The 56,504-nt window shown below is 65.6% G+C and carries 52 protein-coding genes and 2 tRNA genes (2 of these 54 running past the window's edge); 24 read left to right on the forward strand and 30 right to left on the reverse strand.

The window, feature by feature from the left end; translation table 11 throughout:
- Positions 1–1,087: the 5' portion of a 3-isopropylmalate dehydratase large subunit gene (gene leuC, locus ACFC4D_RS43540; RefSeq protein WP_375954813.1), read on the reverse strand. 338 nt of this gene lie to the left of the window's left edge; the window shows 1,087 of its 1,425 coding nt (coding positions 1–1,087); its start codon is at positions 1,085–1,087; its stop codon lies off the left edge, out of view.
- Between the two features lie 138 nt (positions 1,088–1,225).
- Here leuC and ACFC4D_RS43545 point away from each other — a divergent pair, with 138 nt between their 5' ends.
- Positions 1,226–1,927 carry an IclR family transcriptional regulator gene (locus ACFC4D_RS43545; RefSeq protein WP_364630371.1) on the forward strand — a complete coding sequence of 234 codons (702 nt, stop codon included), beginning with the start codon at positions 1,226–1,228 and terminating at the stop codon, positions 1,925–1,927.
- Between the two features lie 144 nt (positions 1,928–2,071).
- On the forward strand, positions 2,072–2,572 hold the full coding sequence (locus ACFC4D_RS43550; RefSeq protein ID WP_375954816.1) for a PPOX class F420-dependent oxidoreductase: 501 nt from the start codon (positions 2,072–2,074) through the stop codon (positions 2,570–2,572).
- Between the two features lie 58 nt (positions 2,573–2,630).
- Here the strand turns inward: ACFC4D_RS43550 and ACFC4D_RS43555 are convergent.
- From ACFC4D_RS43555 to ACFC4D_RS43570, 4 genes are all read right to left on the reverse strand, one after another.
- A tRNA-Glu gene (locus ACFC4D_RS43555) sits at positions 2,631–2,703 on the reverse strand.
- A 75-nt stretch (positions 2,704–2,778) separates the two neighbouring features.
- Positions 2,779–2,850 (reverse strand) — tRNA-Gln (locus ACFC4D_RS43560).
- 165 nt (positions 2,851–3,015) lie between these two features.
- Positions 3,016–4,476, reverse strand: a complete 1,461-nt coding sequence (gltX, locus tag ACFC4D_RS43565; protein ID WP_376072397.1) for a glutamate--tRNA ligase — start codon at positions 4,474–4,476, stop codon at positions 3,016–3,018.
- Positions 4,477–4,489: 13 nt separating this feature from the next.
- Positions 4,490–5,263 carry a fumarylacetoacetate hydrolase family protein gene (locus ACFC4D_RS43570; RefSeq protein WP_376072399.1) on the reverse strand — a complete coding sequence of 258 codons (774 nt, stop codon included), beginning with the start codon at positions 5,261–5,263 and terminating at the stop codon, positions 4,490–4,492.
- 325 nt (positions 5,264–5,588) lie between these two features.
- On the opposite strand from ACFC4D_RS43570, the gene ACFC4D_RS43575 reads away from it, so the two are divergent.
- A complete protein-coding gene (locus ACFC4D_RS43575; protein WP_376072401.1) occupies positions 5,589–6,767 on the forward strand; it encodes an MFS transporter in 1,179 nt (392 codons plus the stop codon).
- Positions 6,768–7,037: 270 nt separating this feature from the next.
- Here the strand turns inward: ACFC4D_RS43575 and ACFC4D_RS43580 are convergent, their stop codons facing one another.
- Positions 7,038–8,045, reverse strand: a complete 1,008-nt coding sequence (locus tag ACFC4D_RS43580; RefSeq protein ID WP_375954823.1) for a 3-isopropylmalate dehydrogenase — start codon at positions 8,043–8,045, stop codon at positions 7,038–7,040.
- Positions 8,046–8,307: 262 nt separating this feature from the next.
- Positions 8,308–9,906: a phosphoglycerate dehydrogenase gene (gene serA / locus ACFC4D_RS43585; RefSeq protein ID WP_364630354.1), complete on the reverse strand. Its 1,599-nt coding sequence runs from the start codon at positions 9,904–9,906 to the stop codon at positions 8,308–8,310.
- A gap of 198 nt (positions 9,907–10,104) precedes the next feature.
- Here serA and ACFC4D_RS43590 point away from each other — a divergent pair, with 198 nt between their 5' ends.
- Positions 10,105–11,226, forward strand: coding sequence for an alkaline phosphatase family protein (locus ACFC4D_RS43590; protein ID WP_376072404.1), 1,122 nt, complete (start codon positions 10,105–10,107; stop codon positions 11,224–11,226).
- 51 nt (positions 11,227–11,277) lie between these two features.
- Here ACFC4D_RS43590 and ACFC4D_RS43595 read toward each other — a convergent pair whose 3' ends face one another.
- From ACFC4D_RS43595 to ACFC4D_RS43615, 5 genes are all read right to left on the reverse strand, one after another.
- The gene (locus ACFC4D_RS43595; protein WP_376072407.1) at positions 11,278–11,694 is read right to left on the reverse strand and encodes a globin domain-containing protein; all 417 of its coding nucleotides are present in this window, start codon (positions 11,692–11,694) and stop codon (positions 11,278–11,280) included.
- Between the two features lie 43 nt (positions 11,695–11,737).
- On the reverse strand, positions 11,738–12,457 hold the full coding sequence (locus ACFC4D_RS43600; protein ID WP_375954828.1) for a DivIVA domain-containing protein: 720 nt from the start codon (positions 12,455–12,457) through the stop codon (positions 11,738–11,740).
- On the reverse strand, positions 12,448–13,635 hold the full coding sequence (locus ACFC4D_RS43605) for a globin domain-containing protein (RefSeq protein WP_375954829.1): 1,188 nt from the start codon (positions 13,633–13,635) through the stop codon (positions 12,448–12,450). Before ACFC4D_RS43605 ends, ACFC4D_RS43600 begins: the two co-directional genes overlap by 10 nt.
- Positions 13,636–14,581: 946 nt before the next feature.
- On the reverse strand, positions 14,582–14,797 hold the full coding sequence (locus ACFC4D_RS43610) for a cold-shock protein (RefSeq protein ID WP_375954831.1): 216 nt from the start codon (positions 14,795–14,797) through the stop codon (positions 14,582–14,584).
- 245 nt (positions 14,798–15,042) lie between these two features.
- Positions 15,043–17,073: an ATP-binding protein gene (locus ACFC4D_RS43615; protein WP_376072410.1), complete on the reverse strand. Its 2,031-nt coding sequence runs from the start codon at positions 17,071–17,073 to the stop codon at positions 15,043–15,045.
- A gap of 285 nt (positions 17,074–17,358) precedes the next feature.
- On the opposite strand from ACFC4D_RS43615, the gene ACFC4D_RS43620 reads away from it, so the two are divergent.
- Entirely contained in the window at positions 17,359–18,009 is a 651-nt protein-coding gene (locus ACFC4D_RS43620; protein WP_376072412.1) for a dihydrofolate reductase family protein, read from the forward strand.
- Between the two features lie 73 nt (positions 18,010–18,082).
- A complete protein-coding gene (locus ACFC4D_RS43625; RefSeq protein ID WP_376072415.1) occupies positions 18,083–19,195 on the forward strand; it encodes an MBL fold metallo-hydrolase in 1,113 nt (370 codons plus the stop codon).
- Here ACFC4D_RS43625 and ACFC4D_RS43630 read toward each other — a convergent pair whose 3' ends face one another.
- The gene (locus ACFC4D_RS43630) at positions 19,196–19,702 is read right to left on the reverse strand and encodes a GNAT family N-acetyltransferase (protein ID WP_376072418.1); all 507 of its coding nucleotides are present in this window, start codon (positions 19,700–19,702) and stop codon (positions 19,196–19,198) included.
- A gap of 81 nt (positions 19,703–19,783) precedes the next feature.
- On the reverse strand, positions 19,784–20,239 hold the full coding sequence (locus tag ACFC4D_RS43635; RefSeq protein ID WP_376072421.1) for a winged helix-turn-helix transcriptional regulator: 456 nt from the start codon (positions 20,237–20,239) through the stop codon (positions 19,784–19,786).
- A gap of 81 nt (positions 20,240–20,320) precedes the next feature.
- Here ACFC4D_RS43635 and ACFC4D_RS43640 point away from each other — a divergent pair, with 81 nt between their 5' ends.
- From ACFC4D_RS43640 to ACFC4D_RS43660, 5 genes are all read left to right on the forward strand, one after another.
- Positions 20,321–20,998 carry a nitroreductase gene (locus ACFC4D_RS43640; RefSeq protein WP_376072424.1) on the forward strand — a complete coding sequence of 226 codons (678 nt, stop codon included), beginning with the start codon at positions 20,321–20,323 and terminating at the stop codon, positions 20,996–20,998.
- A gap of 40 nt (positions 20,999–21,038) precedes the next feature.
- Complete coding sequence (locus ACFC4D_RS43645) at positions 21,039–21,620, forward strand: TetR/AcrR family transcriptional regulator (RefSeq protein ID WP_376072426.1); 582 nt, start codon at positions 21,039–21,041, stop codon at positions 21,618–21,620.
- A gap of 8 nt (positions 21,621–21,628) precedes the next feature.
- Entirely contained in the window at positions 21,629–22,495 is an 867-nt protein-coding gene (locus tag ACFC4D_RS43650) for an oxygenase MpaB family protein (RefSeq protein WP_376072429.1), read from the forward strand.
- A 259-nt stretch (positions 22,496–22,754) separates the two neighbouring features.
- Positions 22,755–23,378, forward strand: a complete 624-nt coding sequence (locus ACFC4D_RS43655; protein ID WP_376072432.1) for an endonuclease domain-containing protein — start codon at positions 22,755–22,757, stop codon at positions 23,376–23,378.
- Positions 23,379–23,505: 127 nt separating this feature from the next.
- Positions 23,506–24,402, forward strand: a complete 897-nt coding sequence (locus tag ACFC4D_RS43660) for an HNH endonuclease (RefSeq protein WP_376072435.1) — start codon at positions 23,506–23,508, stop codon at positions 24,400–24,402.
- A 13-nt stretch (positions 24,403–24,415) separates the two neighbouring features.
- Here ACFC4D_RS43660 and ACFC4D_RS43665 read toward each other — a convergent pair whose 3' ends face one another.
- The 4 genes from ACFC4D_RS43665 to ACFC4D_RS43680 all read right to left on the reverse strand — a co-directional run bounded on the left by ACFC4D_RS43665 (position 24,416) and on the right by ACFC4D_RS43680 (position 30,847).
- Entirely contained in the window at positions 24,416–27,355 is a 2,940-nt protein-coding gene (locus tag ACFC4D_RS43665) for a Z1 domain-containing protein (RefSeq protein WP_376072438.1), read from the reverse strand.
- A 4-nt stretch (positions 27,356–27,359) separates the two neighbouring features.
- Positions 27,360–28,892 carry an ATP-binding protein gene (locus ACFC4D_RS43670; RefSeq protein WP_376072441.1) on the reverse strand — a complete coding sequence of 511 codons (1,533 nt, stop codon included), beginning with the start codon at positions 28,890–28,892 and terminating at the stop codon, positions 27,360–27,362.
- A 131-nt stretch (positions 28,893–29,023) separates the two neighbouring features.
- Positions 29,024–29,929, reverse strand: coding sequence for a lipase family alpha/beta hydrolase (locus tag ACFC4D_RS43675; RefSeq protein WP_376072444.1), 906 nt, complete (start codon positions 29,927–29,929; stop codon positions 29,024–29,026).
- Between the two features lie 285 nt (positions 29,930–30,214).
- Positions 30,215–30,847 carry a TetR/AcrR family transcriptional regulator gene (locus tag ACFC4D_RS43680; RefSeq protein ID WP_376072447.1) on the reverse strand — a complete coding sequence of 211 codons (633 nt, stop codon included), beginning with the start codon at positions 30,845–30,847 and terminating at the stop codon, positions 30,215–30,217.
- 119 nt (positions 30,848–30,966) lie between these two features.
- On the opposite strand from ACFC4D_RS43680, the gene ACFC4D_RS43685 reads away from it, so the two are divergent.
- Positions 30,967–31,737, forward strand: coding sequence for an SDR family NAD(P)-dependent oxidoreductase (locus tag ACFC4D_RS43685; protein WP_376072450.1), 771 nt, complete (start codon positions 30,967–30,969; stop codon positions 31,735–31,737).
- Positions 31,738–31,844: 107 nt separating this feature from the next.
- Positions 31,845–32,180 carry a hypothetical protein gene (locus ACFC4D_RS43690; RefSeq protein WP_376072453.1) on the forward strand — a complete coding sequence of 112 codons (336 nt, stop codon included), beginning with the start codon at positions 31,845–31,847 and terminating at the stop codon, positions 32,178–32,180.
- Positions 32,181–32,249: 69 nt separating this feature from the next.
- Here ACFC4D_RS43690 and ACFC4D_RS43695 read toward each other — a convergent pair whose 3' ends face one another.
- The 4 genes from ACFC4D_RS43695 to ACFC4D_RS43710 form a co-directional block, all read right to left on the reverse strand.
- The gene (locus ACFC4D_RS43695; protein WP_376072456.1) at positions 32,250–32,996 is read right to left on the reverse strand and encodes a short-chain dehydrogenase/reductase; all 747 of its coding nucleotides are present in this window, start codon (positions 32,994–32,996) and stop codon (positions 32,250–32,252) included.
- Positions 32,997–33,020: 24 nt separating this feature from the next.
- Complete coding sequence (locus ACFC4D_RS43700; protein ID WP_376072459.1) at positions 33,021–33,878, reverse strand: SDR family oxidoreductase; 858 nt, start codon at positions 33,876–33,878, stop codon at positions 33,021–33,023.
- Between the two features lie 148 nt (positions 33,879–34,026).
- The gene (locus ACFC4D_RS43705; protein WP_376072462.1) at positions 34,027–34,551 is read right to left on the reverse strand and encodes a PadR family transcriptional regulator; all 525 of its coding nucleotides are present in this window, start codon (positions 34,549–34,551) and stop codon (positions 34,027–34,029) included.
- 63 nt (positions 34,552–34,614) lie between these two features.
- Positions 34,615–35,433 carry a TetR/AcrR family transcriptional regulator gene (locus tag ACFC4D_RS43710; RefSeq protein WP_376072465.1) on the reverse strand — a complete coding sequence of 273 codons (819 nt, stop codon included), beginning with the start codon at positions 35,431–35,433 and terminating at the stop codon, positions 34,615–34,617.
- Positions 35,434–35,512: 79 nt separating this feature from the next.
- On the opposite strand from ACFC4D_RS43710, the gene ACFC4D_RS43715 reads away from it, so the two are divergent.
- The gene (locus tag ACFC4D_RS43715; protein WP_376072468.1) at positions 35,513–36,175 is read left to right on the forward strand and encodes a hypothetical protein; all 663 of its coding nucleotides are present in this window, start codon (positions 35,513–35,515) and stop codon (positions 36,173–36,175) included.
- 3 nt (positions 36,176–36,178) lie between these two features.
- On the opposite strand, the gene ilvC is transcribed toward ACFC4D_RS43715, so the two are convergent.
- Genes ilvC through ACFC4D_RS43730 form a run of 3 tightly spaced genes read right to left on the reverse strand, consistent with a single transcriptional unit; the run spans position 36,179 to position 39,690 of the window.
- A complete protein-coding gene (ilvC, locus tag ACFC4D_RS43720; RefSeq protein WP_364632745.1) occupies positions 36,179–37,180 on the reverse strand; it encodes a ketol-acid reductoisomerase in 1,002 nt (333 codons plus the stop codon).
- Between the two features lie 57 nt (positions 37,181–37,237).
- A complete protein-coding gene (ilvN, locus tag ACFC4D_RS43725) occupies positions 37,238–37,741 on the reverse strand; it encodes an acetolactate synthase small subunit (protein WP_153810031.1) in 504 nt (167 codons plus the stop codon).
- Complete coding sequence (locus tag ACFC4D_RS43730; protein ID WP_364630270.1) at positions 37,738–39,690, reverse strand: acetolactate synthase large subunit; 1,953 nt, start codon at positions 39,688–39,690, stop codon at positions 37,738–37,740. The genes ilvN and ACFC4D_RS43730 overlap by 4 nt, the downstream gene beginning before the upstream one ends.
- A gap of 34 nt (positions 39,691–39,724) precedes the next feature.
- Between ACFC4D_RS43730 and ACFC4D_RS43735 the strand changes: the two genes are divergently transcribed.
- The 4 genes from ACFC4D_RS43735 (at position 39,725) to ACFC4D_RS43750 (ending at position 43,075) form a co-directional block, all read left to right on the forward strand.
- The gene (locus tag ACFC4D_RS43735; RefSeq protein ID WP_376072471.1) at positions 39,725–39,898 is read left to right on the forward strand and encodes a hypothetical protein; all 174 of its coding nucleotides are present in this window, start codon (positions 39,725–39,727) and stop codon (positions 39,896–39,898) included.
- Between the two features lie 91 nt (positions 39,899–39,989).
- Positions 39,990–40,793, forward strand: coding sequence for a PH domain-containing protein (locus ACFC4D_RS43740; protein ID WP_375954877.1), 804 nt, complete (start codon positions 39,990–39,992; stop codon positions 40,791–40,793).
- Between the two features lie 128 nt (positions 40,794–40,921).
- Positions 40,922–42,763: a dihydroxy-acid dehydratase gene (ilvD, locus tag ACFC4D_RS43745; RefSeq protein WP_375954879.1), complete on the forward strand. Its 1,842-nt coding sequence runs from the start codon at positions 40,922–40,924 to the stop codon at positions 42,761–42,763.
- Positions 42,764–42,775: 12 nt separating this feature from the next.
- Positions 42,776–43,075, forward strand: coding sequence for a hypothetical protein (locus tag ACFC4D_RS43750; RefSeq protein ID WP_376072474.1), 300 nt, complete (start codon positions 42,776–42,778; stop codon positions 43,073–43,075).
- A 75-nt stretch (positions 43,076–43,150) separates the two neighbouring features.
- On the opposite strand, the gene ACFC4D_RS43755 is transcribed toward ACFC4D_RS43750, so the two are convergent.
- Complete coding sequence (locus ACFC4D_RS43755; RefSeq protein ID WP_376072477.1) at positions 43,151–44,092, reverse strand: DoxX family protein; 942 nt, start codon at positions 44,090–44,092, stop codon at positions 43,151–43,153.
- Positions 44,093–44,227: 135 nt separating this feature from the next.
- On the opposite strand from ACFC4D_RS43755, the gene ACFC4D_RS43760 reads away from it, so the two are divergent.
- The gene (locus ACFC4D_RS43760) at positions 44,228–45,376 is read left to right on the forward strand and encodes a PQQ-dependent sugar dehydrogenase (protein ID WP_376072480.1); all 1,149 of its coding nucleotides are present in this window, start codon (positions 44,228–44,230) and stop codon (positions 45,374–45,376) included.
- Positions 45,377–45,497: 121 nt separating this feature from the next.
- Here the strand turns inward: ACFC4D_RS43760 and gatB are convergent, their stop codons facing one another.
- Genes gatB through ACFC4D_RS43780 form a run of 4 tightly spaced genes read right to left on the reverse strand, consistent with a single transcriptional unit; the run spans position 45,498 to position 50,663 of the window.
- Positions 45,498–47,012, reverse strand: a complete 1,515-nt coding sequence (gene gatB / locus ACFC4D_RS43765) for an Asp-tRNA(Asn)/Glu-tRNA(Gln) amidotransferase subunit GatB (RefSeq protein WP_376072483.1) — start codon at positions 47,010–47,012, stop codon at positions 45,498–45,500.
- A gap of 14 nt (positions 47,013–47,026) precedes the next feature.
- A complete protein-coding gene (locus ACFC4D_RS43770; RefSeq protein ID WP_376072486.1) occupies positions 47,027–49,522 on the reverse strand; it encodes an ABC transporter permease in 2,496 nt (831 codons plus the stop codon).
- Entirely contained in the window at positions 49,519–50,280 is a 762-nt protein-coding gene (locus ACFC4D_RS43775) for an ABC transporter ATP-binding protein (protein ID WP_364630245.1), read from the reverse strand. Before ACFC4D_RS43775 ends, ACFC4D_RS43770 begins: the two co-directional genes overlap by 4 nt.
- A gap of 53 nt (positions 50,281–50,333) precedes the next feature.
- Entirely contained in the window at positions 50,334–50,663 is a 330-nt protein-coding gene (locus ACFC4D_RS43780) for a hypothetical protein (protein ID WP_375954887.1), read from the reverse strand.
- A 199-nt stretch (positions 50,664–50,862) separates the two neighbouring features.
- Between ACFC4D_RS43780 and ACFC4D_RS43785 the strand changes: the two genes are divergently transcribed.
- From ACFC4D_RS43785 to ACFC4D_RS43805, 5 genes are all read left to right on the forward strand, one after another.
- Positions 50,863–52,248, forward strand: coding sequence for a sensor histidine kinase (locus tag ACFC4D_RS43785; RefSeq protein ID WP_376072489.1), 1,386 nt, complete (start codon positions 50,863–50,865; stop codon positions 52,246–52,248).
- Between the two features lie 13 nt (positions 52,249–52,261).
- Positions 52,262–52,921 carry a response regulator gene (locus tag ACFC4D_RS43790; protein WP_376072542.1) on the forward strand — a complete coding sequence of 220 codons (660 nt, stop codon included), beginning with the start codon at positions 52,262–52,264 and terminating at the stop codon, positions 52,919–52,921.
- 51 nt (positions 52,922–52,972) lie between these two features.
- Positions 52,973–54,862, forward strand: coding sequence for a protein kinase (locus ACFC4D_RS43795; RefSeq protein WP_376072492.1), 1,890 nt, complete (start codon positions 52,973–52,975; stop codon positions 54,860–54,862).
- Positions 54,863–54,995: 133 nt separating this feature from the next.
- Positions 54,996–55,805 (forward strand): hypothetical protein, encoded by an 810-nt coding sequence (locus ACFC4D_RS43800; protein WP_376072494.1) that lies wholly within the window; start codon positions 54,996–54,998, stop codon positions 55,803–55,805.
- A gap of 100 nt (positions 55,806–55,905) precedes the next feature.
- Positions 55,906–56,504, forward strand: partial view of a hypothetical protein gene (locus ACFC4D_RS43805; protein ID WP_375954895.1) — the 5' portion only. The gene runs 301 nt beyond the window's last position; 599 of the gene's 900 nt are visible here — the first part of the coding sequence; the start codon lies at positions 55,906–55,908; the stop codon falls past the right edge of the window.

Genomic DNA, 56,504 nt, shown 5'->3' on the forward strand with positions numbered 1-56,504 from the left:
AATCCTCGATACGGCCATTCGTGCACGAGCCGACGAAAACGGTATCCACGGTCAACTCGCGCAACGGGGTGCCCGGCGTCAGGTCCATGTACTGCAACGCCTTTTCGGCGGCCTGACGCTCGTTCTCGTCCACGATCTGCTCCGGGTCCGGCACCGATTCCCCCAGCGGCAGGCCCTGTCCCGGGTTGGTGCCCCAGGTGACGAACGGGGTCAGCGCGCTCGCGTCGATATGCACCTCGGCATCGAAAACCGCGCCCTCATCGGTCTTCAGCGCGTCCCAGGCGGCGACGGCGGCATCCCAATCCGCGCCCTCGGGCGCGTGCGGACGGCCCTTGAGGAACTCGTAGGTGATCTCGTCCGGGGCCACCATGCCCGCGCGCGCACCGGCCTCGATGGACATGTTGCACATGGTCATCCGGGCTTCCATGGACATCGAGCGCACGGCCTCACCGCGGTACTCGAGCACATAGCCCTGGCCGCCGCCGGTGCCGATCTGCGCGATGACCGCCAGAATCACATCCTTGGAAGTCACCCCGTCGGGCAGCGTGCCGTCGATATTGATGGCCATGGTCCGGAACGGGCGCAGCGACAAAGTCTGCGTTGCCAGAACATGTTCCACCTCGCTGGTGCCGATACCCATTGCGAGCGCGCCGAAAGCACCGTGCGTGGAGGTGTGCGAATCACCGCAGACGACGGTGGTGCCCGGCTGGGTCAGACCCAGCTGCGGACCGACAACGTGCACGATGCCCTGATCGAGATCGCCCATGGGGTGCAGGCGAACACCGAATTCCTCGCAGTTCTTGCGCAGGGTGTCGACCTGCAGCCGCGAGATGGGATCGGCGATCGGCTTGTCGATATCGATGGTCGGGACGTTGTGGTCCTCGGTGGCGATGGTGAGATCGGGGCGGCGCACCGGGCGACCGGCCGCGCGCAGGCCGTCGAACGCCTGCGGGCTGGTGACCTCGTGCACCAGGTGCAGATCGATGTAGATCAGGTCGGGTTCGCGATGCGCGCCTTCACCTTCGCCTTGGACGACGACGTGCTGGTCCCAGACCTTCTCCGCCAGAGTGCGTGGCCGCTCGGCCATATCTCCATCACCTCTCGATAGACATTCCCGTGCCGGGGCTGTCGACGCGGGGAGCGCCCGACCACCCGGGCCGAATGGCTCCGGGGCCTGGGCGACGCGGTTTGCGTTTCCCAGTATGCGAGACGCTAATATCGTTCTATGAGACAGCATAGCGGTATCGGTGTTCTGGACAAAGCCATGGCGGTCCTGCACGCCGTAGCCGAGCAACCCTGCGGCCTCAATGAGTTGTGCACCCGCACCGGCCTGCCCCGCGCCACCGCGCATCGCCTGGCCGTGGGCCTGGAGACACATCGCATGCTGGCCCGCGACAGCCAGGGCCTGTGGCGCCCGGGGCCCGCGCTCTCGGAGCTGGCTACCACCGCGAGCGATCCGCTGCTGGACGCCGCCGCCACCATCCTGCCGCGCCTGCGCGAGATCACCGGCGAGAGCGTGCAGCTGTATCGGCGGGACGGCAACGCGCGCGTCTGCGTGGCCTCGATGGAGCCCGCGTCCGGGCTGCGCGACACCGTCCCGGTCGGGGCGCGCATGCCGATGACCGCCGGCTCGGCCGCGAAAGTCCTGCTGGCCTGGGCTGATCCGGATCTGCAGCGCACCGTGCTGCCCGAGGCGGTCTTCGGTGAGCGCGCGCTGGCCGAGGTGCGGCGGCGCGGCTGGGCGCAGAGCGCGGCCGAGCGCGCGGCGGGCGTCGCCAGCGTTTCCGCGCCGGTGCGCGATGCGACCGGTGTGGTGATCGCGGCCGTTTCGGTCTCCGGGCCGATCGATCGGATGGGCCGCCGCCCGGGTGCGCGCTGGGCCGCCGATCTCGTGGCGGCGGCGGACGCGTTGCACAAACGCCTCTGACGGGCCCGCACAGCCGTTTTCACGCCCCCGCCGGGAATCCGGTGGGGGCGTCGGCGTTTTCGGGCCGCAGCGGGACGATCAGCGCATCCGGTACCGAACGGTCCGGTGTGACCCGCCTCATACGCCGTAAATTACAGTCGGCCGATGGGAGTTAATCAACGCGCTCAGATCACGATGTCCGACCCGGAGATCGCGGAATTCCTGCGGCGCAGCCGAATCGCCAACCTCGCCACGCTCGGTCCCGCGGGCACCCCGCACCTGACCGCCATGTGGTACGGCCTGATCAACGGCGAAATCTGGTTCGAGACCAAGGCGAAATCGCAGAAGGCGGTGAATCTGCGCCGCGATCCGCGGGTGACCGTGCTGCTCGAGGCCGGGGACACCTACGACCAGTTGCGCGGGGTGTCCATCGAGGGCCGCGCCGAGATCATCGATGACGCCGACGCACTGTTCCAGGTGGGAATCAGTGTGTGGGAGCGGTACACCGGGCCGTACAGCGAAGAGATGAAGCCGTTCGTGGAGCAGATGCTGAACAAGCGCATCGCGATTCGCATCGTGCCCGAGCGAGTGCGCAGCTGGGATCACCGGAAACTGGGACTTCCCGCAATGCCGTTGGGTGGCAGCACCCTCACCGATCAGGATTGAGCAGGGCGTATGTGAAAAGCGAAGGCCCCCAGCCGATTGGCTGGGGGCCTTTACTTTGTAGTCCCGACGGGATTTGAACCCGCGCTACCGCCTTGAGAGGGCGGCGTCCTAGGCCGCTAGACGACGGGACCAGGAGTGCTGTCGATTTCTCGGTGGCCGGACCACCGAATCTCCAGCATTTCGAAAGCTTCGAAAAGCTCTCGGAGCTGGGGTACCAGGACTCGAACCTAGAATGGCTGAACCAGAATCAGCTGTGTTGCCAATTACACCATACCCCATTGACCTGGGCTTTCAGGTTGCTCCCAGTGGGAACTCCCTGACCGCTTCCGGCCGAGAAGAAGATTAGCAGCACCTGCCGGGTTATATACAAATCGGCTGGTCAGAGGCCGGTTTTCGAACTGTTCGAGCGTTGTTCACCGGCACTCTGCCAACCCTGCTCCCGCTTAGCCCGCGTTCGCGGCGCGCAACCGGCGCAGCGACTCCTCACGGCCCAGCAGTTCCATCGACTCGTACAGCGGCGGGCTGATGTGCGATCCGGTCAGCGCGACGCGCACGGGGGTGAACGCCTTACGCGGTTTGAGACCCAACTCGTCGACGAGCGCGGTCTTGAGCGCTTCCCCGAGTGCGTCCGCATTCCATTCCGAAACACCGTCCACTGCCGCGATAGCCGCCTGTAATACCGGAACGGCATCGGCGCCGAGATTCTTTTCCCGTGCGGCCGGATCGATCACGAAATCTTCGGCGGGGACGAACAAGAACTCCAGCAGACCCCACGCATCACCCAGAACCACGATGCGGGTCTGCACCAAATCTGCGGCCGCAAGGAAGAGCTTCTCGTCGATCTCCGCGCCGATATGACCGTGTTCGGTCAGATACTCGCGGAGCCGGTGAGCGAAATCACCCGGCTCCAGCAACCGAATATGTTCGGCGTTCAGAGCGTCGGCCTTCTTCTGATCGAAACGGGCCGGATTCGAATTTACTTTCGATATATCGAACGCGGCGACCATGTCGGCCATGGAGAAGACGTCATGATCATCGGCGATGCTCCAGCCGAGCAGCGCCAGATAATTCAGCAAACCCTCGGGAATGAAGCCGCGGTCGCGGTGATGGAAGAGATTCGACTCCGGATCCCGCTTGGACAGCTTCTTGTTGCCCTGGCCCATGACGAACGGCAGATGCCCGAACTCCGGAGTGCGCTCGGCGACGCCGATCCGAATCATGGACTCATAGAGCGCCAGCTGCCGGGGCGTGGAAGACAAAAGATCCTCGCCGCGCAAAACATGGGTGATCTTCATAAGCGCGTCGTCGACGGGATTGACCAGCGTATAGAGCGGATCGCCATTACCGCGGGTGAGCGCGAAGTCCGGCACCACACCGGCGCGGAAGGTGGTCTCACCGCGCACCAGATCGTTCCAGGACAGATCGTGGTCGGGCATCCGCAGCCGGATCACCGCGGGACGGCCCTCGGCCCGGTACGCCGCGATCTGCTCATCGGTGAGGTCGCGGTCGAAGTTGTCGTAACCCAGTTTGGGGTCGCGGCCGACGGCCTTGTGCCGGGCCTCGACTTCCTCAGGGGTGGAGAAGGATTCGTAGGCCTCCCCCGCCTCCACCAGCCGCCGCACCACATCGAGATGAAGGTCACGGCGCTGGGACTGCCGGTACGGCTCGTACGGACCGCCGACCTCCGGACCCTCGTCCCAGGTGAGGCCGAGCCAGCGCAGCGCGTCCAGGATGGCCCGGTAGGAGTCCTCGGAATCCCGTGCGGCGTCGGTGTCTTCGATGCGGAAGACGAATTTGCCACCGGTGTGGCGGGCGTAGGCCCAGTTGAACAGCGCGGTGCGGACCAGGCCGACATGCGGTGTGCCGGTGGGAGACGGGCAGAATCGGACCCGAACGTCAGTCATGTCTCTCTCTCGATCAGCGTTTGGCGGCAACGGGATTGGTGAGGGTGCCGATGCCTTCGACGGTCACCGACACGCTCTGACCGGCCTGCAGGGGGCCGACACCGGCGGGAGTGCCGGTCAGGATGACATCGCCGGGCAGCAGCGTCATCACGGTGGTGATCCACTCGATCATCTTCGGAATATCGTGCAGCAGAAGTGAAGTGCGACTGCGTTGCTTCACCTCGCCGTCGAGCTCGGTGCTGATCTCCAGATCCGAAGGGTCCAGCGAGGTCTCGATCCACGGGCCGAGCGGGCAGAAGGTGTCATAACCCTTGGCGCGGGTCCACTGACCGTCGTGCTTCTGCTGATCGCGCGCGGTGACGTCATTGGCGATGGTGTAGCCCAGAATCACCTGATACGCCTGGGCGGCGGGCACATCCTTGCAGGGGCGGCCGATGACGATGGCCAGTTCGCCCTCGTAATCCACCTGAGAGGAGCTGGGCGGCAACACAATCGGCACGTTCGGGCCGATGATGGAGGTGTTCGGCTTCATGAAGATGACCGGGTCGGCCGGTGCGGGACCGCCCATTTCGGCCGCGTGGTCGGCGTAGTTCTTACCGATGCAGATCACCTTGCTGGCCAGAATCGGCGCCAGCAGGCGGACATCGGCGAGCGGCCAGCTGCGGCCGGTGGACGTCGGGTTGCCGAACGGATGTTCGGCGATCTCACGGGCCACGGCGCTCGGGCCGTCTCCTTCGATGCTTACGAAAGCGACCCCATCTGGGCTGGCAACTCGACCTAGGCGCATGTTTCGCATCCTATCGACCGGCTTCCACCTGCCCTAATGCACCCGACCGGCGAGAGCGGGGGCGATCGGGGCGGGTGGCCGGGGTTCGGGCGCACGACCCGCTGAGAGGCTGCGGCATGCCAGCCCGCATCGGGTCACCGGAAATGTGGAAAGCCCTTGCACGCAAGACAACTCGATGCCCCGGCACGGTTCCCCGGACCGCCTCGAGGGGTGTGAGCAAATAGACAGCATGCCACTGAAATAGCCAAATGCCCCAGGTGTATCGTAAGGTCCGATGTTCACAGAGTAAGACATCAGTTCCACATAGTGAGATAGAGGTGCGGACATGACCACCGTGACACAGATCGGATCGGCCCGACGGTGGAGCATGCTGGCCCTCGGCGTCTTCGCACAGAGCGCCAGCGCGGTGTTCGTGAACGGCACCCCGTTCCTGCTGCCCGCCCTGACCGATCGCGGATTGTCGCTGGCCACGGCCGGTCTGCTGGTCGCCATGCCGGTCATCGGACTGGTCTGCACACTGATCGCGTGGGGCTATGTGGTGGACCGGATCGGTGAGCACAAGGTGCTGGTGGCCGGTCCCGCGCTGATGTTCGTCGCGGGCGTCGCCGCGGCGACCGTCACCAACTACATCGCGCTGGGCGCACTGCTGTTCATCGGCGGCGTCGGCGCGGCGAGCACCAACGGCGCCAGCGGGCGCGTCATCGTGGGCTGGTTCCCGCCGGATAAACGCGGACTGGCCATGGGAATTCGGCAAACTGCACAACCGCTGGGCGTCGGCATCGGGGCGCTGAGCATTCCGGCCATCGCTGCGGCACATGGCTTCTCGACCGCCATCCTGGTGCCCGCGCTGATGGCCGGCGCGGCCGCGATCGCCTGCCTGGTCGGCATCGTCGATCCGCCGCGCCCCCAATCCACCGGTGACACAGGGCGTCCCGTCAATCCCTATCGGGGCGATTCCACCCTGTGGCGCATTCACGCGGTATCGGTGCTGCTGTGTGTCCCGCAGGGCACGCTGTGGACCTTCGCACTGCTGTGGCTGCACCGCGATGTCGGCTGGTCACTGGCGGCGGCGGGGGTGCTGGTCACGATCACCCAAATCCTGGGCGCGGGAGGGCGAATCGGCGCGGGCGTCTGGTCCGACCGGGTCGCGAGCCGGTTGGGCCCGCTGCGCACGGTCGCCATCGCGGCGGCAATCTCCATGGCCGCGTTGGCCTTCGCGGCCTGGGCGCAGTGGTGGTGGGCGGCGATTCCGATTCTGGTCGCGGCCTCGGTCATCACCGTCACCGATAACGGACTGGCCTTCACCGCGGTGGCCGAGATCGCGGGACCGTACTGGTCCGGGCGGGGGCTGGGTATTCAGAACACCGGTCAGAATCTGGCCGTGGCGGCGGTCGCACCCGGGTTCGGCGCGTTGATCACGGCGGCCGGATTCCCGATCGTCTACGCGCTGGCGGCGGTGGTCGCGGCGGTCGCAGTCCCGTTGGTGCCCAGGGCTTCCCGTTGATCTTTCAACCTCGGACGCGCTGACCGCTGATCTCCCGCAAATCCGGAAGGGCTGCCCCCGTTACGTTTTCGCATCCGAATGCATGAATGCGATATGTCTCACTGCCCCACCAGGTTTCAATTCCGGACACCCGAATTGCCGCGAAACGGAGCTTACTCGCCGGTAAACACCTGTGCGACTCAGGGATTCGGAACTCGAACGGCCCCGCCCCGGGAATCCGGGAGCGGGGCCGTTCGGCGTTTCGGAGTCGAATCGAGCCGCGGCGTCCGATCAGACGGCGGCGGCGATCCGATCGCCGACCTCGACGGTGGAGGCCGGACCGGTGCGGACCGACAGATCCTTGGCGACGGCGGCCTCGATGCGCGCGGCCTCCTCGGTCTTGCCGAGATGGTTGAGCAGCAACGACACCGAGAGAATCGCGGCGGTCGGATCGGCCTTGGACTGGCCCGCGATATCGGGCGCGGAGCCGTGCACGGGCTCGAACATGGACGGGTTGGTGCCGGAGGCGTCGATATTGCCCGACGCCGCCAGGCCGATACCACCGGAGACCGCGGCCGCGAGATCGGTGATGATGTCGCCGAACAGGTTGTCGGTGACGATCACGTCGAAGCGGCCCGGATCGGTGACCATATGAATGGTCGCGGCATCGATGTGCTGGTAGGCGGTTTCGATATCCGGGTACTCCGCGCCGACCTCGGCGACGGTCCGGGTCCACAGCGAACCGGCGTACGCGAGCACATTGTTCTTGTGCACCAGGGTCAGATGCTTGCGGCGCGCCCGCGCGGCCTCGAAGGCGTAGCGCACCACGCGCTCGACACCGAAACGGGTGTTGGTGGAGACCTCGGTCGCGACCTCGTGCGGGGTGTTCACCCGGATCGCGCCGCCGGTACCGGTGTACGGACCCTCGGTGCCCTCGCGGACCACGACGAAATCGATCTCCGGATTACCGCTCAACGGGCTGGTGACACCCGGGTACAGCTTGGACGGGCGCAGGTTCACGTGGTGATCGAGCTCGAACCGGGTGCGCAGCAGCAGTCCGCGCTCGAGCAGTCCGCTCTGCACGGACGGATCGCCGATCGCGCCGAGCAGGATCGCGTCGTGCTGCTTCAGCTCCGGAATCACATTGTCGGGCAGGATCTCCCCGGTCGCATGGAACCGCTTCGCGCCCAGATCGTATTCGGTCTTCTCGACACCGGGCACCACCACATCGAGCACCTTGAGTGCCTCGGCGATGACCTCGGGACCGATTCCGTCGCCCGGGATGACAGCGAGTTTCATGTAAACAATGCTCCGTTCGGATATATGCGCCCGTGAACAGTCGCCACGATAGCGGGTGCCTTGCGCACCCCTGTCACCAGGGCGAACCGCTCCCACACACTGGGACGAGCGCATTCCGTCCGCGGATCTCCGGGCAGCCGCGGACGCGGTCGAGGCCGGACAGGCGCTGCTGCGCAAGCGTCCGCCGATACGCGCCGAGCCCCTTCCATGTACATGGAAGGGGCTCGGCGGCAATTGCTTTCGGGCATTACGCCCGGTCCGCTCAGTCCAGGTTGACCTGGGCGACCTTGGCCGCGCCGACGGCCTCGGCGATCGCGGACTGCACCTCGGCCGGAACCTCGGTGTTGACGCGCAGGACGACGGTGGCACCGTCCTGGTCCAGGTCCTGGGTGAGCTGGGCGGCCAGGATGTCGATACCGGCTTCGCCGAGCTTGGTGGCCAGGCGGCCGAGCTGACCCGGCTTGTCCTCGTACGCCAGCACGGCGACGTTCAGGCCCTCGGCGCGCATATCGTAGTTGCGGCCGTTGATGTTGACGATCTTCTGGACCTGGTGCGGCTCGGTCAGGGTGCCGGCCACGTTCAGGGTGCTGCCATCGCCGAAGACGGCGCGCAGGTCCACCAGGCTGCGGTGGGTGGGGCTCTCCGACACGGTGGTGACGGTGGCCTCGAGGCCGCGTTCCTTGGCCAGCGCCGGGGCGTTGACGAAGGTGACCGAATCCTCGATGAGGGCGGAGAAGACGCCGCGCAGAGCCGAAAGCTCCAGCACCGCAACATCACTCGCGCTCAGCTCACCGCGGACCTGGACCTCCAGGCTGACCGGGAGCTCCGAGGACAGCGCACCGAGCAGGGCGCCCTGCTTGCGGACGATCTCCAGCCACGGGGCGACCTCTTCGGAGACCGAACCGCCGGTGACATTGACCGCGCCGGGGACGAACTCACCGGCGAGGGCGAGCTTGACCGACTTGGCCACATCGGTGCCCGCGCGATCCTGCGCCTCGGCGGTGGAAGCGCCCAGGTGCGGGGTGACGACGACCTGCGGCAGCTCGAAAAGCGGGCTGTCGGTGCAGGGTTCGGTCTCGAACACGTCCAGACCGGCGGCGCGCACATGACCCGACTTGATCGCGTCGGCCAGGGCCTGCTCATCGATCAGACCGCCGCGGGCGGCGTTGACGATGATGACGCCCTTCTTGGTCTTGGCCAGGGTCTCGCTGTTCAGCATGCCCTTGGTCTCGGGGGTCTTGGGCAGGTGAATGGAGATGAAGTCGGCGCGCTCGAGCACCTCGTCCAGGGTCAGCAGTTCGATGCCGAGCTGGGCGGCGCGGGCCGGCGAGGTGTAGGGGTCGTACGCGACGATCTTGGTCTCGAAGGCGGCGAGGCGCTGCGCGAACAGCTGGCCGATGCGGCCCAGGCCGATGACGCCGACGGTCTTGCCCAGGATCTCGACACCGTTGAACTTGCTGCGCTGCCAGGTGTGCTCACGCAGCGTGGCATCGGCGGCCGGGATCTGGCGCGCGGCCGAAAGCAGCAGCGTCACAGCGTGTTCGGCGGCGGTGTGGATATTCGAGGTGGGCGCGTTGACGACCATGACACCGCGTTCGGTGGCGGCCGGCACATCGACGTTGTCGAGGCCGACGCCCGCGCGGGCGACGATCTTCAGGTTCTTGCCGGCCTCGAGGACCTCGGCGTCGACGGTGGTCGCGGAGCGGACCAGCAGCGCGTCGGCCTCCGGGACGGCGGCGAGCAGCTCGGGCCGGTTGGGGCCGTCGACCCAGCGAACCTCGACGGCGTCACCGAGTGCGTCGACGGTCGACTGGGCGAGCTTGTCGGCGATCAGAACTACAGGACGGCCTGCTTGGCTCACTGTGGGGTACTCCTGCGGGAAAGGGATCCGGGATTTACGGGCGCTAGCTTAGTGGTCCGGTTTTGATCTCGGATTACCGCCCGGTAGACGCGTGCCATCACATCGGTGACGTGCGCTTTTTCTCAACCATCGAGACTCTCGTGGTCAATTGTCCAGTTTTGCCGCGCGAGACGGGCCGAATGATCTAGGTTGCGCGGCATGTCTCCAAGGTCGACTCGCGCTCCCCTATCGCCTCGCACCGCTCGCGTCCTCGCCGCGGCCGCGCTGACCACCCTGCCGCTCGCCGCGGCGGCTCCCGCGACCGCCGCTCCGACGGTGAACAAGGTCGTGGTCATCGGCATCGACGGCACCCTGTACAGCGAGGTGCTGGCCGCCAACGCACCCAATCTCGGACTGCTGGCCGCACAGGGCACGCTGGCGCGGACCTCGATCGCGCCGCACACCACCATGTCGTGCGTCTCCTGGGCCACCGCGTTGACCGGGGTATGGGATACCAAGCACGGCATCAAGGACAATGACTCCACCTGTACGCCCGCACCTTTCGCGCAGTATCCGACGGTGTTCACCCAGCTCGAGCAGGCCCGGCCGAACCTGACCACCGAATCGCTCGGCACCTGGGACAAGATCGGCATGATCGCCCGCACCGGAAATCCGCACGCGGACAAGGTTTCCGTGACGCAGATCGATCCGACCGGCGCGGGAGTCTGCGAATCGACCGCGGATTCGAACGCGACGGCACAGGTGGTCTCGGCCGTCACCGATGACGGTGCGGATCTGGTGTTCACGCATCTGGATCAGGTCGATATCACCGGACATACGCTGCGCGGCATCTGGCCGCAGGCGTACCGGGACGCGATCCAGCGGGTGGACACGCTGGTCGGGAAGATCACCCGCGCGGTGGACGCGCGGGCGGCCGCCCATAGCAATGAGCGCTGGACGATTCTGGTCACCACCGATCACGGACATAAGCCCGAGGGTGGGCACGGCGGTCAAAGCGCCTATGAGACAGCCAGTTTCGTGATCGCGCGCGGGCCGGACTTCGCGGGCGGCGCACAGAACAACGGATACACCCTGGCCGATATCACCCCGACGGTGCTGGATCTGCTCGGCGTGCCCGCGCCATCGAACCTGGACGGCCGTTCCATGCGCGACGGCGGTTCCGGGAATCCGGCCGCGCCGGTGCCGAATACACCCGCGATCGATTCCGGTGCGACGGGTTCGTCCTCCGGCTCGGCCGAGGCGGCCATGGTGAACAACCCGCTGTGCATCCTGGGCAGCGGCTCGGGTAGTGGATCCGCGAGCGGATCATTCGGTAAGTAAGGAGCCCGAGAGCCGGTCTCGGATACGAATTCGAGACCGGCGCAACGGATATCAGGCGGTGGCGGCGGCCGGTTCCGCCGCGGCGGAGATCATGATCTCGGCCACCGCGCCGTAGGCGGCGGCCCAGGTGGCGGCGAGCTCCGGCGTCCACTGCTCGCCGAGGAAGTACTCGAGGGTCGCGAGCAGCGAGGCCCCCGCGACCGGATAGTGGTCCGCGATCACGCCGAGCTTGCCGTGCTGCCGGCCCAGCTGCTGTACGAAAGACGGGTCGGCGGCGAGGGTTTCGACATTGGTGACGATCCGGCCGAGACCGTTCAGGAAGCGCGTGCGCTGTTCGCCCATATCGTCGGGGAACATGCCGCGCACCTCGGGATGCGATTTGAACAGGTGGTCGTAGAAGTATTCGACCGCTTCGGGACCGGCGGCGCCGACCTGAACCCAACTCGACTGCAATGCTTCGATATTCACTGTGGTTCCCCCACTTCTCTTTCCTGCGTTGATGATTCGATACTCAGTTGTCCGAAGGCTGCCATGATCCGGTGACCGGCAGATCACGCGAACGTGAAGAGCCGCTGGTGATTTCCGAGCCGGGATCGGTCCCGCCGGGCATGGGTAGCAGGGCGAGCTTGTCCACCTCCACCGACAGCGTCATGATCATGGCCTGCAATTGGTTGCGCAGCAGTCCGGAGTAGGCGCGCAACTGTTCCATGGATTCCTGGTCGCCGCCAGTGGCGCGCACCCCGGATTCCCTTGCCTGATAGAGCATTTCGCGCTGCTGCTCACGCGCGACCCGCATCAGGTCGCGGGCGTGCTCCTCGGCCTGTTCCACGATCGAATCCGCGGACAATTGCGCGCGATTGAGCACGTCGACGGCCTGGGCGCTGATGCCGAGCGCGTCCTTGGCCATCTCGCCCTGGAGCCGGGAGATCTCCCAATTGGCATTGGCGAGCTGGCGCTGCATTTCGGCGAGTTCCCCGGCGGAGGCCATGGTCTGCATCTGCATTTGCAGCGCATCGCATTTCGTGGCCAGCTGCCGATTCTCCCGTTGCAACCGGGCCAGTTCCTCGGAATTGCTGGTGAGCGTCAACTGCCGATTCTCGCGCGCCACCTTGGTCATGGCGCCGCGCACCTGGGTGAGGAAGAGATCGACATCGTCCGCGTCATAGCCGCGGCGTCCCAGTCGCGCACCCTTGAATCGGGCGGATTGAATGTCTTCGGGTGTCACATCCATTGGCCAACCTTGTCGAATCCGCGCTGCTGGGCGGCCTGGTCGGACGCCGCCGATTGGCCGAACGTCTCGAATCTGATTGCGTGCCGTGGCATTCCGGCGCCGGTGAGCGCGGAAACGGTGGCGGCGACCATATTCGGTGAACCGCACACCAGTGCGGTCGCGCCGCCGGTCAGATCGCGGCCGCGTGCCGCGACCGCGCCGACCGTGCCCTGTACGCCGTGGAATCCCGGATCCTCGGAGACGACCGGGGTGTAGGTGAACCAGGGTTGTTCGGTGCGCATGGTCAGCGCCTCGTGGTCGTAGAGGTTCCAGGCGGTGCGCACACCGTGGAACAGGTGCACGCGCGGTGCGATCCCGGTGCTGTGCGCCTCATCCTCGATACCGTCCAAAACCGCTCGCAGCGGCGCCAATCCGGAGCCGCCCGCGATGAGCAGCAGATTGTCGACCGCGTTCGGCGGGATCACGAACGCCGTCCCCACCGGTGCGCCCAGTCGCAGCCGATCACCCGGCCGGACCGATCTGGCGAAGGTGGCGCTGACCTCGCCGCCGTCCACCACCTGGACGTGGATATCGAAGGTGCCGTCGGCGCGCGGGGCGTTGGCGGGTGAGTAGTAGCGCCACAGTCGCGGACGCTGCGGGATCTCGATGGCCAGGGACTGGCCCGCGGCGTACCGATAGGGCTGGAGCGGTCGCACCGTGTGCACGGTGACATCGATGCTGCGCTTCTCGGTGGCGACGATTTCCGCCTCCCACCAGGCGGGCTGGCCGTCGATCTGCTCGGCCTGTTCGGCCGCGGCGATCATGATGCCCGCGACGGCCTGGTACGCGGCGGTCCAGGTCTGCGCCAATTCCTCGGTCCAGCGCGGGCCGTGGAAGTGCGCGAGGGTGGCGAGCAGGGATCCGCCCGCGGCCGGGTAGTGCGCGGCGACCGCGCCGAAGCGGCGATGGTCCCGGCCCAGCTGGGCGACGAATTCGGGATCGGCGGCCAGGGTTTCGACATTGCTGACGATGCGGCCGAGGGCGGCGAAGAAGCGGCCGCGCTGGGTGGTCATCCGGATCGGGAACATGTCCCGGACCTCGGGGTGCGCCAGGAACAGGTGTGCGTAGAAGTACTGGATCGCTTCGTCGCCGGCGCGTTCTACGAGGCGCCAGCTGGCTTTGAGGGCATCGACGTTCATCGGCCCCGCTTTCTCTTGGACGGCCGTCTGACCCCGGCCAACCTAGGGCATCGGGAGAGGGCTGTCGAAACGAGAGAAAACTTCGTTTGACCGGCTAATTATCGGCTATCGCAAGCGGTTGCGATGCAGGCCACACGCGGGCCGTGATGGGCATGTGATCGGTCACGAATTCGCGGGAAATGACAAAAGGCCGACCTCAGGGCTGCGAAACCCGAGGTCGGCCTTTCAGGCTTGTGTGGCGCTATTTAGCGGCCGAAGGAGCCGGTCCACAGCGTGTTCAGGATGCCATGCAGTGCGGCACCGAAGGTGTCGAACAGGCCACCCAGAGCAGCGGAACCGGTGTCGATGATAACGGGGATCATGTAAATGCCTCTCAATGAATCTCGGTTGTACTTCCGACAGCCAGCATATCGGCGGACTTTTCGCGCTCGTTACGGGGCATTAGCGCGATGTGATCGGCGTCACAGGATTCGGATTGTGTGACCCGAGTCATGTTCAGATCAAATTCCCGTCTATAACGTGCCAATCACGCCCCTATTTCCATGGGCATGGGAGCTGCGAAAATGCCTGGACCTGCAGCGCTTCCGGCATCCGGGAGAGTGTCACGGGAGAGCGCCCCCGCCAGCCTCTGCCACCTTGCGGGAGAGCCGGGTATGAGAGTTGTCCGATTCCGATCGACCAGCGGAGAGAGCGTTCTGTTCGCTGGCGCATCGCGATGACCACGAGTTATTCGGGATTGCTCGAAATATGCGAGCGGCCCGATGATTTCACCGACATCGCGACAGCAGTGGCGATATAGGAATCAGGTACCGTCGAATTGCGGAAACAAACGCACCCGCATCAATCGCCGACTACTACGTCAACGAAGTCGCGCGAGGCGCAAAGGAATTCACCGGACCGGCACCGGCCGATTCGGCGCATACGCCGCCGACCACCGCGGAATTACTCAGTAACCCGCCGCGATGACCCGCACGATGACCGCCTCCGGCCCCGGCTTGGTGCGGCGCACCTCGAACTCCACGCGCTGTCCCTCGGCCAGCGAACGAAAACCGTCACCCTCGACGGCGGTGTACTCCACGAACACATCCGGACCGCCGCCGTCGGGACTGATGAATCCGAAGCCCTTCGCGCTGTCGAACCACTTGACCGTGCCGTGCAGCATTACCAAACCTTCTCGACCGTCCGGATAACAGAGTTGCGCCCCCGCGCGCGGGTCCATGGTGTCACGCGGACGGCGGCCGCACGCACGCGCCCGCGCAGGGCGTCCGACTCGTCCGGTTCGATGGTGTTGCCGCGACCCCTGTGACAGGTCCCGAAATCGTGGGCCGGACGAAAGCGATGCGACACCCACGCCATTGGAGGTGTCGCATCGCGCTGGGGGGTTGCCCGCCGAGCGGGCCGAATTCGCTAGCCCGCGCGGGCCGTGCCCTCGTCCTCCTGACTGCCGCGCATGGCGTAGACGCGATCCAGGAAGTCGCGATGCGCGCGCAGGGTGGCATCCAGGAGTTCGCGCCAGGTGCGGCGGTCCACCCGCTGATCGCTCATCAGCGAGGACAGCGACGCCGGACCCAGGCGGTCGACGTGGTCGACGATGAAAGTCAGCCTGCGGCGCGGGAATTGAGCGCCGATGCGGGGATTCTCATCGAGGAAGCGATCGAGTTCGTAGAGGTAGTTGACCGCGCGGTTGTACTCCTCATCGGTGAGGTGGTAGTCCATCCGCTTGATCTCCACGATCCACAGCTCGCCCGAATCGTGCAGCAGCACGAAATCCGGTTCGCGTTTCGGACTGCCGATGGCGCTGGTGAGCAGGGTGGTGCCGAACTTGTGCGCGTACCAGCGTTCGAAACTGGCGCGCACGCGTTTGAGCGATTCGTTCATGCCCAGCGGCGTCCACTCGGGTGCGAGCAGCCACGGCGCGCTCTCGATGAGCTCCTGGAAGGGGCGTTCGAGTGAGCGGCGTTCGTCGATGAGCGCGCGCAGCCGATCCACCACGGCGACGCGTTCACTGGCGATCTGGCCGAGCGAATAGATTTCGGCGATGCGGGCCCGTTCGAACAGCGCCACTACGACATCGAGTTCCTGATCGGCGTCATCCGCTATCTCCTTGAGGGTTTCGAGCAGACTGCGCTGCGGTCCCAGCGAAAGCGCAAGGCGCACCATGTTCTCGATATGCGCGGGATCATCGAGCGAGGCGCGATCCTTGTGCGCCACCAGGATTCGCGCGGCATCGATCACCGAATCACGGAACAGCCGGTCCCCCGGCGCGATCGACTCCAGCGTCTGGCGCAGCCGGGAGCGGTCCACGAACTCCTCCCAGACCCGGCGGCGAATGGATTTCTCACCGATGCGGCCGATCTCCTTGATCAGCGCCTGACCCCACTGGGCCAGCGCTTCACCGCGCGGGGAGTTCCACATGATGTCCTGGCGATCGGAGCGGACCAGATCCTCCTCATCGTCGAGCCAGTCCACGTGTACCGCGCCGACCAGATAGGAGCGCAGTTTGAACTCGCCGGTGAATCCGGCGGGAATACCGAAATCCCTTGTCTGCGCGACGATTTTGCCGCGCGCGTAAATGCGCACCCCGGCCATGGCGTCATCGCGGTACGGCTGTTTCGAATAGGCGATCCAGCCGGTGATCGGCAGGAATTTATGTCCGAAGCGCACCGGCACCCGGCTCACGTCGATGCGGGTGTCCTCCATGACATCGATGGCCAGATCGCTGAGCGTGAAGCTCTCCTGCCCGATGCAATTGCGCACCTGCACCCGCCAGTCCGAGCGTTCGATACCGAAGCGCGAAGCGAGCTGGCGGCTCAGTTCGGTGCCGGTATTCACCCTCTTGCGGAAGAAGTCTCGCAGAATCACCGTGGTGCCGCGCTTGGCGGTGAAGGTGCCGTCCAGCGGACCCGGTTGCGGGTAGTAGTCGCGTTCGGTGTCCGAGAGCATATCGTCCAGATCCATTACCAGATGGGAGACGGGCCAGCCGAGTGCGCCCTCATCGCCGGAATGGCTTCCGGCGGTGATCACTTCGATGGTCCGGCAGATGCCGAACGCGGCGAGCTTGCCGATTCCCTTGCGGCCCATCACCGGTCGCCCGCGTTCGCGGGACAGGTCGGTGCCGTAGCGAACGCGCCGATCCGAGCCGACCATCAGATAGTGCTGATTGATCTCCTCGGTGGTCATGCCATGTCCGTTGTCGGACACCACGATCTGATACGCGGGCTCATCGGCGGCGCGCACCGTCCCGGCGAGGGTGACGCCCCACGGTAGTGAGACCTCCACCTCGGTGGCATCGGCATCGTAGGAGTTCGCGATGAGTTCGGCCAGTACGGCCGAAACCCGGTCGTAGAGCCGGATTCCGAGTTTGTCTATGGCCAGCCGGCTGATCCGCATCGTGTACTTGTGGTCGTCCAGCGCGGCCGCATGCACGTCGTTGTACATGGTGGTCCCCAATTGCCCTATCGATAGCCTTCGTTCAGCTATCCCTGATATCGATGCAACGCCACCTGATTAACAAAGGGCTGAACATTCACCTACCAGTTCGTCACGGTCATGTTCCGACATTCACCGAGGGGTAGCCCAGTGCAACGGCAAGGTCTCGGTTAACGGTTAGGTGACCGAATCGTGCTCTGTTCAAAGCTTTTTCGCCGAACCGATTGCGTATCGCAACCAGTTGGATCTATGCTACTAACCGATTGCAAAACACAACCAGTTATGAGGTGCGTCATGCCGAAACTTCGAGTGCACAACCTGTCGATCTCCCTGGATGGCTACGTCGCCGGGCCGGACCAGAGCCCGGACAATCCGCTGGGCGTAGGCGGAGAGGATCTGCACACCTGGATCTTCGACACCGACTACGGTCGCGGCATGTCCGGCGCGGCGGTGACCGGCGAGGACGGCGTCGACCAGCGCTACGCCGTCGAGGGCGATGTGAACATCGGCGCGACCATCATGGGGCGCAATATGTTCGGCCCGATCCGCGGCGAATGGCCGGACCATTCCTGGACCGGTTGGTGGGGCCCGAACCCGCCCTACCATCACGACACCTTCGTCCTCACCCACCACCCGCGGCCATCGGTGGAAATGGCGGGCGGCACCGTCTTCCACTTCGTGAACGACACCCCCGAAGCGGTCCTGAAGCGCGCCTTCGACGCCGCGGGCGGCCAGGACGTGCGCCTGGGCGGCGGCTCGGCCACGGTCCGGCAGTTCCTGCGCGCGGGGCTGGTGGACGAACTGCACCTGGCCCAGGTACCGCTGCTGCTCGGTGCGGGAGAACGGCTCTGGGACGGTCTGGGCACATTGCCGGGATATTCGTGCACCCGGAAGGAGTCGTCCGAAAACGTCACCCACCTGACCTTCACCAAGCAGGCCCGCTGACAAGCCGCGTGAACCCGGGCAGAATGCGGGCGACGGGGCGGGACCGGCGGCTCCGCGGGCGAGAGGACTATCGGTGGCGCGCAATCCTGAGCTGGGCAGCCTGGGCGAGTCGATTCAGCGCGGGTTGGTGACGCCGCTGCGGCGCGGCCTGGGCGCATTCGCCGAGCGCGTCAGCGCTCAGCCGATCGCCGAGCCGACGCTCGCGGAGACCATCGCGGCGCGGCAGCGGTTCTTCGGGGCCGACCTGGTGGACGCCGAAACCGGCGCGGTGCGCTCCGACAGGGTGGTGCTGAGCTGGTTCGGGTGCGCGAGTTTCGCGGTGGCGCTGGGTGGTTCGGTATTCCTGCTGGATGCCTGGGTGCCACGCGGCGCGACTTCCGGATATGTGCCGACCACGCCGGCGGAGGTGGCGGCACTGCGACCGGCGGCGATCTTCATCGGGCACGGGCATTTCGATCATGCCGCCGATGCCGGGCCGATCGCGCAGGCCAGCGGTGCGGTGATCCACGGCACGGTCGAACACTGCGCGACCGCGCGCAAGCAGGTGAAATCTCCCGGATTCTCCTGTGTGACACTGGGTTCGAGTACCTCCCTACCCGGAGCTCGCTACGATTTCGACCTCGCACCGGGGATTTCGGTGACGGCGGTCCGGCACATCCATTCCGCGCGCACCGAGCGATACGCGGGCGCGGATGCCTGCGCGCCCGTCAAGCCCATCCCGCAGATCGGCGATATGCGCAGGTATCCAACGACTCTCGCCGATACCGCGCATCTCGTCCGGCGATTGACCGATCCGGAGGGCGGCGTGCTGCTGTACCAGTTCCACACCGAGAAGTTCACGCTCACCTGGCATGACTCGTCCGGGCCGCTGCTGGACAAGGCGCCGGAGGTGCTCGAGACGCTGCGTGAGCTACCCGCGTCCGATGTCCACGTGGGTGCGGTGCAGGGGTACAACCAGTTCACCAACGGCCTGCGAGACCCGCGCAGCTATATCGAGGCGCTGCGGGCAAAGGTGTTCGTGCCCAACCATCATGACAACTGGCTGCCGTTGATCACCGCGCGCGGTTCGGCCTTCCGGGCACCGCTGGAGACCGCGCTCGCTACGATTCCCGACGGCCCGAAGCTTCGCATGCTGCTCGATCCGGACGACTACGTCACGCCCGGGGTGCTCGCCTTCGACGCGTAATCAGCTGAACCGCAACAGCATTGTGAGGCTGGTACTGCCGGCTGGATTGGTGTGCGCGGAACTCGGCACCACGACGAATCCCAGGCACTCGTACAGGCGCAGCGCCGGATTCTCCTGTCGCACACTCAAACTCACGCTTGCGAAGCGGGTTCGGGCGACTTCGAGCAGACCGGTCATCAGTACGGTGCCGATCCGGCCGCCGCGCTGTCCGGGCGCGACACCGATGGCCAGCTCCGGCGTTTCGTCATCCACGTATCCGTAAGCGGCATTGTCCCCGGTGAACAGCCGCAGCCATGCGGCCCCGCACGGCACCCCGTCCCGCTCCGCGATGACGCCGACATCCCCCGGCGCACCCCAGCCCTCGACATAATGTGCCAGCGATGGCACATCCCGCAGCTCCTCGGGCGAAACCCGGCCCTGCTCATGGGAATACGACGCCTCGAACAGCATCGCCCACAGGAATTTCTCGTCCGCGGCCTCAACCGGACGCACCGTCAACTCACCCATGCCGCCGACTATAGGACCGGCCGGTCACAGTGGTGCCGGATCACCCATGCCAGCGCTGGTGGCTCATGGGAGGGCGAGCACTCACACCTGCGCCAGCATTCCCGGCCCCGCCTCTGGCACGACATCGCGCGCGGTGAGCTCACGATCGCAGCGATCACACGCGAGGTGCACGTGCGCCTCACCCTCGCAGTCCCGATGCCGGTAGTACACGGGCGGCCCGTCCGGGGCCATATGCGCATCGCCCCAATCCTTGAACGCCATCAGGATCGGGTACACCTCGTGCCCCTTGGCGGTGAGCCGATACTCCTCGTGCACACCGACTTCCGGCTTCTGCTTGACGAGAATCCCATGCTCGACGAGCCGATCCAGCCGATCCTGCAATCGCCCCCGCGAGATCCCCAGATAGTTCTGAAACCCGTTGAACCGCCGCACCCCCGAGAACGCCGCCTTCATCACCAGCAGCGTCCACCGATCCCCCAGCACCACCAGCGACCGCGTGATCGAACAGGGCTCCTCGGCCAGCTCCTCATACCGCATCTCCCAATCCTACCCATTTGGTCCTAATATGAGACCAAGTTCAATCGGTCTCGTTTTGAGACCAAAGGAGAGGCGACGCCCATGACCGACCCCTACAGCACCCTGCGCACCCTGCTCGACGACCGCTACACCTGCCGAGCCTTCCGCCCCGACCCGATCCCCCGCGAGACCATCGAACAGGTCCTCACCGCCGCCCAGCGCACCCCGTCCTGGTGCAACACCCAGCCCTGGCAACTGACCATCACCGACGGCGACGCCACCGACCGCTTCCGCAAGGCGCTGCTCGACCACATCAACGGCACCCCCACCGAATCCGACCTCCCCTTCCCCCCGGCCTACAACGGCGTCTACCGCGACCGCCGCCGAGAGTGCGGCGGCGCCCTCTACACCGCCGTCGGCGTAGCCCGAGGCGACCACGAAGGCTCCCTCCGCCAAATGCTCCGCAACTTCGAACTTTTCGACGCCCCCCACGTAGCCATCCTCACCACCGAGGCAGACCTCGGCGTCTACGGCGCAGTCGACTGCGGCCTCTACCTGACCTCATTCCTCCTGGCCGCCCAAAGCCTCGGCATCGCCACCGCGCCCCAAGCGGCCTTGGCGTCCTACTCCCCCTTCCTCCATGAGTACTTCGGCATTCCCGAGAGTCGCCAGATCATCGCAGGGGTGTCCTTCGGCTATCCCGACCCCGATCACGCCGTCAACGGATTCCGCACCACCCGTGCGGATCTCGCGAACGTGATCACCTGGCACACCAACTGATTCCGCCTCGCGATCTTCGGGACCGGGTTAACCTACACACGTGTCGGTTAACCCGGTCCGTCGTCTGAAGGGCCCAGAACGTCGTGTGCTGGTACTCGATGCCGCCCGAAACCTCTTCGCCGCCAACGGCTATGACGCGGTCTCCATGCGCGATATCGCCACCGCCGCGGGCATCACCCGCCCGGTCCTCTACGACCATTTCCCGTCGAAGAAGGATCTGGTCCTGGACCTGCTGACCACCGAAACCGAAGCCCTGCTGGCCCGCATCACCGCCGAGGTGGCCGCCGCACCCGAAGCCCGCCTCCCCCGCGCCCTGCGCGCCTACTTCACCTTCATGCTGGAACGCCCCCTCGCGACCCGCCTGATCCTTTCTCCCACAAAGGATCCCGACATCTCCGAGGTGGTAGCGCACCTGAGCTCCCTCTCCCACCGGGGCATCCTGGCCCTACTCCCCCCACCGAACCCCCGAGCCTCCCCGCACACCCCCGATATCGCGGCCACGATCCTCGTGTCATCCGTTGTAGCGGTGGCGAATTGGTGGCTCACCCACCCCGAAGTCCCCGTGGACGAGCTGGTCGGCACCACGCTCGCCCTACTCTCCCCCGGCTTCTCCCAGAGTTAGGCACGCCCGTGTTCGACAAACTCCCCGGCTGGAACACCTCCGCTCCGCTGGGCCCGAACTCCTTGACCTGGAAGCACTTCGGTGACATCCGCTCCATGCTCATCCTCGGCCGCGCCGGCACCCTGCAGAACATGCACCCCGTCCTGAACGCCGCCCTCCAGGAACACTCCAACTTCTTCACCGACCCCATGGACCGCTTCGACCGCTCGGTAGCCCCCATCCAAGCGATGATCTACCAACCCGACCCCGAATCCCGAGCCCGCAAGGTCCGAGATTTCCACAAACCCATCAAAGGCATTGCCCCCGAAGGCACCCGCTACCACGCCCTCGACCCCGAAGTCTTCTGGTGGACCCACGTAACCTTCTACGAATCCATCATCGCCACCCAAGAATTCTTCGGCACCCCCTTCACCGAAGCCGAAAAAGCCCAGTTGGTAGCCGAGGGTCTGACCTGGTGGCGCCTATACGGCATGTCCGACCGCCCAGCCTTCGGCGACTACGAAAACTACCGCGCATACTGGCTCCACATGTGGCAAGAGATCCTCCAATCCAACAAAACCACCACCTTCGCCGCCACCATCCACAAAGCCAAAGTCCCCACCCCACCCTTCATCCCCAAACCCGTCTGGCCCCTGATCCGCTACCCCGTCATGTCCATAGGCGTCTGGCTCTCCAACGCCACCATGCCCCCGGAAGCCCGAAAGATATTGGGCTGGACCTGGACCCGCACAGACGCCCTAGCCTTCACCCTCTTCCGCCACACAATCCGCACAGCCTGGACCCTCGCCCCCAGCCGCCTCCGCTACATCCCCGACGCCTGGGACGGGATGCAGCAAACAGCAGCTATTCACAACGAGAAGTTATCCGCAGGCTGACCATTTCCCCAGCACACAGTGCCGCTGGTCAACCTCCGACGGAGGATCCTCGGCACCTGTGATCAGAACCCGCAGAGACCTGCTGACCGAAGTCTCTGCAGCCACCATCACGAACCGCTGCCACACCGGCGAATACGTCCGACTGCTTCCCGGCATCTATTCGATAGGCGAACCAACGCTCCACACCAGATGCGAGGCAGTCGTAGCTTGGCTACCCACATCGGTATTCAGCCACCGCACCGCCGCTTGGCTCTGGAACATGTTGCCCGAGCCCGAATTACTCGAAGTCACCGTGCCGCCAACAACATTCCGGACCACCCCCGCATGGCTGCGCCTCTACCGCCGCACCCTTCCCCCTGCGTGCATCGACGAGAGCTGGGGCTTTCCGGCCACAACCCCCGCCCGCACACTCCTGGACTGCATGACAGTCGTCGCCGAACACGATGCGGAACGCCTCGTCGACACCCACGCCCGCACCGCCTCCCCGGAACTCCTCGACCTGCGCACCCACCTCCGTGGCTCCCCCACCCTCCGCAAACAACTCCGCGACGCCGCACCCGACGCCGCCTCGGAGCCGGAACGCCTCTTCACCCACGCCCTCCTCCAACGAGGCATCCGCCTCCTCGCCAATCACCCCGTGGGCCCCTACTACGGCGACTTCGTCGACCCACGCTCCCACACCATCATCGAAATCGACGGCCGCGCATTCCACAGCGACGCACGTACATTCCGCGAAGACCGCCGCCGCCAGAACGCACTCGTCCTCGCGGGATGGTTCATCCTGCGCTATGCAGCCGCCGACATCTTCACCCATATCGATGTGTGCGCCGATGAGGTGGCGGCAGTGGTCCGTCGGCGTCGGCGAAACCGCCCGCTGGGTTGAATTTTCCCTGCACAACCAGATTCGCTTGACCACTTCCCGGTCTATACACACGTCGATTGCACGAAAAGTACACTGGCCCTTGCGAAATAAGATCGACATGAGGTCAAGAGGCTGACAGAATCGACCGATGGTCAAGCACGCCGAAGAGCTGCTCCGCGAGGAGATCATCGCGCATCTGAAGGAGCTCCAGGGGGATTCGGAAACCGTTACCCGGGAGCAACTCTGGAACTTTCAGATCCGCGGTAAGACCCTGCGTCTCATCGACTGGAGTCGTGGCATTCGCAACCCGAAAGAGTTGGACGCGACACTCACGATCATGTCGAATCCTAAAAGCCAGTACGATGACGCGGAAGTCGACGGCTCACTCTTCGGCTACGCATACCGCGAAGGCAGTTCGGCAGGTGACAACACCAAACTACGACGTGCATTCGAGTTGAAACTACCACTGATCCTGTTACGCAAGGTCAGTGACGGCGTCTTCGTGCCGGTGTCCCCGGTGTACGTGGTAGCCGACGATGCAAAGAACCGCCAGTTCCTCATTGCACTAGATCAAAACCTGCAGTCCGTTGCCGACCCGATGGATCTGCTGCCGATCGAGCGAAAATACGCCGAACGGGCCGCCAAACAGCGACTACATCAACCGGTGTTTCGGGCGAGAGTTCTCCGCGCTTACGAATCACGTTGCACCGTTTGCAGACTCGCTCCCTTGAAGCTGCTCGATGCTGCGCACATCATTGCGGATAACAAGGAGAACGGTGGGCCAACCGTCGATAACGGACTGTGCCTCTGCAAGCTGCATCATGCCGCCTATGACGCAAATTACCTCGGTATCAGGCCCGATCGCACGATTGTCATCAGCCAACGACTGCTGGATGACCCCGACGATTCGCAAATGCTTCAGTTCGGCTTGCAAGCACGACATGAACAGCCGCTCTACACGCCGATGAGGTCCAAGAAGGAGCTTCCATCCCCTGATCGATTAGCAGAGCGCTTCGCCGAGTTCGTCACCTCGGAAGCGAGCTGACGGGTATCCGCGGCTATTCATCGTCATAGACGTCGACGATGGCCGCATCTTTCGATGCGTCGATGGTGGTGAACCGAACGACACGATCATCGAAACCGCGAGCGGCAGCGGGGGCGACGAAGCCGAAAGCCATGACAACCTTGCTCAAGTCGACATGTCCCGCCGCGGACACGTCGGCGCTGAAGCGGGGTTCTATGACCGGGTACAGCATGAGGGTGCCTCGGCGGGGCGCGACCAGGGCTTCGGTGTTGACGTCACCGGAGTGCGGGAGGCCGCCCGCGATTCGCATGGCAATGCTGCGATGTCGGCTGGTGGAAATGGCACCGAACAGGGGGTCGCGGCGGCGAACTCGTTCCCAGCGTGTGAATCGTCTTCCAGATTTGCCGATTACAACATCCTTGACGACGCCGCGCATCGTCTGCGGGGTGAGAATAGTCCAATCGTCGATCTGACCGCTATGAGTGATCGCGGAGAGATACTCGATATGCGGGTCGAACTGACCAGGCACCAGCCAGCGCATGGCGACAACTATTTCCAGGAATTCGTCGGGAGAGAGTCGGCCGGTCAGAGCCGTGACGCGGTGGACTACTTCCTTCTCCGGAAAGTGATAGGCGAAATCTGTTGTGGTGCTGGACAGTCTGTCGAAGACCGGTGCCCACAGCGCGGTGTTGTGCCGTAGGTCGGCCGCGCGATTCGGGTAGCCGAAGGGCTCACGCCAGAGACCCGGCGAGCGTATTTCGACGAGTTTGGCGTTGTACATCTTGTTCGGACTGGTCGGCTTCAGCGTCGGTAGATGCTGGGACACCAAGGGCGGCACCTGATTCGGCGTCAGCATCGGCACTCCATCCACCATCACGGAGTACTGTTCGAGCTCGGAGCGAAACGCCTCTTCGTCCATACAGACGGCCTCGAAGGCTCGGTAGAGGTCAATGCCCTGCCTGCCGTGCTCCTCCTCCCGCCCGATGTATAGACGCACCAGATCCCGGTATCCCTTCCGGAAGCCGAACCAACGGCCCATCTGCATGAGTGCGGAGACATTGGAGGCCCGGCGCCGGAAGTAGGTGACAGTGAGCCCTTCCACCGTGAAACCACGGGAAAGCTTCTGGCCGCCGATCAGGATTTTCCAGATAGAGCGGCGGTCGAAATCTGCTACGCCGGTCTCGAGGTCCTTGTCTCCGTTGACGACAATGATGGGCTGTTGATCACCGCCGATATTCATCACCGCAGGGCCGATGTAGCGCCGCAGTTCTTCAAATGTCGCGGGGACCGCATGGCTGTCGGCTCGAACAGCGGAGACGGGAGCCAGATCGGCCTCGAACAGTTCGCGAAGCCGATCTGTGCCCCCGCCGCTGGAATAGCCTGCCTGCCACCACAGTTGGGTTACTCGCCCCAATAGTTCACGGTGGGATTCAACCCAGTTGGACTCGTGGATCAGCATGGTGTGATGGCGGTAGTGCTCTACGCCGACACCCTCGACCTCTGCCCGGTACAGCTTCATTGCGCCGGTCAGAACAAACATGTCCATGGCGCGACGCAAAGGTGCGGTGTCGTCTTCATCGTCCACTATGACGTCGCGGACATGGGCCAATTCGTTCGATGTTGCGAGAGTCGGCCGTTCGTTCTCACCGTCGTTGTCCAGATCATGGAAGTCCGCGGCTCCCATGTATCCCGCGGGGCGGGCCAGGGAGATGATGAAGTCCTTGGGGAAGATGTCGGCGCTGTCGCTGGGGTCGATGAAGACGTTCGCGTAGGGCGTTGCGGTGTAGCCGACGTACTGGGCGCGGGGCAGCATGGTGAGTAGCTGCGAGATTTTCTCGTTGATTGCGGTGCGGTCGGCGTCGGGTTTGGGTTTGGAGGTGTTGACCGAGGCCTCGTCCGATTCGTCATCGATGATCAGGACGGGGATTTCGTCGAGGGGTGTGCGAATCTTGTTGAGGTCCTTGACGAGTTTGGTCAGGACGGCCTTGTTCTTCTTGACCACCATCAGGCGAGCTGCGGCGCGGTGCAGGTTCACCGGGTCGTAGAGCGGTAGTGCGGGTTCCTGCTTCTCGAACTCCAGGGCGACGATGCCTTGCAGCAGGCTTTTGTAGTCGTCGTAGCGGGTGGTCAGGCGGTGGATGTCGAAACCGCCGAGAATGGAAGGGGCCGTACCGAATTCGACGAACTTGCGCTGAATCCATTCGGGGTCGTCGGCGTAGTCGGATTCGAATTCGCTGGCGCCACGCAGCACATTCTCGCGGCCGACGAGCTCCATATCGAGACGGCGCTGGGTTTGATCGCGAAGCAGATTCAGGGTGCCGCCGAGGACGATGACCAGACGGTAGCCCGCATCGATGGCACGCGCGATGACACCGGTGAAGTTCGCAGTTTTGCCCGACTGTACATAGCCGACCACGAGGCCCTTGGATTGATATGCCTCGGGGCGCGTCGGATCCGAAAGTCGTTCCACCACACTCTCGGTCGCCATGTCGAGGGTCGTGATGGCCTGATCGGTCCAGCCCTTGCGGGCCAGAAGTTCGGTGTACATCGGCCAGTACCATTCCCGGCCCTGATGGGTGGAGTACCAGGGAATGAATTCGTTGCTGATCACCACCGGCATGGGTGCCTTGATCACCGGCGAAGTGGCCTCGAGCATTTTGCACGTGGAGGAATCGAGAGCCAGCTCACGATAGATATCCGAACGCCGATCCTCGGTGCACGGGCTCGCGGTGGACCACTGGACGTGCTGCGCGAAATCCCAGGCGCGCAACTGCTTTCGCCACATGTCGAGCAGTTGACTACCAGGGGGCGCGGTGAGGAGTTCCTGGCGGAAATCCTCCTCTTCGGCGAACTTGTCGGAGCCCGGTAGATCCTCCGCTTGATACTGCATGGCGCGCACCAGCCGCTTCGGCTTGCTTCCCGCCATATCCGCCAGAACTGCCGCGTGCAAGGCGATTCGGAGGTCGATGTCCATTGAGCTATTCCCCATCGTCTTGACGGCCTTGTTCGGCGCGGGCGGCGGCGACCAGGATCGATTGCCACAGTGCGAGATTGTCGCGTTCGCGGACGCCGGATCGTTCGCGTTGGAAGACCTCGTTCAGCATGAGGTAGAGGAGGGATTTGATGATCGGGATGTCGTCGAGGCTGCCGCGGCGGCCGGCGAGGATGGCGGAGCGGTAGCGGAGGTTGAGGAGGATGGTGCGTTCTTCGCGGTCTATGTCGAAGAAGGTGTCGCCGTCGAGGACTTGCCAGCGGACGGTGATCGGGTCTTCGCCGATCAGGTACGGGAGTTCTTCCGAAATCGCTTCGCGGACAGCGGGTGCAATGCCTTCGCCGGGTGGGATCACCGGTTTGCGCTCGATGCCGGCCCGGCGGCGGGCGTCACGGTAGCGGCGGTCGGCGGCGGAGAGATATTCGGGGAAGGAAAGGCCGGTGTCGTCCACGGCTCGGTCGAGGGCCGCGATGAATTCGGGGGATACTTCGACCCCGTCCTTCTTCACTGTGAGACGGAAGGTGTCTCCGGTCTGCTCGGGCAATTCCACGGCGACGCGGGCCAGTACCAATTGCTGTTCCGGTTGCCGGAAGTTGTTCCAGCCACCCGCCTGCACCAGGCGATCATTGCGGTAGAGATAGAAGCCCTGGGTGTTCTGCAGTGAGCCGATCGCGCGGAATTCGGGCAGGGACGAACGGGGCGGCCAGATGTGCGCGTTCAGCTTCACCGCGCCCACCGAGGGCAGTTCGGCGGAGAAGACGCGCGGGTATTCCGGATCGCCGGTGACGGGGTAGCCGAACGGATCCAGCGGCAGGACACCGAAATCCATGACGACGGTGCCGGTGGCGATGTCCTCCACGGCGATGGTGATATTGAAATCGCCGCGGGCCAGGTAGCGGTGCAGTTGCAGGCCGAGATGCATGCCGAGCGCATTGATCGTGCGCGAGAGATAGCGTTCGGTCTGTTCGGGACCACCGTTGCGGGGGAAATCCTTCACGCCGTCCCAGCGGATCACCGTGCCCTGCCAGGTGATCGGATTGCCGTGATAGCGGTCGATGAGGGTCTGCGCATACCCGGGTTCGACTATGTCGCACTGGAATCCGGTCTTGGCGCGCTCCATGACCCAGCGGCGGCCGGACGGACGGCTGGTGCGGGTGCGGCTCACCACGGTGACCGCGGCGGCATGGCTCAGCGATGCGGATTTCAGGCCGGTGCCGAACATTCCGAGGGAACCGGCACGGTAGTTGCGGCGGCCGCCGACCGTCATGGCGACATCGAGTTCCTCGTCGGTCATCCCGCCGCCGTCATCGATGATGAGCAGGCTGACCAGACGATCGTCATCGCGAAGGAAATGCACGACAACGTCTTTCGCACCCGCGTCGATGGAATTGTCGACCAGATCCGCGATGGCGGCCTCGAAGCCGTAGCCCTGGCTGGTCAGCGCCTCCATATAACGCGGGTCAGGCGGAAGGGTCTTGGTTCCCGCAACGGGAACATCGAACTTCCACTCTTCCGCCATGACCCACCCCTGCACGAACGACGATAACCGGAGGACTATAGCGAATGATCTGTCCGCAACATCACGGCGTTACGTGCCAGATCACCGCCCGGATATGCCAATTCAGTGCTTGATAGCCGCGAGTGCGGGGTTCAGATGGAGGGTGATGGGGACGGGGCGCAGGGGACTTCGATTGGGGTGCCGAAGGTGTTGAGCATGAGGGCGGCGACCGTGGGGTCTACCGAGACGCTGTTGTGGCCTGCGAGATTCACGGGGCAGACGTCTTGGAGGACGATGTTGGTGGCGTTGGGGGCTTCGCGGATGCCGCTGGTGTAGGGGATGACTTCGGTGTCGGATCGGGTTACCAGGTTGGTGTAGTGGACATTCGGGGCGTAGACGCCTGCGGCTTGGAGGTTGTGGATGAAGTCGGAGACGGGGAGCATGTCTACGCAGCCTTGGCAGATGGGGCGGAGGGCGGCGAAGACCTCGGGGGCCACGTTGAGGCCGTAGGCGGCGTTCACGATGGGGTCGGCGGCGTGGGTGCCCGCCCAGATGGGGACGAGGTTGAAGGATTGGTCGACTACCTCGTTGCCGCCGTCGAAGAGGAGGTAGTTGGCGGCTACCAGGGTGCCTTCGGACCAGGTGAGGAGGTTGACCTTTTGAGCGCCGGTCTGCTGTAGGACCTGGTTGACGAAGTCGCGTAATTCCTTGCTGGACTGGGGAATTGGTTCCAGTCCGCCCGCACCTGCGATGAGACCGCCCTGGCCGGGGTAGATGCCGTAGGTGACGGAGTAGACGCAGTAGCCGTTGTTGTGCAGCAACGGGGACATGGCGGGCCAGCCCGCGCCGTTGCCCGCGATGCCGTGCACCAGGACCACGGGTTCGGGGTGGGCGGCGGTAGGGACGCAGGTCCAGTCATTGCCGCCGGGCGGGGTGAAGGGGGCCTTGGCGGTGTTGGCGTCGATGAACCACTGCGCCACCGAGTAGTTGACCGGGAGTTGCTCGGGTTCGGCGGAGGCGGTGCCCGCGGTGATGAGCAGGGCTACCGCCGCTGCCACGGAAAGACCGATACGACTACAGATTCGATACAACTGATTCCTCCGCGGGTCGGCACGCATGGTAGGTAGCCAGAAGGTCGCTCGGCGTACCTTAGCGGGCGCGAATGCGAGGAATGGGGACGAAACGCCGTTGAGGGACAGCGGTCGCACAGGATCCTCCCGCGAGCCGATTACGGCCTGCCACCCGAGAGTCGACTATGGCCGTCGCCCACGAGCCGCTATAGCCGCGGTCCGAGAGCCGCCGACTACGACCGCTGCCCGAGAACGAAGACCCGTGCCCGAGCGCTATATGCCCGCACCCAGTGCGCGAATGCAGCGGACCACCAATGCCGCGGGGGTCGATTCCCCAGCTCCTGCTGCCGCACCGGCGCTCCCGGTTTCATCGGCAATCGCCCACTGCTCCAACGCGATTCGAATCGCTCCGGCAGCGGCGGCCGCAAGCAGGCGCAGTTGCACCGGGTCCGCGTCCGATCCCGCCAATTCAGCCAGGGCGCAACGCAATTCACGCTCGCCCTCCATATTTATGCGATGCCAGACCGCGCGCAGGGCCGGATCGGTTTCCATGGCGCGCAGCAGGCCGCGGGTGAGTTCGAAGTCCTCCCCCACCTCGACGGTCACCGCCTGTACCGCGGCGACCTCGAGTTCGGCGAGGGTGGGCAGGCGGTGCGGGCCGGTCGAGATCGCTTCGATCCAACGTTGCGCGCCGGTGGTGAGCATGGGTTCGACCGCGTCTTCCTTGGTGCGCGCGTAGCGGTAGAAGGTGCGCAGGCCGATGCCCGCTTCGGCGGCGATGCGATCGGCGGTGACCTCGGCGGTGCCGTGTTCGGCGAACAGCCGCGCGGCGATGCGGGCGATATCCAGGCGCGTTTCGGCTTTGCGGCGCTCGGCCAGGGTGGGGCGCTGCTCGGCAACGGGCATGGGATGTCCTTTGGTCGGGTGCTCCCATCCTAGTCTCCGGATGCCGATCTGGCACGACGTGCCATGTAGGCGTAGCGTGTCAAGTACGGGGGATCGAGACCATAGAGGAGAAGTTCGCAATGGAGCGTTTCACCGATCGCCGAGTACTCATCACCGGCGCTGGCTCGGGTATCGGCCGGGCCACCGTGCACCGCGTGCTCAGCGAGGGCGGGCGGGTCGTCGCCGCCGATGTCAACGAGGCCGGGCTCGCCGAAACCGTCAAACAGGCCGCCGAGCAGGGCACTGCCGAGCGACTCAGCACCGTCACCGTCGATATCGGCAATGAGGATTCGGTGCGGGCGGGCGTCGCCACCGCGCTGGAGTATCTCGGCGGGCTGGACGCGCTGATCAATGCCGCCGGAATTCTGCGGTCCGCGCATACCCACGAAATGCCGCTCGCCGATTTCACCAAGATCATCACCGTGAATTTGACCGGCACCTTCCTGATGATCCGCGAGGCGCTGCCCGCACTGCTCGCCTCGGATAAGGGCGTCATCGTCAATTTCACCTCGACCTCGGCGTTCTTCGCGCACCCGTACATGTCCGCGTACGCGGCGTCCAAGGGCGGCATCATGTCCATGACGCACGCGCTCGCCGCCGAATACAGCAAGCAGGGCTTGCGCGTGGTCGCCGTCGCCCCGGGCTCGATTTCGAGCGATATGACCGACGGCCGCGGCCCGGGACTGCCCGCCGACGCCGATCTGAGCCTGTTCATGAAGCTGGCCCCCGGTATCGGCCAGGGCTTCGCCTCGCCCGATACCGTCGCCGGCGTGGTCGCGATGCTCGCCTCCGATGACGGCGCGTTCATCACCGGCACCGAGATCCGCATCGACGGCGGCACCCACTACTGACGGGCTCGGGGAAAAGTCATCCCCGAGACGTAGCCGCACCCTGAATTCTCACCGAACTCCTTTCAAGCCATATCTTTTCGATGCCCGAGTTCGGCACAGTGAACGATATGAGCTCGCCGAGAAACAATTCCGCACGACGGATGATCGCCCGGGTTGCCGTGGCCGGGGCGATCGCCGCGATTCCCCTTACCGCGGTAGCGGTTCCGGCCATGGCGGACACCACCGCCGGACCGGACGTCACCGAAATCAACCGGCCGCACCACAACGACCGCGACGATTGGAACAATCCCTGGAACCGGAACAATCCGTGGGATCGCAATAATCCCTGGGACCGCAACGATCGGCATGATCACTGGGACGACCGCGACCAGTGGAATCGCGGGCACGATCCGCTGCGATCCCTGCTGCGGCAGTGGCTTCCGACCGGATCCTTCGGAAGCTGATACCCCCGAGAGGAACGCGGCCCGGCATCGGTTGGGATGCCGGGCCGCCGCATGTCCGAGACCAGCCGATCAGGCCGCGCTCAACCCGCCGTCGACGGTCAGGATCATGCCCGAGGTGTACGCGGAACGATCCGAGGCGAGAAACGCTGCCGCATCGGCGATTTCACGCGGTTCGGCCGGGCGGGCGAAGGGGAAATCGGCCGCCATGGCGCGGAATCGATCGCTGGAATCGATCAGTTTCGTAATGCGTTCTGTCGCAACCGGACCCGGATTGATGCCGACCACGCGAATACCGTCGCGCCAGCTGCGACCGCCCAGGGCACGGGTGAAGGCCATGAGCGCGGCATTGCCGGTGCTGCCCGCGATGTAATCGAAGTCGGGACGCTCCCCCGCCGCGCCGATGTCATTGATGATGACGCCTCGACCCCGCTGTTTCATGCGCTCGTACACCAGCCGGGTCAGGCCGATATAGCCGAAGACCTTGAGCTCCCAACCGTGCCGCCAGGCGGTATCGTCCACGGCCGCAAGGGATCCGGCGGGGATGTCACCGGCGTTGTTGATCAGAATGTGCGGGCCGTCGGTCACTTCGGCGAGGCGTTCGATATCGGCGTGAACGCGCAGATCGACGCGATGGGTGTCTATGCGCACGCCGCACTCGGCGCGCAGACGGTCGGCGATATCGTCGAGTTGTTCTTTGCCGCGCGCGGCGAGATGTAGGTGGCAGCCTTCGGCGGCGAAGACCTCGGCCATGGCCGCTCCTATGCCCGCCGAGGCTCCGGTAATGAGCGCGGTGCGCCCGGAGAGTCCCAAATCCATTGTTCGACTTTCTCTTTCGATCGGTCAGTGCGCGGCTTGGATTCCGGAGACGTCCAGGGCGCGGGCGATCAGGCGGTCCCGCAGCCGCGGGGAGAGACGGCTCAGCCAAACGGCTTGGCGCGCATCCGATCCCGCCGTGTAATACGGCTTCGGAGCGCGGGACTCGACCGCCTTGACGATCACGGTCACCGCGATATCGACCGGGGCGAAGCGCTGGGCGGCCATCACCTTGTCGAGGGCGATGAGCTGCTGTTCATAGAGCGCCACCGTGCGCGGATCCGCCTCCGCTCGCGCCTCCTGCGCCGCAGCGCCGGACTTGGCGAAGATCTCCGTTCGCATCGCACCGGGTTGGATGACCGACACCGGAATCCCCCAGGGCGTCAACTCGACTCGCAGCGCGTCCGAAAACGATTCCAGCGCAGCTTTGCTCGCGGCGATCGGCCCCAGGAACGGCAGCGATACGCGCGCGCTGGCGGCGCTGATATTGATGATCCGCCCGCCACCGGCGCGCAGCAGCGGCAGAAACCCCTGGATCATCTGCACCGGGCCGCCGACATTGACTTGGAACTGGCGGCGCAGTTCGGCGGCCGGGACCAGTTCGACCGGGCCCTGGACCAGGACTCCGGCATTGTTGATCAGCGCGTACAAGCCTGCGCCGTCTTGACGTTTCGCCACCTCGTCGACGGCTGCGGCAATGCTGTCCGGGTCGGTGACATCGACGCGGATTTGGGTGATACCGCTGACGTCCAGCTCCGGAGTTGCGGTACGCACTCCGGCGTAGACGTGAAAACCCTTGTCGGCCAATGTGATCGCGGTCGCTTTGCCGATACCGCCGGTGGCTCCAGTGATCAGGACTGCACGAACGGAACTATTCGTTGCCATGGTGATCCTCGGGATCGAATCGTTGAATGGCACCCCCCAGGTGCATGACCCAGAGTACATGTCCCTTGGGACATGTCAATGGGAACAACTCAACCACGAACGACCGAAAACAGCTGCCGCCCTATCGATTACCGTGAACTACCAGCGCTTACCGCTTGTTCTCCTCGCGCGCCCACTCCGCCCATTCGGCCAGCGCGTCGTACAGCCGGATACCGGCCTCGATGGAAATCCGCTTGGAGCGATTGTGCGGTTCGGTCCCGAAATCCCCGCGATCCTTGGCCGCCGCCAACTCCCGATACATGGCCGCGGTATCGCTGAAGAACTTCTCCTCCTGCTCCAGATGCCGATCCAGATCCTCGGAGTCCATGAGCCAGAAGAAGAATGAGCGCAGCAGCGGCTCCACCCGCAGCGTGTGGTCGACATCCTCCTCGGTGAGCCAGCGCCGCACCTCCGCCAGACCGCTTTCGGTGATCCGATACGACTTGCGGCCGCGCGCACCCTCACTGTCCAACTCGATCAGGCCGCCGTCGAGCAATCGGGCCAACTCCGCGTAGATCTTCGGATGCCGTGCGGGCCACACCGGGCCGAGCGCCTCCTGAAACCGCTGCGCCAGGTCATATCCGCTCGCCGGACCCTCGGCGAGCAATCCGAGCAAACCGTGCCGCAACGACATCCAATAGCCTTTCCTCGCACCTGAAATCCATCATCACACGCGGACCGCCACCGCCCGCACGCCTCAGCGCTCGACGGCGGCCGCCACCCCGTCGAGCACCAGGTCCAGACCGAACGCGAAGTCCTGATCGGCGGATTCGGGTGCGTCCGGAACGGATTCGAAAAGTCCGGAGCCGAGCAGCGCGGTGACATCGGGAAAGCGGCCGGCGTCGACGACTGCGGTCAGCTCGCGCACATACCGCCGAAGCGCCTGCCGCTCATCGACATTCGCCGCTCCACGACTCTCGGCCAACTGCCGATCCAGCGTGAACGCCTGCCGCACATACCCGCCGACGACCGTGATCACACCGATCTTGGCGGCCCAGTCCAGCCCGGTCTCCCGCAGGGCTCGCAATCCGGCATCCATCCAGGCGATGGCATTCGGCCCGCGCGGCGGTCCCGTCACCGGCAACTGTGCCAGCCACGGGCGGCGGCGGAAGACCTCCGACTGCGCCACGGCCCACTCGCGGAGCGCGGGACGCCATGCCGGAGAGGCAGATTCGGTTGCGTCACCCCGTGTCGCCGTGCCACCCGTCGCATGGTGCGCATTCGGCTCCGCGGTCGCCTCTGACGAGCAATCCGGCGCGGGTCCCATCGCCGCATCGGCCATCAGTCCGATCAGCTCTTCCTTCGAGCCGATGTGCCGATACAGCGACATCGGCGTCACCGATAGCGCCGCCGCGATCTTGGGCAGTGTCGCGGCGACCAGCCCGCCTTCATCGGCCAATCGCACCGCGGTGTCGACGACTCGGTCGATATCGAGTTCGGCCGGTCGCCCCAGCCTGGGTCCGTTCCGCAGTCGCCACAGTCGCACCAGGTCATCGGGCATTGTCGGCTCGGGCATGCCTCGGGCTTCCTCCTCGTCGAGTCTGCCGCCGAGATTAGCATAGCCCTTATAGTATAAGTCTTATACTATCACCGACATGAATACCGACCTGCTGCGCAGAGCGACCGGAGCGGCCGCCATCATCGGGGCCGCGCTCACCTTGATCGAAATACCGCTCTACTTCATCTACGACGGCCCGCCGCCGGACTGGAATGTGCTGGTCCGCAGCCTCTTCGGGCTCGCGGGCATCACCACGCTGATCATCTTCTTCACCGGCTTCGGCTATCTGGTGAAACGCGCACTCCCGGAGGCGGATTGGATCGCAGGGATCGCAGCCAATGCCGGACTCATCTGGCTCACAGTGGCTTTGGTCTCCACCGGCCTCGAGGTCGGCGCGGTCATCCAGGCCCCCGACCCCATCGATCCGACCATCACGGTCAGCGGCACCTACATCCTGTACGGCACCATCTCGCGCTTCCTCGAGGCACTCATGTTCTGCGCCTTCGGTTTCGCCGTCCGCCGCACCGGACTAATCCCCCGCTGGACCGCGACCACGGCCTTCGCCCTCAGCCTGATCAACCTGGCCTTCGTCCCGTCGATGTTCTTCGGGAACACCCCCGCGAACTTCTACGCCGCCAACGGCTGGGGCACCACCGCCACCCTCGGCGGCTTCACCATGATCTGGTTGCTGGCCGTGGGAACGACAACGGCCCGGCACCCCCGAAAGGTGCCGGGCCGTATCAGCGCCGAAAGCGCCTGAGACTTAGGCGGTCTCGGTGATGGGGCGGTCGACCCAGCTCATCAGGCCGCGCAGCTTGGCGCCGGTGACCTCGATGGGGTGCTCGGCGTTGGCCTTGCGCAGGCCCTCGAGCTCGGTGTTGCCGTTCTCGACGTTGGCGACCAGGCGCTTGACGAAGGTGCCGTCCTGGATGTCGGACAGGATCGCCTTCATGCGCTCCTTGGTGCCGGCGTCGATGACGCGCGGGCCCGACAGGTAGCCACCGAATTCGGCGGTGTCGGAGACCGAGTAGTTCATGCGGGCGATGCCACCCTCGTACATGAGGTCGACGATCAGCTTGAGCTCGTGCAACACCTCGAAGTACGCCATCTCGGGCGCGTAGCCGGCCTCGACCATGACCTCGAAGCCGGTCTTGACCAGCTCTTCGGTGCCACCGCAGAGCACGGCCTGCTCACCGAACAGGTCGGTCTCGGTCTCTTCCTTGAAGGTGGTCTTGATGACGCCGGCGCGCGCGCCGCCGATGGCCTTGGCGTAGGACAGCGCCAGCGCCTGGCCGTCGCCCTTCGGGTCCTGATCGACCGCGATGAGCGCCGGAACGCCCTTGCCGTCGACGTACTGACGACGGACCAGGTGGCCCGGGCCCTTCGGGGCGACCATGGCGACGGTGACGTTGGCCGGAGCCTTGATCAGACCGAAGTGGATGTTCAGGCCGTGGCCGAAGAACAGCGCGTCGCCGTCCTTGAGGTTGGGCTCGATGTCATTGGTGAAGATGGAGGCCTGCGCGGTATCGGGCGCGAGCACCATGATCACGTCGGCCCATTCGGAGACCTCGGCGGGGGTGCCGACGGTCAGACCGGCCTCTTCGGCCTTCGGGCGGGACTTGGAACCCTCGGTCAGGCCGACGCGGACGTCGACGCCGGAGTCGCGCAGGCTCAGCGAGTGGGCGTGGCCCTGGCTGCCGTAGCCGATGACCGCGACCTTCTTGCCCTGGATGATCGACAGGTCAGCGTCGTCGTCGTAGAACATCTCGACTGCCACTTTGGGTTTCTCCTTCTGGTTCTGTGTCTAAGTGTGTTGGTGGTACTAGCGAGTCGCGGTGATGGACTTGGGTCCACGTCCCACCGCGACGACTCCGGACTGCACGATCTCACGGATGCCGTAGGGCTCCATCATGCGCAGCAGCGCGTCGAGCTTGGAGCGCGTGCCGGTGGCCTCGATGGTCAGGGCGTCGGGAGACACATCGATCACCTTGGCGCGGAACAGGTTCACCGCCTCGATGACCTGGGTGCGCACACTGGCATCCGCGCGCACCTTCACCAGGATCAGTTCGCGGGCAACGGAACTGTCGTCGTCCTGCTCCACGATCTTGATGACGTTCACCAGCTTGTTGAGCTGCTTGGTGACCTGCTCGAGCGGCAGATCCTCAACCGTCACAACGATTGTCATACGCGAGATCTCGGGGATCTCGGTGCCGCCGACCGCCAGCGACTCGATATTGAAGCCGCGGCGGGAGAACAGGCTGGCGACACGCGCGAGCACGCCGGGCTTGTCCTCCACCAAGACGGAGAGGGTGTGGGTCGTGCTCATTCCTCGGAACCCTTCTGGGCGGCCTTGTCGTGGGCGGTCAGGGTGGCCTTCTCATGCGACATGGCCTCGTGGATGACGGCGGGCTCGTCCACGGCCTCATCGTCGTCGAACAGCGGGCGGATGCCGCGCGCGGCCATGATCTCGTCATTGGAGGTGCCGGCGGCGACCATCGGCCACACCTGCGCATCCTTGCCGACGATGAAATCGATCACCACGGGACGGTCGTTGATGGACTGCGCCTCGCGGATCGCGGCCTCGACGTCCTCTTCCTTCTCCACGCGAATGCCGTGGCAGCCCAGGGCTTCCGCGAGCTTCACGAAGTCCGGGATGCGCAGGGTGTGCGTGCCCAGATCGGTGTTGGAGTAGCGCTTCTCGTAGAACAGGGTCTGCCACTGGCGGACCATGCCCAGGTTGCCGTTGTTGATCAGCGCGACCTTGATCGGCACGCCCTCGACGGCGCAGGTGGCCAATTCCTGATTGGTCATCTGGAAGCAGCCGTCACCATCGATGGCCCAGACCTCGCGGTCCGGCATGCCCATCTTGGCGCCCATGGCGGCGGGCACCGAGTAGCCCATGGTGCCCAGGCCACCGGAATTCAGCCAGGTGCGCGGCTTCTCGTACTTGATGAACTGCGCGGCCCACATCTGATGCTGGCCGACGCCCGCACAGTAGATGGCGTCCGGACCGGCGAGCTGACCCAGCTTCTCGATGACGAACTCGGGCGAGAGCGAACCGTCGCTCGGGGTCTTCCAGCCCAGCGGGTACTGATCGCGCACACCGGACAGGTACTTCCACCAGTCGCCGAGCTCCAGCAGCGGGGTGCCGGTGGCGGCCGGATCGGCCTTGAGGGTTTCGATCAGCTCGGCGATGACCTCGCGGCAGTCGCCCACGATCGGGACGTCCGCGTGCCGGTTCTTACCGATCTCGGCCGGGTCGATATCGGCGTGGATGACCTTGGCATTGGGCGCGAAGGAATCCAGCTGACCGGTGACGCGGTCGTCGAAACGCGCGCCGAGGGTGATCAGCAGATCCGACTTCTGCAGCGCCGCAACGGCTCCCACGGTGCCGTGCATACCGGGCATACCCATGTTCAGGGTGTGGGTGTCGGGGAACGCGCCGCGGGCCATCAGCGTGGTGACGACCGGGATACCGGTCAGCTCGGCCAGTTCCAGCAGTTCCGCGGACGCGTCGGCCTTGATGACACCGCCGCCGACGTAGAGCACGGGGGCCTTGGCCTCCATGATCATGCGCGCGGCCTCGCGCACCTGCTTACCGTGCGGCTTGGTCACCGGACGGTAGCCGGGCAGCCGCATTTCCGGCGGCCAGCTGAAGGTGGTCTGCGCCTGCAGCACGTCCTTGGGGATGTCGACCAGGACCGCGCCCGGGCGGCCGGAGGCGGCCAGGTAGAACGCCTCGGCCAGCATGCGCGGGATATCGATCGGGTCGGTGACCAGGAAGTTGTGCTTGGTGCACGCCATGGTGATGCCGGAGATATCGGCTTCCTGGAAGGCGTCGGTGCCGATCAGGCTGCGCCCGACCTGACCGGTGATGGCCACCAGCGGCACCGAATCCATCTGGGCGTCCGCGATCGGGGTCACCAGATTGGTCGCGCCCGGACCGGATGTGGCCATGCACACACCGACCTTGCCGGTTGCCTGCGCATAGCCGGTGGCCGCGTGGCCGCCGCCCTGCTCATGGCGGACCAGCACGTGGCGGACCTTGGTCGAGTCGAACAGCGGATCATAAACGGGAAGAATCGCGCCGCCCGGAATACCGAATACCGTGTCGACGCCGAGCTCCTCGAGGGAGCGGACAACGGACTGCGCGCCGGTGACCCGCTCGGGCGGGACCTGGCGGCGGTTCGGAGTGGTGGCCGGAGCCGTGGCCGCGGGGGCCGAAGGCGCGGGCCGTCGGGCCGAGGGCCCGGGTCGGGCGGTAGGTGCGCTCACCGTCTGGATTCCTTACTGCTTGTCGTTCCAGTTCATGGACTTGCCTGAACACAAAAAAGCCCTCGACAGCCGGGGGCTGTTCGAGGGTGGCGCGTCGCAGCTGCGAGCTGACGTAATTGACTCTGTAGTCGTCGGCTCAGCGCTGGACGCGCCGGCCGATTACGAGCAACTCGATTCGATTCACGCGCTCGACGGTATGCGCGCATGAGCCGCGGAGTCAAACATCTGACCATGCGTGTCTCATTATGTGAGACATAGCGGTTGTTCGGGTTAGTTCAACACAATGCGAGGATGGGGGTGTGTCATCACCGCATCAGTCCGTGCCACCGGCACAATCGTCCCACACCCCCGACCCCGGATCGGACACGGGTCCGATCCCGCAGGTCCGCTTCCGCAGTGATTGGCTGTGGTTGCCGGGAGTCCTCATCGCACCGCTGATCATCGTGCTGCCGCTCTGGCTACTCAGGTTGCAAACCGACCTGACCAGCGAAGGCGTGGAGACTCGCGGGCTGACGCGCACGCGCAGGGTGCCGTGGGCCGAGGTTGCCGGAGTTCGCATTCCGGGATTCGGGCGGGTGTATCTGCACACCACCGGCGGCGAGGACATCGCGCTGCCGGGCGTCGATTTCGCGCGGTTGCGGGCGCTGGTACTGGGTGCGCGCGGGCATATTCCGGACCCTGGCGTGCGGGTGATCGGGCTTACCCGGCTCGCGCATATCGCGGTGTTCATGGTGCTGATGGGTGTGATCTTCCCGTTCTCCGGGATGCCGCAGGTGCTGTGGGTGCTGTTCGCGATTCCGGTCGCGATGGCGGTGTGGATCGAGCGCACTCGCACCAAGGTCTCGGCCGACGGACTGGAATTGCGGACGATGTTCTCGACCCGGCATATCGACTGGGACCAGGTGAAGGGACTGCGGATTCCCAAGCGCGGATTCTTGCAGGCGCATTTGGCCGATGACTCGGATGTGAGTTTGCCCGCTGTCAGTTATGACCGATTGCGCGATTTGGTCGAGGCATCGGACGGGCGCATTCCGGATCCGTTCATCGAACCGGAGGATGCGGACGAGGTGGACATCCCCGAAAGCGATACTTCGGACAAGTAGCGGCGTGTTGGGGTGCGAGGTTTCAGGCGCTGACGGGGATCGATTCGTGCGGGAGTAACGTTGGAACGCGCCGAAAGCATTCGGCGTAGTCGCCGATCAGCCCCCTGCGACGAGAACCCGAGGACCCCATGCCACCGCTTCGCTCACGCACCACCACCGTCGGACGCAATGCCGCGGGCGCTCGCTCGCTCTGGCGCGCGACCGGCCTCACCGACTCCGATTTCGGGAAGCCGATCGTCGCCATCGCGAACTCGTATACGCAGTTCGTACCGGGTCACGTGCATCTCAAGGATGTCGGCGAGATCGTGGCCGAGGCGGTCCGGGCGGCAGGCGGCGTACCGCGCGAATTCCACACCATCGCGGTCGATGACGGCATCGCCATGGGTCACGGCGGCATGCTGTACTCGCTGCCCTCGCGCGAGATCATCGCCGATTCGGTCGAGTACATGGCCAATGCGCACACCGCCGACGCGCTGGTCTGTATCTCCAACTGCGACAAGATCACTCCCGGCATGTTGAACGCCGCCATGCGGCTCAATATCCCCGCCGTATTCGTTTCCGGCGGTCCGATGGAGGCCGGTAAGGCCGTGGTCGTGGGCGGTGTGGCGCAGGCGCCGACCGACCTCATCACCGCCATCTCCGCCAGCGCCTCCCCCAATGTCACCGATGACGGGCTCTCCGAGGTCGAGCGGTCGGCCTGCCCGACCTGCGGTTCCTGCTCCGGCATGTTCACCGCCAATTCGATGAACTGCCTCACCGAGGCGCTGGGACTCTCGTTGCCCGGCAACGGTTCCACCCTCGCCACGCATTCGGCTCGCCGCGCGCTGTTCCAGAAGGCCGGGCGGGTCATCGTCGATATCGCCAACCGCTGGTACCGCGATGACGACGAGTCGGTGCTGCCGCGAAATGTGGCCAACGTCAAGGCTTTCCACAACGCAATGGCCCTCGATGTGGCGATGGGCGGTTCCACCAACACCGTGCTGCACACCCTCGCGGCGGCGCAGGAGGGTGAGATCGACTTCGATCTGCAGACCATCGACGAGATCTCGCGCCGGGTGCCCTGCCTGTCCAAGGTGTCGCCGAACTCGGATTACCACATGGAGGATGTGCACCGCGCCGGTGGCATTCCCGCCATCCTGGGTGAGTTGCGCCGCGCGGGCCTGCTCGAGACCGAGGTTTCCACGGTGCACACCAAGTCGTTCGACGAATGGCTGGACACCTGGGATATCCGCTCCGGCAAGGCATCCGAGGAAGCGGTCGAGCTGTTCCACGCCGCGCCGGGTGGCGTGCGCACCGTCGTGCCGTTCTCCACCGACAACCGCTGGTCCTCGCTGGATACCGATGCCGAGGGCGGCTGCATTCGCGATCTCGCGCACGCCTACACCGTCGAGGGCGGGCTGTGCGTGCTGCGCGGCAATATCGCGCCCGACGGCGCGATCCTCAAGACCGCCGGTATCGATGAGGATCTGTTCACCTTCGAGGGTCCGGCCGTGGTCGTCGAATCCCAGGAGGACGCGGTCTCCAAGATCCTGAACAAGGAGATCAAGCCCGGCGATGTCGTCGTGGTGCGCTACGAGGGTCCCGCGGGCGGGCCGGGCATGCAGGAGATGCTGCACCCCACCTCATTCCTCAAGGGCCTTGGCCTGGGCAAGGTGTGCGCGCTCATCACCGACGGCCGGTTCTCCGGCGGCACATCGGGCCTGTCCATCGGCCATGTCTCGCCCGAGGCGGCCAGCGGCGGCGCCATCGGCCTGATCGAGAACGGCGACCGGATTCACATCGATGTGCACACGCGTGCCCTCGAATTGCTGGTACCCGATGAAGTTCTCGCCGAGCGACGCGTGAAAATGGAAGCGTCCGAACGGCCTTGGCAGCCCGTGAACCGCGAGCGCCCGGTCACCACCGCGTTGCGGGCATACGCCGCGCTGGCGACCTCGGCAGACAAGGGCGCTGTGCGGCGGGTGCCGTAAGAAAGAGCAGGAATGACAATCGAATACGTCGGCAAAGCCGACACGATGCTGGCCGCGTACTCCTCGATGCTGGAGCGTTGCGATGCCCGCAACGCCCAGGCGAAGGCACTCCTCGCCGAAGCCGATGAGCTGAACGCCCAGTCCCGTGAACTCGCCAACCAGGAGTTCATGGCGAGCCCGGCGGAGGCCGCGAACATCGCGGCCCACCGGGCGATGTTGAACGACCAGATCGACGATAAGTCCACTCAGGTGATGCGCCTGCACCAGGAGACTTTCGAAGAATGGGAACGCTTCAACGCCACGCAGTGGTAGCGGTCCGCGCATAGCGAACGGCCCGGGCAATCCAATGGGATTGCCCGGGCCGCTTGCTGTTTCGGTGTTTCGAGATCAGAAGGGGCCGACGCCCTCGAGCGGGTTGCCGCCGTGCAGATAGATATAGGTGAGGATCGCGGCGGCGATGGCGGCGATGAGCGCGGCCAGCGAGCCGAGGAACGGGCGGGTGGCCCAGCCGCGACCGCGATCGAGCGAGAGCCGGCCCGGACCGGTGAGGATGATGGCCGCCGCGGCTCCGGCGAGGATGGATTCGATTTCCACCGAGACCTTTTCGGCCTTGTACTGGAAGCCCGGGGCCATGCCCTGCTTCCACAGCCAGGCATCGATGATCACCGCGAGCACCGCGCCCGCGGCCAGCGGGGTCGCCAGGCCCAGCGCCACCAGGATGCCGCCGCCGAGTTCGCCCGCGATGAGCATGGGGGCGGCGATATCGACGTGCTTCCAGCCGCCGTTCTCCATGGCGGTGCGGATGCCGTCGTAGCCGGGTCCGTTGAACCAGCCCGCCGCCTTCTGCAGGCCGTGGTAGACGAAGGTGCCGCCGACCACCAGGCGCAGCAGTAGCAGACCGAGGTCCAGGGTGCCGCGGCGTTCGTCGCCGCGACGGCGGATGCGGGTGGTGGGTTCGGTGCCGCCATTCGGGGCGGGCGGGATGCTCGCGAAGGCGTAGGTGGGTGCGGAGTCGGCGGCGGGCACGGCGGTGTTCGCGCCGGTGATCGCCTCCTTCATCTCCGCGTACAGCGGGACTTCGGGGTCCAGGCCCAATTCCTCATCGGTGCGCGGCGGTTCCTTGCGCAGGTCCGACTTGACGGTCGGGGCGATGCTCGGATCCGTCTTCGCCGTCGCGACCGTGTCGAGGTCGGATTTCACCGTGGCGGTGGAGAACTGCTCGGTGGGCGAATCGAAGGGGCTGCGGACCGGTTCACCCACCGGCCTCGGTGTTTCGGGCGCGGCACTGCCCAGCGCGTCGGCAGCGGGCTCGGTCGGCTTCTCGGTCACGCGGCCAGACTATTAGGCAACCGGGCTCTGCACACGGCTGTCGGTGGGCGTGTCCACTGTCCAGTTCCGATGTCGGTCATAACCGAGGCCACCCCGTTCGCGCATTCGCGCCGGGTTTTCCGTAACGTCTCAACCATGAGTTTGGTTGCCGCGGGCCGGTTCGGGGTGGGCGCACGGAGAATCGTGGTGGGCGTACTGGCGGGCACCCTGGTGTTCTCCGGGTGCGCCCGGTTCGATGATCGCGCCTCCACCCCGTTCACCACCGAGCCGAACTGGCAGGATGCGGAGCAGGGCACCAGCAAGCCGAATCCGCCGAGCAGTACGGCCAAGCGGCCGGCCGCGCCGTGCGTGGATCCCGATCCGCTGGTGGTGGTGTCGTGCCTGGACACCACGGGCGGTCTGGTGACGCTGCCGGACGGTGCGAGCGCGCTGGTGGGTGAGCGCACCACGGGCAGCATCCTGAAGGTGGTCGCCACCGATGAGGGCATGCCGCCCGCGCCGATCGAGGTGGCGAAGCTGGATGTGGACTCCTCCGGCGACGGCGGCCTGACCGCACTCGCCCTGTCCCCCAGCTATTCCGAAGACGGCCTCATCTACGCCTACATCACCACCGGCGCCGATAACCGCGTGGTCCGCATCTCCACCGACGGCGGCGTCCCCAAGCCCATCCTCACCGGAATCCCGAAGGGCCCCACCGGCAATCGCGGCTCCCTCGAATTCCACACCTCCGACCGCATGCTGGTCCTCACCGGCGACACCGGAAACCCGAACGCCGCCAACGACAACGGCTCCATGGCCGGAAAGCTGCTGAGCGTCAACTCCCCCGCCCCCGGCGCAACCGCCGATGTGGTCCTGTCCGGCATCGGCGTAGCCGGCGGCGTCTGCTCGGACCACCAGGACTCCATCTGGGTCACCGACCGCACCGCCACCGAGGACCGCCTCCAGCGCATAGGCCCCGACGGCACCGCGGTCAAAGCCTGGAGCTGGCCCGACCACCCCGGCGTAGCCAACTGCGCCGCAGCCACCGACGGCGTAGCCATAGCCCTCACCAACCAAAAAGCCATGGCAATAGCCAAGGCCGACAAGGACACCCACGCCGTAACCGCCGCCCCCTCCCTCTTCGCCCAAGACAAATACGGCCGCCTCGACGGCGCAGCCATAGGCGGCGACGGCAACATCTGGTCCTCGACGGTGAATAAGACCGACGGCCAGCCCAATCAATACGACGACCGCGTCGTACGGATTCCGCCCCCGTCCAACGGCCAGGGTTCCGGACCGGACTAGACCCTCGACGGTGTGCGCATCTCCGGGTGCGCACACTCGCCTGTTCGAGCGAACAGCACCGCGATCCGCGAAAAACAATGGCGCACGGCAGGATTGCCGTGCGCCATTTGTTTTGGGGTGGTTATTCGGTGACGCCGCAGGCGGCGAGGACGAGTTCGCGGACTCGGGCTGCGTCGGCTTGGCCTCGGGTGGCTTTCATTACGTCGCCTACTACCTTGCCGGCGGCTTGGATTTTGCCGGAGCGGATCTTGTCGGCGATGGCGGGGTTGGCTTCGAGGGCCTTGTCTACTTCGGCTTGGAGGGCGGAGTCGTCGCTGACCATGCCGAGGCCCTTGGCTTCGACGAGGGCGGCGGGTTCGCCTTCGCCGGCGAGGACGAAATCGACTACCTGCTTGGCTACCTTGTTGTTGATGGTTTTGGCCTCGACCAAGCCCGCTACCTCGGCTACCTGCTTCGGGGTGATGGGGAGGTCTTCGAGGGCTACCTCGCGCTCCTTGGCCTTTTCGGTGAGGTAGGCGACCCACCAGGAGCGGGCGGCGTCCACCGAGGCGCCGGCGTCGACGGTGGCGATGATGAGGTCGAGGGCGCCGGCGTTGACCAGGTCGCGGAAGACCTCGTCGGACAGGGCCCAGTCGGACTGGATGCGGGCGCGGCGCAGCCACGGGTACTCGGGGATGGTGCCGCGCAACTGCTCGACCCAGGCGGCGTCCGGTGCGACGGGCTCGAGGTCCGGCTCCGGGAAGTAGCGGTAGTCCTCGGCGGATTCCTTGGGACGGCCCGAGGAGGTGGTGCCGTCGGCTTCGTGGAAGTGCCTGGTTTCCATGGTGATCGAGCCGCCGGAGGCCAATACCGCTGCCTGGCGGCGCATTTCGAAGCGGACCGCGACCTCGACGCTCTTGAGCGAGTTCACGTTCTTGGTTTCGGTGCGGGTGCCGAATTCCTTGGCGCCCTTGGGCATCAGGGAGACGTTGGCGTCGCAGCGCAGCGAGCCCTGCTCCATCTTCACATCGGAGACGTCGAGGGATTTGAGCACCTCGCGCAGCGCGGTGACGTAGGCGCGGGCCACCTCGGGGGCGCGCTCGCCCGCACCCTCGATGGTCTTGGTGACGATCTCGATGAGCGGCACGCCCGCGCGGTTGTAGTCCAGCAGCGAATGCGAGGCCCCGTGGATGCGACCGGTCGCGCCACCCATATGGGTCGACTTACCGGTGTCCTCTTCCATATGCGCGCGCTCGATCTCGACCCGGAACACTTCGCCGTCATCGAGGATCACATCGAGGTAGCCATTGGTCGCGATGGGCTCGTCGTACTGGCTGATCTGGTAGTTCTTCGGCTGATCCGGGTAGAAGTAGTTCTTGCGCGCGAACCGACCCCACGGGGTGATCGAGCAGTTCAACGCCAGCCCGATCCGAATGGCCGACTCGACGGCCTTCTCGTTCACCACCGGCAGGGAGCCCGGCAGGCCCAAACACACCGGGCACACCTGGGTATTGGGTTCCGCGCCGAATTCGGTGGGGCAGCCGCAGAACATCTTCGTCGCGGTCCCCAGCTCGACATGCACCTCCATACCCAGCACCGGCTCGTACCGGCTGATGACGTCGGTGTAGTCCATCAAGTCGACCGTGGCTGCGCTCATGGCGTCCATCCTATTCAGTCGACGGCGAGCGCCTCGACGATGGGCAGGCGGGCCGCGCGCAACGCGGGTGGGATGGACCCGAGCAGCGCCAGGATCAGGGCGATGACCGCGTAGATCACGAGCAGAATGCTCGGCTGGTAGTGGATGTCGATGGAGATGGCCCGGCTCAGCGCCACCGTCGCCAGGTAATGCACGGCCGACCCGACCGCCAGACCCAGTGCGGCACCGGTCACACCGATGCCGACCGCTTCGGTGAGAACCGTCCGCAGCAGGAATCTGCGGCTGGTCCCCATGGCGCGCAGCACACCCAATTCGCGCCGCCGCTCCAGCACCGAGAGCATCAGGGTGTTGAGCAGCGCGACCGTGGCCACCAGCACGACTATCCAAAGAATCGCGGCACTGATGGACGAGCCCTGGCGCACGCTGCTGGCGATGGCGTCCACCGCCGAGCTACCGGTGGCCACGTGGAAGTCGGCGGGGACGACGGCCCGGATGGCATTCAACACTGCGGCGTGATCCGCACCGGGAGCGAAGTCGACCCCGATGATCGTCTCCCCCGGCCGCTGATACCACTGCCGCAGAATGTTCAAGTCCAGCACCACGATTCCGGCGATCGCCGAGAAGTACGGCACGATGCGCAACACCGTGACGTGGTGGATACCGGTGGGCGTGGGCAGATCGAGCCCGGATCCCTCGTGCACGTCGAGCGAGCGCGCCACATCGCGGGAGATGACCACGCCCTCACCCGCCGCCATGCGAGCCAGATCGCGTTCGGAGGTCCCGTCCAGCGCGGAACTGCGCGCCACCCCGCCCTCATAACCCTGGAGCATCACGCGCCCGCGCCCGAGCGTGGCGAAAGCCATTTGCGCGGAACCACTCTCGCCGACCCCCGGAATGGCGCGAATCTTGTCCTTGAGATCCGCGGGCAGAATCGGCCCGGTGGGGAACTGCTCCATGGCGGTGGCGCTGACGAAAATATCGGTGCGCCCGAGACTTTCGAAGGTGGCGGCGGCCGCGTCGACCATATTGCGCGAGGCATTGCCCATGGCGACGGTGGCGCAGACACCGATCATGACGGTCATGGCGGTGGCCCACACCCGGCGCGGCGATCGTTCCAGGGTGGTCGCACCCAATGCCCCGGGCGCACCGAACAGCCTTGCCACCGAAGCGATCACGCGCACGATCGGCCCGGTCGCGGCGAAGCAGAGCACCACCGCGCCGGTGATCGCCAGTGAGATCGCGGCCAGCGAGTAGCGCCCGATATCGGCGTTCGCGATGACGACCGCGCCGCCCACCATGATCGCGCCCAATACCAGCGCACCGTATTTCATGATCGGATTCACGGTGTCCGCCGTGGAGGTGCCGACCGGTGCGAGCGCCTCGATGGGCGCGACCTTGTAGACCTGCCGCGCCGCGATGGCGGCGGCCGCCACACTCGCGAGCACACACGCACCGATGGCGACCGGAATGGCATAGCCGGGCACCACGTATTCGGTGCGCGCCTCGACCGATTGCACGATGGCCGCGGGCAGTTTGTCGATGGCCGCGCGACCCATGAAGATGCCGATGATCGAACCGGTGATCCCGCCGAACAGTCCGAGAATCGCGGCCTCGACCAGCAGCCCGAGCACCATGGGCCCGCGCTTGCCGCCGATGGCCCGCAGTAGCGAGAGCGTCGGACGCCGTTGCGCCACAGCCATACTCATGGCGTTGTAGATCAGGAACGCGGACACGATGAGCGCCGACGCCGAGGAGGCCAGCGTCGAATACCGCACCAGCTGCACCGATCCGCCCGCCTGGGCGGTGCGCAGATCGGGATCGGCGACCACGGCGCGACCGGCGACGACCTGGGTGAGCGCCGAACGTAGTTGATCCACATCGGTATTCGCGGCGGGAATGATCTGCACCGAATCCAGTCGCCCGGCGCGATCGGTGATCTTCTGCGCCACCGGCAGCAGCGCGATGACGATATGCCCGTCATTGATTTTCTTGGACGTCGACTCGTCCAGCACCCCGGCCACGGTGGCGGTGAGCGCGCCGAGCTGAATGCGATCGCCCTCCTTATGCCCCATGGCGGAGCCGATGAGCACGCCGTTGGAGACGGTCAGCAGCTTGCTCGCCTGGTCTTTCAGCGGCCCGCCCAGATCACTGCCGAGTTCGGACACGCTGGCGTCCGCGCCGATCAGCAGCGCCCGGCTCGCGCCCGCGCCGACGGATTCGCGCAGCATGGGCACCGCCGTCCCCACCCCGGCGGTGCCCCGAATCTGTTGCAGCAGTGCCTGATCGAATCCTGCGTCGGTGACGCCGCTGATCTCGAGCGCGGCATTGCCGCCCAGGCTGTGGGTGAGTTTGTCCACCGATCCGGTGATGGATCCGGAGATGCTGAAGACCGAAACCAGCAGTCCGGCAGAGACTCCCATCACCACCATGGACATGGTGGTGCGGCCGCGGTGGGCGAGGAGTTCGCCGATATTGAACAGCCGCAGCCGATCCCAGATCGCCTGGATCATGCGCGCACCACCCCGGCGTCATCGGCGTCGGCGGCCGGTGCGGTGGTCACCGGGACGGTGCGCACCTCACCGTCATCGGTGCGCTCCACCAGTTCGGTGGAGCCGATCAGCCCGTCGCGCAGGGTGATGACCCGGTCGCAATACCGCACCGCGCCCATATCGTGGGTCACCATCACCACCGAGTTGCCCTCGCGGGTGATGTCACCGAGCAGCTGCAGGATCGCCGCACCGGTCTTGGAGTCCAGGTTGCCGGTGGGCTCATCGGCCAGGATCAGCGGCGGATCCATGATCAGGGCGCGGGCCACCGCGACGCGCTGCATCTGTCCGCCGGAGAGTTCGGCGGGCCGGTGCTCGGCGCGTTCGCCGAGCCCGACCATATCGAGCAGTTCCAGCGCGCGTGGCTTGGCCTTGCGTAATCCGGTGCCGTCCAGCAGTTTCGGGATGGCGACGTTCTCCCAGGCCGAGAGCGTGGGCAGCAGGTTGAAGAACTGGAAGATGAAGCCGACCTGATGTCGCCGGAATTCCGATTGCCGATCGTCGTCCAGATCGCCGATCTCCTTGTCCCGGAATCGAATCGATCCGGTATCGGGTGAGTCGAGCGCCCCGAGCAGATGCAGCAGCGTGGATTTGCCCGATCCGGACGGACCGATGATGGCGGTGAACTCCCCCGGTTCGATGCGCAGGCTGATGCCGTCCAGCGCGCGCACGGTTTGCCCGCCCACCCGGTATTCCTTTGTCACGTCGGTCAATTCCAGCATGGTGCGTCCCCTCGTAGATCAGCGTGCGGTAGTGCGTCGAGCCCGTGGGAGGCTCAGCGTGCCATCGCCCGCGTCCGCGGGCGCTGGTAGAGCTGGTCGGTGTCGTAGGCGTCCAGGACGGCGCGCAGGGCGGGTTGTTCGGCGGAGAGCTCGAGGAAGATCTCGACCGCCGACTTGCCTTCCGCCAGTGCGTGATCCAGTTTCACCGAGAGATGGTTCTCCCAGCGATGCCGCAGTGCGAGCAATACTCCCTCGCGACCGCCGAACAACCGGTCGAGTTCGGGAATATCGTCGAATAGCCTGGCATCTGCGGGATTTCGCGCGGCGCGGTCCAGGATGGTGTGCAGGATGTCGGTGCGAGCGTGTTGATCTGCCCAGGTCATGGCCCCCAACCTTTCTTCGAAGGTGCTCCCGTCACGGCCCGGCCGGATCGGCGGCGGACCGGTATGACCGAGAACGCTACGGAGGCGAACCCGAGCTGTCTTCGTGCCGCGGCAGCGACTTGACCTCCTACCCCGGTAGGAGCACGGCCCCTGCCCGCGAACGATGTACGCCGTCAGATTCGGCCATTAGCCTTGCAGAATGAACGTGACCGACGCCACCCCCAACGCGATCGGGCGTGCGCTGCGGGATTTTCAGGCCTGGGTGCGGGACAGCGGGCACCGGATTCGGGAGTTCGCGCGACATCCGGTGACCGAGTTCCAGCGCAATGCCGAGCAGTTCGGCTATCCGGCCAATATCGTCGCGCTCATCGATATCGTGCTGTTCACGGTCGCGGGCCTGGCCGTGTTCCAGCGCTATCACCAGGGCTATTGGCCGAGTCTGCTGCCGATCGTGGCCCTGCTGCTGAGTTACAGCACCGGGCCGCTGTACGCGTTCTTCGGGCTGGTGCCGAAACCGCTGTTGATCGCGGGCCTGACCATGTCCTCCGAGGCGGTGTTCCTGTCCCAGCCGGTGCCGACCGATTCCGCACCCTTCGTTCTCATAGCGGCCGCCGGGGAGATCGCGGCGCTGGCCCCGATGATCGCGAGCATTCCGCTGGCGCTGGCCATGGTCGCGGAGCTGATGTTCTTCTCCTCCATCGGGCACCTCGATATCGGCATGCCGATCTGGTTCTTCGCGGTGACCTGCGGCTGGATGACCGGCCAGATGCTGAACTATCAGCGCCGCTACCTCTATCAGGAACGCGACTACCAGGAGATCCGGGCGACCCAGGCCGCCGATGAGGAGCGCCGCCGCATCGCCCGCGAGGTGCACGATGTGATCGCGCATTCGCTGAGCATCACGCTGCTGCACGTCACCGCCGCCCGGCACGCGCTGCAAACCGATCGCGATGTGGACGATGCGGTGGAGGCGCTCACCGATGCCGAGCGGCTGGGCCGTCAGGCCATGGCCGATATTCGCCGCACGGTAGGACTGCTGGATCAGCGGCCCGCTTCGCAGACCCCGGAGCCGGGGCTGGAGGACGTCCCGGATCTGGTGGCGGATTTCGTGCGGGCGGGTATGCCGGTGGAGTACTCCCTGGACGGCGATCCGTCGAATATCTCGGCCGGTGTCGGCCTGGCGCTGTACCGCATCAGTCAGGAATCGCTGGCGAATATCGCCAAGCACGCCCCCGGCGCGGCGGCACGGCTGCGAATCATGCTGTGCAGCAGGGATATCAAGGTGGAAGTGGTCAATACCCTGCCCACCGGCGCGGCCGTGCGCCCCGGCCGGGGTATGGGCATATCCGGTATGCGCCAGCGCATTTCACTGCTCGGCGGCACCCTCACCGCCGGGCCGGTGGGCGACGGCTGGCGGGTGTACGCCCAGATACCGATGTCGAGCCAATTGGCGTGCATGGCGGTCAGCGCCGAGGATTCCCTGCGCGGGGCCCTGCAATCAATGGCGCGCAAACTGCACGACCGACCGAATCCCATGGTGGCCAAGGAAATTCAGGAGAGTGCGCGTGACATCGCAGCCGGATGAACACCTCGTCGGGGTGCTCGTGGTCGACGATCAGGAGCTGGTGCGCGGCGGCCTGCGCCGAATCCTGCGCCGCCGTGACGGTTTCGCGGTGAGCGAATGCGCCGACGGTGACGAGGTGCCCGCCGCGGTCGCGCAGCACAATCCGGATGTGGTGCTGATGGATCTGCGGATGAAGCGCATCGGCGGCATCGAGGCCACCCGCACCCTGCGCACGCGCGCGGACGCGCCGCCGGTACTGGTGCTGACCACCTTCGATGATGATCAATTGCTATCGGGGGCATTACGCGCGGGCGCGGCCGGGTTCCTGCTCAAGGACTCCCCCGCCGAGGATTTGATCCGCGCCGTGCGCACGGTCGCCGCGGGCGGTTCGTGGCTCGATCCATCGGTGACCCCGCGGGTGCTCACCGCATACCGGGCGGCACGTCCAACGCCCGTGCCGGCGGGCAGCCGCCTGTCCGAACTCACCGTGCGCGAACTCGAAGTGCTAGAACTCATCGCGAAAGGCCGCCTGAACTCCGAGATCGCAAGCGCGCTCGGCATCTCCGAAGTTACGGTGAAAAGCCACGTGGGACACATTTTCGGGAAGCTCGGGTTACGCGATCGCGCCGCGGCTATCGTGTTCGCGTTTGACCATGGCGTAGTCGCACCGGGAGAATCCAACCTCGAGGGGTGAGGTGCGAGCGACTTCTCGCATCGTGCCTGATGAGGTTGGAGGTTTGACGGGGTGGATGCACCGCCATCGCGGGCCGGCGGCAGGTTCGGGCCGTACGAGTTGCGCTCGCTGCTGGGCAGGGGCGGTATGGGTGAGGTCTACGAGGCCTACGACACCTCCAAGGATCGGGTGGTAGCGCTCAAACTGCTACCCGAGGAACTCGCGAAAGACCCCGCCTACCAGGAACGTTTCCGCCGCGAATCGCAGGCGGCGGCGCGCCTGGCCGAACCGCACATCATCCCGATCCACGACTGGGGTGAGATCGACGGGCAGCTGTACATCGATATGCGGCTGGTGCGCGGGCAGGATCTGCGCAGTCTGCTGGAGTCCCAGGGACCGATGTCGCCGATGCGCGCGGTCGGCATCATCGAGCAGATCGCCGCGGCGCTGGACGCCGCGCACTACTCGGGTCTCGTTCACCGGGACGTGAAACCCGCCAATATCCTTGTGACTGATGCGGATTTCGCATATCTCGCGGATTTCGGCATCGCACGCGCCGAGGGCGATACCACCATCACCGTCGCGGGCACCGCCGTCGGGTCGTACGCGTACATGGCTCCCGAGCGCTTCGACGATTCCGGTCCGGTCACCGGACGCGCGGATCTCTACTCGCTGGGATGTGTACTGCACGAATGCCTCACGGGCAATAAACCGTTCGCCGCGCAGAATATGAGCGTCCTGATCCGGGCGCACCTGTCCGATCCCGCGCCGCAGCCGAGTCTGCAGCGCGCCGGAATTCCGGCCGCCCTGGACGCGGTGGTGGCGCGGGCGCTGGCCAAGGATCCCAATAGCCGTTTCCTGACCGCGGGCGAATTCGCCAGGGCCGCACGGACTGCCCTCGCGGGCGGTGCGGTCGACGCCGCGCCGACCGAGTATCTGCAGCCGGGTCGCACGGTGCCGCCCGCGGCCCCCGGCACCCTGCCGAGCGGACCTCCCGGAGCCATGCCCGGTGCGCTGACGCCGGGTACACCCGGCGCGCCCGCCACCGGTGGTCTGCCGCACGGCGTGCCGGCGACCGGGGTGCCGCCGTTCCCGGCACCGGCCCAGCGCGGTCAACAGCCCAGCCAGCCCACCACCGTGCTGCCCATCCGCAATTCGGATCCGACTGTGGTGCAACCGAATACGGGTGCGTTCGCCTACGTCACCGGAGCCTTCCCCGCGACCGATCCGGCCGAGGGCCCGGGCACCTCGGACCTGCCGGTGATCGTGCCGACCGATCCGACCGTGGTGCGGGTCAGCGATTTCCACTACAGCCCGCTACCGCAGGGCGCGGCCGAGCACAGCCGTCAGCAGGCGTGGGGGCATGCGCAGCGGGAGCAGGACTTCCCATATGCGCCAACGCCCGATCCGTCGCTCTACCCGACCTCGGACCATCCGCGCGTGGATACGCCACCGCCGCCGCGGCCGTACAAGCGCTCGGGTCGCAAATCGATGGCGGTGCCGATCTCGATCGGCGTACTGGTGGTCGCCATCGCCGCGATCGCCGGTGCGGTGGGCTGGCAAGTCCTGGATCGCTCCGGCAACGAAGCACCGAGTGTGACCGTGGCACAGGGCAATCCGAGCTATACCGCGCCGACGTCGCAGCCCCGCACCTCGACCGCGCCGAGCACCACCTCGACGGCCCCGGTACAGCTGCCCGCGGGCGCGTCGCCGTGCCAGCTGTCGTACCCGGTACTCAATGGCTACACCGGGTCCGCGACCGGATCCACCGTTACCAGTTGCCCTTTCGCGGAGGAAGTGCGCCGGGCGTATGCCGACGCGACTACAGGACGACCGGGTACAACAAGTAGTGTGGTGGTTGTCAGCCCGGTAACAAATCGGGCGTACACGATGAACTGCACGGCGACAGGGAAATTGGTCACCTGCATCGGTGGTGAGAACGCGGTGGTGTATGTCTACTGATCCGGTACCGGCCTGTCGCAAGGCCATTGCTCGATGTTTCTCGTTTGCGACACTGCTGGCGGTATCGGCGTGCGCGATGCACGTGAGTTCGGCGGATGCGCCGGCCACGGGCTCCGCGGAGGTCCCGCCCGCTTTGGAGACGACCGAGACGCCGAGTCTGTCGATGATCGCGCCGAACTTCCCGGATATGTTCGGACTGCCGAAATCGATTACGTTCGCAGCGGATTTCGCGGATCTGCAGTCCGCGCTGGACGGTCGCGTCGGACTCGCGGTGATGCCGGTGGGCGGCGGCGATATGACGGTGCTGGGCAACTGGACCACCGGCATCGCCTGGTCCACCATCAAGGTGCCGCTGGCGCTGGCCGCCATGCGCCAGGATCCGATCGGATTGCGGGAGCTGGCCGAAGCCGCCATCACCTTCTCCGATAACGATGCGGCGCAAACGCTTTGGACCTCGCTGGGCACCGGCTCGCAGGCAGCGGCCGCGGTCGAGTCGATCCTGCGCGAGGCGGGCGACGCCACCACCGATGTGGCCGCGCGCCATACCCGTCTGGCCACCCTGGGCTCGGATGATCTGCTCGCCTTCGGCGCGACGGATTGGTCGCTCACCGATCAGGTGAAGTTCGCCTCCAAGCTGCCGTGCCTGCCGCGCGCGAATTCGGTTGTCTCACTGATGAGTGAGATCACCCCGAGCCAGAGCTGGGGTCTGGGCCGCTTGATCGGCGCGGAGTTCAAGGGCGGCTGGGGACCCGATGACGACACCGGCAATTACACGGTGCGCCAGTTCGGTTTGATCCCGACGCTGGCCGGTCCGATCGCCGTCGCGCTCGCCGCCGAACCCACGTCCGGCAGCTTCGAGGATGCCACCGACATGATGGACAAGATGGCACTGCTGCTCGGCGATCACCTGCCCGACCTACACGGCGGGCTCTGCTCACATTGACGGAAAGCCCCGGGCGGCACCGCAATTCTCGAGGTTGAGAGAGCATCCTCGAGATTGACGCATACCGGTGAGTCCGCTAGGAAACAGGGACTCGCCGGAGATGATGGAGGTAACCCGGGTGGACGCACCATATTCGCCGCGCGGACGCTTGGCCGCGATCGTGAGCTGTTGCGCGGCAGTCCTGCTGGTGACCGCCGGATGCTCCAGCAAGCCCGCGATCGTCCCCACCGCGACCACCGCCGCGACCAAGGCGCCCGGCTCACTCCCGTCCACGCTGGTGGCGGCCATGCCGGGCACGCTGGCCTGGGATTTCGAGAATGAGCTACGCCAGAGCCTCAATGGCAAAGTGGCGCTGGCGATTCTGCCGGTGAACAGCGATCGTGCCATGACACTCGGGGATTGGACCGTCGGGCCCGCCTGGTCCTCGATCAAGGTGCCGCTCACCCTCGCCGCGCTGCGCGCGAATCCGGGCTATACCGGGGCCGCCAGCAATGCGATCACCAACTCCGACAATGCCGCCGCGGATATGCTGTGGCAGTCGCTGGGCACGCCGGAGGTCGCCGCGCAGGCGGTGCAGGATGTGCTGCGCGAGGGCGGCGACAACACCACCAAGGTGCCCGCGAACCGTTCCCGTTCGGATTACTCGGCTTTCGGACAGGCCGAATGGGCCATCGCCGATCAGCTCACCTTCGCCGCGCA

The organism is Nocardia sp. NPDC056000 (assembly GCF_042269265.1).
GTDB lineage: Bacteria > Actinomycetota > Actinomycetes > Mycobacteriales > Mycobacteriaceae > Nocardia.

What these genes read in the sequence shown, in the direction of transcription:
- ACFC4D_RS43685 (WP_376072450.1), top strand. Translation starts at nt 30,967, where the DNA reads ATGGAGCGTTTCACCGATCGCCGAGTACTCATCACCGGCGCTGGCTCG.
- ACFC4D_RS43610 (WP_375954831.1), bottom strand. Translation starts at nt 14,797, where the DNA reads ATGCTGCACGGCACGGTCAAGTGGTTCGACAGCGCGAAGGGCTTCGGA.
- ilvN (WP_153810031.1), bottom strand. Translation starts at nt 37,741, where the DNA reads ATGAGCACGACCCACACCCTCTCCGTCTTGGTGGAGGACAAGCCCGGC.
- ACFC4D_RS43545 (WP_364630371.1), top strand. Translation starts at nt 1,226, where the DNA reads ATGAGACAGCATAGCGGTATCGGTGTTCTGGACAAAGCCATGGCGGTC.
- ilvC (WP_364632745.1), bottom strand. Translation starts at nt 37,180, where the DNA reads ATGTTCTACGACGACGACGCTGACCTGTCGATCATCCAGGGCAAGAAG.
- ACFC4D_RS43785 (WP_376072489.1), top strand. Translation starts at nt 50,863, where the DNA reads ATGAACGTGACCGACGCCACCCCCAACGCGATCGGGCGTGCGCTGCGG.
- ACFC4D_RS43580 (WP_375954823.1), bottom strand. Translation starts at nt 8,045, where the DNA reads ATGAAACTCGCTGTCATCCCGGGCGACGGAATCGGTCCCGAGGTCATC.
- ACFC4D_RS43775 (WP_364630245.1), bottom strand. Translation starts at nt 50,280, where the DNA reads ATGCTGGAATTGACCGACGTGACAAAGGAATACCGGGTGGGCGGGCAA.
- ACFC4D_RS43710 (WP_376072465.1), bottom strand. Translation starts at nt 35,433, where the DNA reads ATGCCCGAGCCGACAATGCCCGATGACCTGGTGCGACTGTGGCGACTG.
- ACFC4D_RS43770 (WP_376072486.1), bottom strand. Translation starts at nt 49,522, where the DNA reads ATGATCCAGGCGATCTGGGATCGGCTGCGGCTGTTCAATATCGGCGAA.
- ACFC4D_RS43660 (WP_376072435.1), top strand. Translation starts at nt 23,506, where the DNA reads ATGGTCAAGCACGCCGAAGAGCTGCTCCGCGAGGAGATCATCGCGCAT.
- ACFC4D_RS43690 (WP_376072453.1), top strand. Translation starts at nt 31,845, where the DNA reads ATGAGCTCGCCGAGAAACAATTCCGCACGACGGATGATCGCCCGGGTT.
- ACFC4D_RS43605 (WP_375954829.1), bottom strand. Translation starts at nt 13,635, where the DNA reads ATGAACGTCGATGCCCTCAAAGCCAGCTGGCGCCTCGTAGAACGCGCC.
- ACFC4D_RS43780 (WP_375954887.1), bottom strand. Translation starts at nt 50,663, where the DNA reads ATGACCTGGGCAGATCAACACGCTCGCACCGACATCCTGCACACCATC.
- gatB (WP_376072483.1), bottom strand. Translation starts at nt 47,012, where the DNA reads ATGAGCGCAGCCACGGTCGACTTGATGGACTACACCGACGTCATCAGC.
- ACFC4D_RS43615 (WP_376072410.1), bottom strand. Translation starts at nt 17,073, where the DNA reads ATGTACAACGACGTGCATGCGGCCGCGCTGGACGACCACAAGTACACG.
- ACFC4D_RS43600 (WP_375954828.1), bottom strand. Translation starts at nt 12,457, where the DNA reads ATGGATGTGACACCCGAAGACATTCAATCCGCCCGATTCAAGGGTGCG.
- ACFC4D_RS43635 (WP_376072421.1), bottom strand. Translation starts at nt 20,239, where the DNA reads ATGCGGTATGAGGAGCTGGCCGAGGAGCCCTGTTCGATCACGCGGTCG.
- ACFC4D_RS43630 (WP_376072418.1), bottom strand. Translation starts at nt 19,702, where the DNA reads ATGGGTGAGTTGACGGTGCGTCCGGTTGAGGCCGCGGACGAGAAATTC.
- ACFC4D_RS43575 (WP_376072401.1), top strand. Translation starts at nt 5,589, where the DNA reads ATGACCACCGTGACACAGATCGGATCGGCCCGACGGTGGAGCATGCTG.
- ACFC4D_RS43735 (WP_376072471.1), top strand. Translation starts at nt 39,725, where the DNA reads ATGGACTTGCCTGAACACAAAAAAGCCCTCGACAGCCGGGGGCTGTTC.
- ilvD (WP_375954879.1), top strand. Translation starts at nt 40,922, where the DNA reads ATGCCACCGCTTCGCTCACGCACCACCACCGTCGGACGCAATGCCGCG.
- ACFC4D_RS43570 (WP_376072399.1), bottom strand. Translation starts at nt 5,263, where the DNA reads ATGCGCCTAGGTCGAGTTGCCAGCCCAGATGGGGTCGCTTTCGTAAGC.
- ACFC4D_RS43620 (WP_376072412.1), top strand. Translation starts at nt 17,359, where the DNA reads ATGCCGAAACTTCGAGTGCACAACCTGTCGATCTCCCTGGATGGCTAC.
- ACFC4D_RS43715 (WP_376072468.1), top strand. Translation starts at nt 35,513, where the DNA reads ATGAATACCGACCTGCTGCGCAGAGCGACCGGAGCGGCCGCCATCATC.
- ACFC4D_RS43680 (WP_376072447.1), bottom strand. Translation starts at nt 30,847, where the DNA reads ATGCCCGTTGCCGAGCAGCGCCCCACCCTGGCCGAGCGCCGCAAAGCC.
- ACFC4D_RS43665 (WP_376072438.1), bottom strand. Translation starts at nt 27,355, where the DNA reads ATGGACATCGACCTCCGAATCGCCTTGCACGCGGCAGTTCTGGCGGAT.
- ACFC4D_RS43760 (WP_376072480.1), top strand. Translation starts at nt 44,228, where the DNA reads ATGAGTTTGGTTGCCGCGGGCCGGTTCGGGGTGGGCGCACGGAGAATC.
- ACFC4D_RS43750 (WP_376072474.1), top strand. Translation starts at nt 42,776, where the DNA reads ATGACAATCGAATACGTCGGCAAAGCCGACACGATGCTGGCCGCGTAC.
- ACFC4D_RS43695 (WP_376072456.1), bottom strand. Translation starts at nt 32,996, where the DNA reads ATGGATTTGGGACTCTCCGGGCGCACCGCGCTCATTACCGGAGCCTCG.
- ACFC4D_RS43640 (WP_376072424.1), top strand. Translation starts at nt 20,321, where the DNA reads ATGACCGACCCCTACAGCACCCTGCGCACCCTGCTCGACGACCGCTAC.
- ACFC4D_RS43670 (WP_376072441.1), bottom strand. Translation starts at nt 28,892, where the DNA reads ATGGCGGAAGAGTGGAAGTTCGATGTTCCCGTTGCGGGAACCAAGACC.
- gltX (WP_376072397.1), bottom strand. Translation starts at nt 4,476, where the DNA reads ATGACTGACGTTCGGGTCCGATTCTGCCCGTCTCCCACCGGCACACCG.
- ACFC4D_RS43705 (WP_376072462.1), bottom strand. Translation starts at nt 34,551, where the DNA reads ATGTCGTTGCGGCACGGTTTGCTCGGATTGCTCGCCGAGGGTCCGGCG.
- ACFC4D_RS43700 (WP_376072459.1), bottom strand. Translation starts at nt 33,878, where the DNA reads ATGGCAACGAATAGTTCCGTTCGTGCAGTCCTGATCACTGGAGCCACC.
- ACFC4D_RS43550 (WP_375954816.1), top strand. Translation starts at nt 2,072, where the DNA reads ATGGGAGTTAATCAACGCGCTCAGATCACGATGTCCGACCCGGAGATC.
- ACFC4D_RS43590 (WP_376072404.1), top strand. Translation starts at nt 10,105, where the DNA reads ATGTCTCCAAGGTCGACTCGCGCTCCCCTATCGCCTCGCACCGCTCGC.
- ACFC4D_RS43655 (WP_376072432.1), top strand. Translation starts at nt 22,755, where the DNA reads ATGTTGCCCGAGCCCGAATTACTCGAAGTCACCGTGCCGCCAACAACA.